46 protein-coding genes and 5 tRNA genes (1 of these 51 cut by a window edge) are annotated in these 57671 nt (G+C 39.4%); 33 read left to right on the top strand and 18 right to left on the bottom strand.

The window, feature by feature from the left end; translation table 11 throughout:
- Positions 1–136: 136 nt before the first annotated feature.
- The 5 genes from IQ13_RS17375 to IQ13_RS17355 all read left to right on the top strand — a co-directional run bounded on the left by IQ13_RS17375 (position 137) and on the right by IQ13_RS17355 (position 7935).
- Entirely contained in the window at positions 137–3250 is a 3114-nt protein-coding gene (locus IQ13_RS17375) for a SusC/RagA family TonB-linked outer membrane protein (RefSeq protein WP_144887905.1), read from the top strand.
- An 18-nt stretch (positions 3251–3268) separates the two neighbouring features.
- On the top strand, positions 3269–4762 hold the full coding sequence (locus IQ13_RS17370) for a RagB/SusD family nutrient uptake outer membrane protein (RefSeq protein WP_144887904.1): 1494 nt from the start codon (positions 3269–3271) through the stop codon (positions 4760–4762).
- 105 nt (positions 4763–4867) lie between these two features.
- Entirely contained in the window at positions 4868–5842 is a 975-nt protein-coding gene (locus IQ13_RS17365; RefSeq protein ID WP_144887903.1) for an acetyl-CoA carboxylase carboxyltransferase subunit alpha, read from the top strand.
- A 43-nt stretch (positions 5843–5885) separates the two neighbouring features.
- Positions 5886–6773: a 4-hydroxy-tetrahydrodipicolinate synthase gene (gene dapA / locus IQ13_RS17360; RefSeq protein WP_144887902.1), complete on the top strand. Its 888-nt coding sequence runs from the start codon at positions 5886–5888 to the stop codon at positions 6771–6773.
- A 19-nt stretch (positions 6774–6792) separates the two neighbouring features.
- Positions 6793–7935 carry an alpha/beta hydrolase-fold protein gene (locus tag IQ13_RS17355; RefSeq protein ID WP_144887901.1) on the top strand — a complete coding sequence of 381 codons (1143 nt, stop codon included), beginning with the start codon at positions 6793–6795 and terminating at the stop codon, positions 7933–7935.
- A 9-nt stretch (positions 7936–7944) separates the two neighbouring features.
- Here IQ13_RS17355 and IQ13_RS17350 read toward each other — a convergent pair whose 3' ends face one another.
- Together IQ13_RS17350 and IQ13_RS17345 are read right to left on the bottom strand one after the other, a co-directional pair.
- A complete protein-coding gene (locus tag IQ13_RS17350) occupies positions 7945–8847 on the bottom strand; it encodes a ribonuclease Z (RefSeq protein WP_144887900.1) in 903 nt (300 codons plus the stop codon).
- Between the two features lie 39 nt (positions 8848–8886).
- Positions 8887–9261 (bottom strand): STAS domain-containing protein, encoded by a 375-nt coding sequence (locus tag IQ13_RS17345; RefSeq protein ID WP_144887899.1) that lies wholly within the window; start codon positions 9259–9261, stop codon positions 8887–8889.
- 83 nt (positions 9262–9344) lie between these two features.
- On the opposite strand from IQ13_RS17345, the gene IQ13_RS17340 reads away from it, so the two are divergent.
- The 5 genes from IQ13_RS17340 (at position 9345) to IQ13_RS17320 (ending at position 17729) form a co-directional block, all read left to right on the top strand.
- Positions 9345–11882 (top strand): ATP-dependent Clp protease ATP-binding subunit, encoded by a 2538-nt coding sequence (locus IQ13_RS17340; protein WP_144887898.1) that lies wholly within the window; start codon positions 9345–9347, stop codon positions 11880–11882.
- 67 nt (positions 11883–11949) lie between these two features.
- The gene (gene cmk, locus IQ13_RS17335; RefSeq protein WP_144887897.1) at positions 11950–12648 is read left to right on the top strand and encodes a (d)CMP kinase; all 699 of its coding nucleotides are present in this window, start codon (positions 11950–11952) and stop codon (positions 12646–12648) included.
- A gap of 285 nt (positions 12649–12933) precedes the next feature.
- Entirely contained in the window at positions 12934–14088 is a 1155-nt protein-coding gene (locus IQ13_RS17330; RefSeq protein ID WP_144887896.1) for a T9SS type A sorting domain-containing protein, read from the top strand.
- A gap of 339 nt (positions 14089–14427) precedes the next feature.
- Positions 14428–15915 (top strand): T9SS type A sorting domain-containing protein, encoded by a 1488-nt coding sequence (locus tag IQ13_RS17325; RefSeq protein ID WP_144887895.1) that lies wholly within the window; start codon positions 14428–14430, stop codon positions 15913–15915.
- Between the two features lie 272 nt (positions 15916–16187).
- Positions 16188–17729 (top strand): T9SS type A sorting domain-containing protein, encoded by a 1542-nt coding sequence (locus IQ13_RS17320; RefSeq protein ID WP_144887894.1) that lies wholly within the window; start codon positions 16188–16190, stop codon positions 17727–17729.
- Positions 17730–17775: 46 nt separating this feature from the next.
- On the opposite strand, the gene IQ13_RS17315 is transcribed toward IQ13_RS17320, so the two are convergent.
- Entirely contained in the window at positions 17776–19002 is a 1227-nt protein-coding gene (locus IQ13_RS17315) for a 4-hydroxy-3-methylbut-2-enyl diphosphate reductase (protein WP_144887893.1), read from the bottom strand.
- A 126-nt stretch (positions 19003–19128) separates the two neighbouring features.
- Here IQ13_RS17315 and IQ13_RS17310 point away from each other — a divergent pair, with 126 nt between their 5' ends.
- On the top strand, positions 19129–20412 hold the full coding sequence (locus tag IQ13_RS17310; RefSeq protein WP_144887892.1) for an alpha-amylase family glycosyl hydrolase: 1284 nt from the start codon (positions 19129–19131) through the stop codon (positions 20410–20412).
- 48 nt (positions 20413–20460) lie between these two features.
- Here IQ13_RS17310 and IQ13_RS17305 read toward each other — a convergent pair whose 3' ends face one another.
- From IQ13_RS17305 to IQ13_RS17280, 6 genes are all read right to left on the bottom strand, one after another.
- Positions 20461–21966, bottom strand: a complete 1506-nt coding sequence (locus tag IQ13_RS17305) for a trypsin-like peptidase domain-containing protein (protein ID WP_144887891.1) — start codon at positions 21964–21966, stop codon at positions 20461–20463.
- 274 nt (positions 21967–22240) lie between these two features.
- Entirely contained in the window at positions 22241–23659 is a 1419-nt protein-coding gene (locus IQ13_RS17300; RefSeq protein WP_144887890.1) for a Glu/Leu/Phe/Val family dehydrogenase, read from the bottom strand.
- Between the two features lie 32 nt (positions 23660–23691).
- A complete protein-coding gene (locus IQ13_RS17295) occupies positions 23692–23919 on the bottom strand; it encodes a CcmD family protein (protein WP_144887889.1) in 228 nt (75 codons plus the stop codon).
- Positions 23919–24611, bottom strand: a complete 693-nt coding sequence (locus IQ13_RS17290; RefSeq protein WP_144887888.1) for a cytochrome C assembly family protein — start codon at positions 24609–24611, stop codon at positions 23919–23921. The genes IQ13_RS17295 and IQ13_RS17290 overlap by 1 nt, the downstream gene beginning before the upstream one ends.
- Positions 24612–24686: 75 nt before the next feature.
- The gene (locus IQ13_RS17285) at positions 24687–25349 is read right to left on the bottom strand and encodes a heme exporter protein CcmB (RefSeq protein ID WP_144887887.1); all 663 of its coding nucleotides are present in this window, start codon (positions 25347–25349) and stop codon (positions 24687–24689) included.
- 28 nt (positions 25350–25377) lie between these two features.
- On the bottom strand, positions 25378–25947 hold the full coding sequence (locus IQ13_RS17280) for a thymidine kinase (RefSeq protein ID WP_144887886.1): 570 nt from the start codon (positions 25945–25947) through the stop codon (positions 25378–25380).
- A 73-nt stretch (positions 25948–26020) separates the two neighbouring features.
- On the opposite strand from IQ13_RS17280, the gene IQ13_RS17275 reads away from it, so the two are divergent.
- The gene (locus tag IQ13_RS17275; RefSeq protein WP_144887885.1) at positions 26021–26866 is read left to right on the top strand and encodes a DUF8457 domain-containing protein; all 846 of its coding nucleotides are present in this window, start codon (positions 26021–26023) and stop codon (positions 26864–26866) included.
- On the opposite strand, the gene IQ13_RS17270 is transcribed toward IQ13_RS17275, so the two are convergent.
- A complete protein-coding gene (locus IQ13_RS17270; protein ID WP_242009580.1) occupies positions 26836–28089 on the bottom strand; it encodes a 3-deoxy-D-manno-octulosonic acid transferase in 1254 nt (417 codons plus the stop codon). The two genes, IQ13_RS17275 and IQ13_RS17270, sit on opposite strands and share 31 nt — an antisense overlap.
- Positions 28090–28200: 111 nt before the next feature.
- Between IQ13_RS17270 and IQ13_RS17265 the strand changes: the two genes are divergently transcribed.
- The 7 genes from IQ13_RS17265 to rfbD all read left to right on the top strand — a co-directional run bounded on the left by IQ13_RS17265 (position 28201) and on the right by rfbD (position 35608).
- A complete protein-coding gene (locus IQ13_RS17265) occupies positions 28201–29352 on the top strand; it encodes a DegT/DnrJ/EryC1/StrS family aminotransferase (protein WP_144887884.1) in 1152 nt (383 codons plus the stop codon).
- A gap of 14 nt (positions 29353–29366) precedes the next feature.
- On the top strand, positions 29367–30677 hold the full coding sequence (locus IQ13_RS17260; protein WP_144887883.1) for a UDP-glucose dehydrogenase family protein: 1311 nt from the start codon (positions 29367–29369) through the stop codon (positions 30675–30677).
- 30 nt (positions 30678–30707) lie between these two features.
- Positions 30708–31691, top strand: a complete 984-nt coding sequence (locus IQ13_RS17255) for a UDP-glucuronic acid decarboxylase family protein (RefSeq protein ID WP_144887882.1) — start codon at positions 30708–30710, stop codon at positions 31689–31691.
- A gap of 67 nt (positions 31692–31758) precedes the next feature.
- Positions 31759–33048, top strand: coding sequence for a nucleotide sugar dehydrogenase (locus IQ13_RS17250; protein WP_144887881.1), 1290 nt, complete (start codon positions 31759–31761; stop codon positions 33046–33048).
- Complete coding sequence (rfbB, locus tag IQ13_RS17245; RefSeq protein WP_144887880.1) at positions 33048–34112, top strand: dTDP-glucose 4,6-dehydratase; 1065 nt, start codon at positions 33048–33050, stop codon at positions 34110–34112. Before IQ13_RS17250 ends, rfbB begins: the two co-directional genes overlap by 1 nt.
- 65 nt (positions 34113–34177) lie before the next feature.
- On the top strand, positions 34178–34732 hold the full coding sequence (gene rfbC / locus IQ13_RS17240) for a dTDP-4-dehydrorhamnose 3,5-epimerase (protein WP_144887879.1): 555 nt from the start codon (positions 34178–34180) through the stop codon (positions 34730–34732).
- A gap of 9 nt (positions 34733–34741) precedes the next feature.
- The gene (gene rfbD, locus IQ13_RS17235; protein ID WP_144887878.1) at positions 34742–35608 is read left to right on the top strand and encodes a dTDP-4-dehydrorhamnose reductase; all 867 of its coding nucleotides are present in this window, start codon (positions 34742–34744) and stop codon (positions 35606–35608) included.
- A 2-nt stretch (positions 35609–35610) separates the two neighbouring features.
- Here rfbD and IQ13_RS17230 read toward each other — a convergent pair whose 3' ends face one another.
- Positions 35611–36282 carry a TapB family protein gene (locus IQ13_RS17230; protein WP_144887877.1) on the bottom strand — a complete coding sequence of 224 codons (672 nt, stop codon included), beginning with the start codon at positions 36280–36282 and terminating at the stop codon, positions 35611–35613.
- Between the two features lie 99 nt (positions 36283–36381).
- Positions 36382–36452: transfer RNA gene (locus tag IQ13_RS17225), tRNA-Gln, on the bottom strand.
- Between the two features lie 160 nt (positions 36453–36612).
- Here IQ13_RS17225 and IQ13_RS17220 point away from each other — a divergent pair.
- The gene (locus tag IQ13_RS17220; RefSeq protein WP_144887876.1) at positions 36613–37275 is read left to right on the top strand and encodes an SGNH/GDSL hydrolase family protein; all 663 of its coding nucleotides are present in this window, start codon (positions 36613–36615) and stop codon (positions 37273–37275) included.
- Here IQ13_RS17220 and tyrS read toward each other — a convergent pair.
- A complete protein-coding gene (tyrS, locus tag IQ13_RS17215) occupies positions 37272–38549 on the bottom strand; it encodes a tyrosine--tRNA ligase (RefSeq protein ID WP_144887875.1) in 1278 nt (425 codons plus the stop codon). The two genes, IQ13_RS17220 and tyrS, sit on opposite strands and share 4 nt — an antisense overlap.
- Positions 38550–38769: 220 nt before the next feature.
- Here tyrS and IQ13_RS17210 point away from each other — a divergent pair, with 220 nt between their 5' ends.
- From IQ13_RS17210 to IQ13_RS17200, 3 genes are read left to right on the top strand one after another with little or no spacing between them, the layout of a single operon-like run.
- Positions 38770–39894 (top strand): putative type IX sorting system protein PorV2, encoded by a 1125-nt coding sequence (locus IQ13_RS17210; RefSeq protein ID WP_144887874.1) that lies wholly within the window; start codon positions 38770–38772, stop codon positions 39892–39894.
- A complete protein-coding gene (gene porU2, locus IQ13_RS17205; protein WP_144887873.1) occupies positions 39894–44954 on the top strand; it encodes a putative type IX secretion system sortase PorU2 in 5061 nt (1686 codons plus the stop codon). Before IQ13_RS17210 ends, porU2 begins: the two co-directional genes overlap by 1 nt.
- A gap of 19 nt (positions 44955–44973) precedes the next feature.
- On the top strand, positions 44974–46560 hold the full coding sequence (locus IQ13_RS17200; RefSeq protein WP_144887872.1) for a hypothetical protein: 1587 nt from the start codon (positions 44974–44976) through the stop codon (positions 46558–46560).
- Between the two features lie 2 nt (positions 46561–46562).
- Here IQ13_RS17200 and IQ13_RS17195 read toward each other — a convergent pair whose 3' ends face one another.
- Genes IQ13_RS17195 through IQ13_RS17185 form a run of 3 tightly spaced genes read right to left on the bottom strand, consistent with a single transcriptional unit; the run spans position 46563 to position 51302 of the window.
- Entirely contained in the window at positions 46563–48059 is a 1497-nt protein-coding gene (locus tag IQ13_RS17195; RefSeq protein WP_144887871.1) for a sulfatase-like hydrolase/transferase, read from the bottom strand.
- A 16-nt stretch (positions 48060–48075) separates the two neighbouring features.
- On the bottom strand, positions 48076–49146 hold the full coding sequence (locus IQ13_RS17190) for a hypothetical protein (RefSeq protein ID WP_144887870.1): 1071 nt from the start codon (positions 49144–49146) through the stop codon (positions 48076–48078).
- Between the two features lie 59 nt (positions 49147–49205).
- Complete coding sequence (locus tag IQ13_RS17185) at positions 49206–51302, bottom strand: hypothetical protein (RefSeq protein WP_144887869.1); 2097 nt, start codon at positions 51300–51302, stop codon at positions 49206–49208.
- A gap of 121 nt (positions 51303–51423) precedes the next feature.
- Between IQ13_RS17185 and IQ13_RS17180 the strand changes: the two genes are divergently transcribed.
- Positions 51424–52317 (top strand): ChbG/HpnK family deacetylase, encoded by an 894-nt coding sequence (locus IQ13_RS17180; RefSeq protein ID WP_144887868.1) that lies wholly within the window; start codon positions 51424–51426, stop codon positions 52315–52317.
- Positions 52286–53257 (top strand): GNAT family N-acetyltransferase, encoded by a 972-nt coding sequence (locus IQ13_RS17175; RefSeq protein ID WP_144887867.1) that lies wholly within the window; start codon positions 52286–52288, stop codon positions 53255–53257. Before IQ13_RS17180 ends, IQ13_RS17175 begins: the two co-directional genes overlap by 32 nt.
- On the opposite strand, the gene IQ13_RS17170 is transcribed toward IQ13_RS17175, so the two are convergent.
- Positions 53254–54171, bottom strand: coding sequence for a glycosyltransferase family 2 protein (locus IQ13_RS17170; RefSeq protein WP_144887866.1), 918 nt, complete (start codon positions 54169–54171; stop codon positions 53254–53256). The two genes, IQ13_RS17175 and IQ13_RS17170, sit on opposite strands and share 4 nt — an antisense overlap.
- Positions 54172–54260: 89 nt before the next feature.
- The gene (locus IQ13_RS17165; RefSeq protein ID WP_144887865.1) at positions 54261–54848 is read right to left on the bottom strand and encodes a riboflavin synthase; all 588 of its coding nucleotides are present in this window, start codon (positions 54846–54848) and stop codon (positions 54261–54263) included.
- A 192-nt stretch (positions 54849–55040) separates the two neighbouring features.
- On the opposite strand from IQ13_RS17165, the gene rpsU reads away from it, so the two are divergent.
- The 8 genes from rpsU to tuf form a co-directional block, all read left to right on the top strand.
- Positions 55041–55238, top strand: coding sequence for a 30S ribosomal protein S21 (gene rpsU, locus IQ13_RS17160; RefSeq protein WP_129129818.1), 198 nt, complete (start codon positions 55041–55043; stop codon positions 55236–55238).
- 67 nt (positions 55239–55305) lie between these two features.
- Positions 55306–56211: a tyrosine-type recombinase/integrase gene (locus IQ13_RS17155; RefSeq protein WP_144887864.1), complete on the top strand. Its 906-nt coding sequence runs from the start codon at positions 55306–55308 to the stop codon at positions 56209–56211.
- 51 nt (positions 56212–56262) lie between these two features.
- Positions 56263–56676: an HPF/RaiA family ribosome-associated protein gene (locus IQ13_RS17150; protein ID WP_242009579.1), complete on the top strand. Its 414-nt coding sequence runs from the start codon at positions 56263–56265 to the stop codon at positions 56674–56676.
- Positions 56677–56947: 271 nt separating this feature from the next.
- Positions 56948–57020, top strand: a tRNA-Thr gene (locus IQ13_RS17145).
- A gap of 12 nt (positions 57021–57032) precedes the next feature.
- Positions 57033–57115 (top strand) — tRNA-Tyr (locus IQ13_RS17140).
- Positions 57116–57229: 114 nt separating this feature from the next.
- A tRNA-Gly gene (locus IQ13_RS17135) sits at positions 57230–57305 on the top strand.
- A 49-nt stretch (positions 57306–57354) separates the two neighbouring features.
- Positions 57355–57426, top strand: a tRNA-Thr gene (locus IQ13_RS17130).
- Positions 57427–57573: 147 nt separating this feature from the next.
- Positions 57574–57671, top strand: partial view of an elongation factor Tu gene (gene tuf, locus IQ13_RS17125; RefSeq protein ID WP_144887863.1) — the beginning only. Its footprint extends 1090 nt past the window's final position; the window shows 98 of its 1188 coding nt (coding positions 1–98); the start codon lies at positions 57574–57576; its stop codon lies beyond the right edge, outside the window.

Genomic DNA, 57671 nt, shown 5'->3' with positions numbered 1-57671 from the left:
TTTTTTCCTTTAAATGCAGCTTATATTAAAATATGCTTGTCAATGGACGATATAAACCTTTAGAAAAAATTAACATTTTTTTGTTTTTTTTCCTAAAGCCTTATATTTGAAAACGTTTTTAACTAAATCAATCAACATGAGAAAATTTGTACTGCTGCTTTTTGCAGCTGTTCTTTCTTGCGCTTCTCTATTAGCACAAGAAAAAAAGATTACCGGAAAGGTAACAGATGATTCAGGCGCTCCAATCGCAGGCGCTACCGTGATCGTTAAGGGTACAACAAATGGTACCTCAACCGATATTAACGGTTCTTTTAGTCTTAGTGTTAGTTCATCTGCCAGAACTTTAACTATTTCGGCAGTTGGTTTTGAAGTGCAGGACGTTTCTATCGGTTCACAATCTTCATTTTCTATTTCATTGAAGTCTTCTGGTAAAGAAATTGGCGAAGTAATCGTAACCGGTGTTGCGGGTGCTACTACTAAGAAGAAAATGACTGTGTCTGTAACCAAGGTGGGTGCAGAGCAATTACAAACTGTACCTGCGTCCTCTGCAGCAAATGCATTAGCTGGTAAAGTAGCTGGTTTAAAAACTTCATCAGTAAACGGTAACCCTGGACAGGGAGCTGATTTGTTATTAAGAGGTGACAATAACCTGAGCACAAGTTCAGCTCCGCTGATTCTTGTGGATGGAGTTATTATGTCGGGTAGTCTTGCAGACATTAATATCGATGATGTAGAATCAATAGAAGTAGTGAAAGGTGCTGCAGCTTCAGCTTTATATGGTTCTCGAGCTGGAAATGGCGTTATTTCTGTTATTACTAAGAGAGGAAAAGGGCTTGCTGCCAATAAACCAGTCATTACAGTTCGTAATGAATTAGGTATGCAAAACCTTTCACATTATCTGAAAACATCTGAATCTCATTATTATGCATTAGCCAGTGACTGGCAGACTGCACAAGGAAAATATACCAAGTATGCTGGTGTAACTTACCCTGCGGGTTATGCTGATGCAGGATATCATCCTGGAATTAGCGGTTCAAGAGCAATAGATGCAGATGGTTATATGGATAATCCTTATGGTGTATATCGTAATCAACAAGCAGAGTTCTTTAGAACTGGGTTGAATATGGTAAACTTTATTTCTGTAGCAAACCGTACGGAAAAAAACAACGTTTATCTTTCGTTCGAAAATAACAAGCAAGAAGGTGTTGTTAAGCTTACCGATGGCTACCAACGTCAAAATTTCCGGTTTAACATCGACCAAAATATTACGCCTTGGTTGCGTTTCAGTGCTTCAAATCTTTGGATTAACAGGGCTTCGAGCACTGCAGGTTCTTCAAGTGGGCTCTTTTACAATATTGCACGCATGGAGAAAGACGTAAATTTATTTGCTCCGAATCCTGATGGGCAACCTTACTACTTACGTATCAATAATTTCAATGCGGAGATTACAAACCCTCTGTACCCTTTATATAAACAAAAGAATTCATCAAAATCACGCAGATGGCTAGCGAACTACAATGCGAATATTAAGTTTACTGAATGGGCAGATTTGGATGTTGTTCAAACCATGGAAATTCAGAATGACCGATCTTCTTCAATCAACCCTCAAGATACATGGACAAGATCTGGTGGAACTGCAGCTACAATGGGCATGTCTTACACACAAGGAGGCATGTCGCAATCAACCAGCGAGTCAAAAGTAAGTAATACACAAGTTACACTCAACTTAGGGCATAAGTTTGGAAACTTTTCAGCTAGAGGAAAATTATCTTATCTCTATGAAAATAGACATTATGAAAGCAACTATATTAGTGCTTCTCAGTTCCGTATTTCAGGTATAGAAAACTTCGAAAACTTTTCAACCATTAACGACGCTTCTTCGTATATCGAAAACGAAAAGGCTCAAAACTACTTCGCTATCTTAGGTATGGATTGGAAAGAGAAAATCCTTTTTGATGGAATGTTTCGCTACGATGGCTCATCCTTATTTGGTAAGGACGCACGTTGGAATCCTTACTACAGAGCTTCCGCAGCTTATCGCCTTTCTGAAGATATCAAGATAAAAGGAATTGATGAGTTGAAAATTAGAGCCGCTTATGGAACAGCCGGTATTCGTCCAGGCTTTGATTGGCAGTACGAAGTTTATAATCTGTCAAATGGTAATGCTGTTGCAAGCCAAAAAGGTAACACATTCCTGAAGCCTTCACAAACAGAGGAAAAGGAAATAGGGTTAAATGTAGATTTCTTAAAGAAATTCAGCCTTGAAGTAACATATGCGATGTCAACAACAAAAGATCAATTCCTCAATGTTCCTTTGATCCCATTCTTAAATGATGGTTTCAATAGCCAGTGGCAAAATGCAGGTACAGTAAAGTCAAACACTCTTGAGTTTACATTTGGTGCAAACTGGATCAAGAAAAAAGATTTTTCTTGGAAAACTAATGTAGTATTCTCAAGAGTACAGCAAAAGATCACCGAATTGCCAATTGCTCCTTATTTGGCGGGAGGCCAGGACTTCAATGGTGATCAGAATATGTTCTACATTAAACAAGGAGAGGTTTATGGTGCAATTTATGGCTACCGCATGGTGAGAACTTTGGATGAAATGGCAACTCAGCTTCCTGCAGGTAAAACAATTGCTGACTATGTTGTTAACAGCGAAGGTTATGTAATTGCAAAAGGAACCGAAGGGAAACCCAATGAGTTGCCGATTAAGAAACTGAATGCCGATGGTTCTTTGTGGTATGGCAAAATTGGCAACGGTAATCCTGACTTTGTTGCTGGTATTTCAAATATTCTTACGTATAAAAACTTTCAGTTTTACCTCCTTTTAGATTGGAAACAAGGCGGAGATATTTACAATGGTAAAGAGCAACGTTTAGTATTTAACTACATTAGTCAAAAGCAGGATATGACAAATGTTCCTGCTGATCAGAAGAAAGCAGCCGCCTATTGGGGAGCTGGCATGTATGATGCAAACAATGCTAACGCATACTGGGTAGAAGATGGTACTTATGTAAAAGTTCGTGAAGTTTCTTTAGGCTATACAGTACCGTCCAAGGCTTTAGGTAATATTTTTAATGGTTTTGTAAAAGGAATCAATGCCAAAGTCGTTGGCAGAAATCTTTTAACATTTTCAAAATATTCTGGCTACGATCCTGAAGTGGGAACAATCAGATTCCCTGTGGATGGTATCTATGCTAATCCAATTTACAGAAACGTTGCGTTTTCTCTTCAGTTTACATTCTAATACTATAAACTATTTGATATGAAAAAAATCAATAAATACCTGCTTTTTTTAGCCCTTCTTACAGTAGGGGCATCAGGTTGTAAAAAGAACATTTTGGATGTTCCAAATGAAAATGATCCGGATTTCAAAAAGGTATATGCAAAAGGCGAAGATGTTGAGAATGTAGCTGCCGGTCTTTTCAACACTGTTTTTCATGGAGAACATGATTTTACAGGTGTTCAAATGATGATGGCTGTTGCTGCAGATCATGTTACCTGTTCTTGGGGTAATGCTGGCATGCGAGATATGTCATGGGAGCCTCGTAACAACGGCTGGAATAACTCTCCGAGCTATGCTAATGGTACAGTGCTAAAAGCAACATATGATAAAATGTACTCTGCCATTTCAACAGCAAGTTTAGTCATCAAAGCTATTGATGGTGGGGTGAAAATTGGCGATAACGGAGCTGGCAATACAAGAGCACTTGCAATGGCTCACTTTATACAAGGAGTGGCTTATGGTAACTTGGCTCTTCTGTTTGATAAAGCTCATGTTGTTGATGAAAAAACAACTGTTGAAGGTAAGCTCGAAACTGCAAAACCTTACAAAGAGGTAGCAGCAGCTGCAATCGCTTATCTTGAAAAAGCAATTGCAGAGTCCAACTCTTCGTTTACAATACCCACTAACTGGCTTGGCTCACCAACAGCTGTTTCAAGCGCAGATTTCAAGAAAATGTGTAATACAGCTGCAGCCCGTATCCTTTCATATCTTCCAAGAAACAAAACAGAGTTAGCAGCTACAGATTGGGCTAAGGTGAAAACTTATGCCGACGCTGGTATTACCTCTGATTGGAAGGTTGTAATGGACGGAACGAGTACTTGGTATTTTGAAGCAGGAGATTATCTTACTTACCCAGGTTGGGGCCGTACTGATATGTATGTTGTCAATCTTATGGATCCAACTCAGCCTAAGCATTGGGATGATTCCCCAACTTTCCCACATCCCCCTGCATCAACAGCACCAATTGATCAGCGATTAAACAGCGATTTCCAATATCTTCCTTCAAACGACTTTTTAGCAGCTCGTGGTTACTACCACTTTTCCAACTATCGAAATAAGCGTTATGATGCTATTTATGTAGCAGCAATTGGGGAAAAAGCTGAAGTAATGAAGGCTGAAAATGATCTTTTAAAAGCTGAAGCTCGTGCATATACTGGTGATTTAGCGGGTGCTGCAGCCATTATTAATGCAGGTACACGTGTTACTAGAGGTAATATGACTCCGGTAGGTGCTGTGCTTGCCGATATAATAAAGGCTATTCACCACGAAAGACATGTTGAACTTTATACAACTGGTATGGGTATCCAGTTTTTCGAAATGCGTAAACAGAATCTCTTGCAGAAGGGTACGCCACTTCATTTCCCTATTCCTGCTAAGATTTTGGAATTATTCCGTTTAACTCCGCCATTCTATACTTTTGGAACTGAGGCAAAAGCTGACGGCATTGGTACTTCTAATGCTGGTTGGAGATAATATTTCTCGTTCCTTTTAGAATAAGCCACCTTAATAACCTTAAGGTGGCTTTTTTCATTAATATTGCAGCCCGAACATTTAATTTCATAATCTAACTTTTCATATATGCCATCACTAGAAAACCGTCAGTTTATAGAATTGGAAAAGCCAATCAAAGAATTGGTGGATGAATTGAAAGATTTCCGTCAACGTGCAGAAAAGAATGCGAAGGTTGATTACTCCGGAACCATTGATCAACTTGAGAAAAGTATTATCGCTAAAAGAGAAGACATTACAAAAGAACTCACCAGCTGGCAAAAAGTGCAGCTGAGTCGTCATCCCGACCGTCCATATACACTTAAGTACATCGATAAAATGTGTACCAACTTTGTAGAAATTTTTGGCGACAGAGGAGTGAAAGATGATAAGGCCATGGTGGGCGGTTTTGCCCAGTTGGATGGTGAAACAGTAATGGTTATCGGTCAGCAAAAAGGAATCAATACCAAAATGCGCCAGCTGCGTAATTTTGGTATGGCAAACCCCGAAGGATACCGTAAGGCACTTCGGTTAATGAAGCTGGCAGAAAAATTTAATAAACCAATCATTACGTTAATTGATACACCCGGTGCCTATCCTGGGCTTGAAGCAGAAGAAAGAGGGCAAGGTGAAGCGATTGCCCGGAATATTTATGAAATGATGCGGCTGAAAGTACCTGTAATTTGTGTGGTTATTGGCGAGGGTGCAAGTGGTGGTGCTTTAGGTATTGGGGTTGGCGATAAAGTGTTGATGCTGGAAAATACCTGGTATACTGTAATCTCCCCCGAAAGCTGCAGTTCTATTTTGTGGCGTAGCTGGGAAAAGAAAGAAATAGCAGCCGAGCAATTAAAACTCACTCCCGAACACATGCATAAATTCGGCTTGGTAGATGGTATTGTACCCGAACCTGCCGGCGGTGCACATTGGGATTATGATCTGGCGGCCCAATTACTGAAGAAGGAATTGCTGCCGTTGTTACAGGAGTTAAAAACTATCGATCCGGAAGTGCGTATTAAAAACCGCATCGAACGATACAGTAAAATGGGTTTCTGGGACGAGATCTAAACGTAAATTCAACTTAAAACGATAACTACTTTTTTTCTGGTGTATGAATTATAGAGAATTGCTGAGAGGTACAGGTGTGGCGTTGGTAACTCCATTTAAGCAAAATATGGAAATTGACTTTCCTGCGCTTGAACGTGTCATTAATTATGTAATTGAAAACGGTGCAGAGTATGTAGTAACACTGGGTACTACCGGCGAAACGCCAACTTTAAGCAAGGACGAAAAGATTGAACTGATCCTTTTTACCTATAACATTGTTGCAGACAGAGTGCCTGTTGTTGTTGGTATCGGCGGTAACAATACCTTGTCGCTTATTAAAGATCTGGAAACATTTCCTTTACATAAGGCAGCAGCTGTGCTGAGTGCAAGCCCTTATTACAATAAGCCATCACAGGAAGGTATTTATCAACATTACAAAGCATTAGCAGAAGTATCTCCCAAGCCCATTATTCTTTATAATGTTCCGGGGCGTACCGGCCGCAACATGTCGGCACAAACAACCTTGCGTTTGGCGCATGATTTCAAAAATATCATTGGCATAAAAGAAGCCAGCGGCGATTTAACACAAGCCATGCAGATATTGAAGGACAAGCCAGCCGATTTTCTTGTACTTAGCGGGGATGATAACCTTGCTTTACCACAAATGGCTTGCGGTATGGATGGCATCATCAGTGTAATTGCCAACTGTATGCCGAAGCAGTTTGCTGAAATGGTCCGTCTCTCTTTGCAAAATAATTTTGCGGCAGCTAAATTGTTAAACGATCAAATGCTGGAAGCATACGATTTGCTGTTTGCAGAAAACAACCCAGCCGGCGTAAAAGCATTTCTGGCAGAGCTGGGCTTGATTGATAATCATCTGCGGTTACCGGTTGTACCTTTAAGTGAAGGTTTACACCAATCTGTTGTAAACTATTTGCAGCGTATTAAGTAAGAATCGTATCTTCTGGAGTATGCAATACCGGCTTCAGAAATTTTTCCTGTTTATTTGTTTTTCCATAGCAGTAGCATGCGTTGGTGAGGCACAGTACATCGTCAATTTCAAAATTGAAAATGTGCCTATCCTCCATGTGGGTGACACACTCTATCTCGCCGGCAATTTTAACGATTGGAATCCCGGTTCTGCTTATTTCAAGTTTACTAAAAGTGCTGACGGCAAACTGGTGCATCAGCTGAAGGTTTCTGCAGCAGGTATTCTTGAGTATAAAATTACCCGTGGTTCATGGAGCAAAGTAGAGTGCGCTGCCAATGGGGCTTCTGTAAGCAACAGGGTAGTGAAAATCAGTTCCGATACAACGATCAGTATTGGCATTGATGCATGGGCCGATGATATTCCGAAACGACCTCCTGTATCAACAAGAACAAAGAATGTGTTTGTTGTAGATACTGCTTTTTTTATACCGCAGCTAAACAGCAAGCGACGGATTTGGATTTATTTACCGGATGGTTATGCATGGTCGAAAAGGAGCTATCCTGTTCTGTATATGCAAGACGGGCAAAATTTGTTTGATGCGCTCACATCTGCATACGGCGAATGGGGAGTTGATGAATTGCTCGATTCCATACCCGACCGCAAACAATGGATTGTGGTTGGTATCGATCATGGAAACGACAGGAGGCTAACGGAGTATAATCCATTCGATTCGAAATACGGAAAAGGGGAGGGCGATGCCTATGCCGATTTTTTGGCACAAACGCTCAAGCCGTATATCGATAAGCACTTTCGCACAAAAAAAGAGGCTGCCAACACAGCTGTCGCCGGTAGTTCAATGGGTGGATTGATTTCTTTTTATACTTCATATAAGTATCCCGATGTATTTACCAAAGCGGGTGTGTTTTCTCCTTCCTTTTGGATTGCACCGCAGCTGTATACCGCAGTTGAAGCAAAACCTTCTGTAAAAGGCTCGTTTTACTTTGTTTGCGGCGATAAGGAGAGCAATGAAATGGTGAGTGACATGCAGCGTATGCAAAACCTGTTGCTCCAAAAAGGAAACAGCAAATTAAAGTTCACGGTAATAAAGAATGGCAGACATAACGAAGCCTTTTGGCAGGCACAAATGCCGGAATTTCTGCGCTGGCTTAATCAGTCGAAGTAAACATTTCGCTTAAACCAGGTAAGTGGTGCCTTCCAGCGCTATTTCTGTATGGGGAAATACCTCTTTTGCCTCACGCTCAAACTGGCCGATATCTTCAAACTTGGCTGAGAAATGACCGATGAGTAATCGCTTGTTATTTGCAAGCGATGCAATACTGGCGGCTTGCTTGCTGGTGGAATGGTGTCGTTCTGTGGCTTTTTCGGCCAATGAGGCAGGATAAGTGGTTTCATGGTAAATCATATCAACCTCCTTAATTACCGGCACCAATCCTTCATCGTAAATCGTATCTGCACAAAAAGCGTAGCTCTTGGGCTTCGTATTGGCATCGGTAAGCAATTCATTTTTTACTATTTCACCATTGGCTGATACAAAGTCTTCACCTTTTTGCAGAGAGGGAAACAGACTTGCGTCAATATTATAGGCAGAAACCTTTTCCATGTTAATCTTACGGGGTTGCTTTTTTTCACGCACAAGAAACCCCCAGCATTCAATACGGTGCTGGGTAGGGAAGCATTCTACCGTGTAGTTTTTTGCATCCAGGAGCAGCCCTGCTTTTTCAATTGAATGAAATGTTAACTGAAAGGGCAGGCTTGTGTTGGATATTTTAAACTGTAATTCAATAATTTCTTTTAAAGGCGCAGGGCCATAAACACTCAACGGCTGTATTCTGCCCAAAAGTGCAAAGCTGCTTAGCAGGCCAATTAAACCAAAGTAATGATCGCCGTGCAGGTGCGAAATAAAAATGTGGTTGATGCGGCTGCGTTTTATTTTGAAGTTCATGATCTGGATCTGGCTGCCTTCGCCACAGTCGAACATAATCAGATCGTCGCTGATTGTAACAATTTGCGAAGTAGGGTGTCTTCCGTATGCAGGTATAGCTGAGTTATTGCCAAGTATGGTAACAGCGAGCATGAATTCAGTTGGTTTAGGTTACTTAAACAATGATACGGTTTATTCTTCTCCGAAAAGATCTCTTTCAATTTCTTCCATTTGCACAATGTCCCACGCTTCACTTTCGGTGGGGGTAAAGTTCAGCAGATCAAGTAGCTCGGCTTCTTCAAAAACCGATTCAACAGCGGGAGCCATTTCGCAAACAACAAATGATGTTTCATTGTCGTAAAAATCTTGTTGGCAGTTTACAATAGCCTGCGCTATCGGACTGTCAATACTGGTAACATCTTTTAAGCTCAATACAACATTTTTTATCTCCTTTTCCCGACAGGAAAGCAACAATTGGCTGAATTCCTCTGTCATATTTTCCGAAAGGGTTGGTTCGGCCGGTGTAATGACGTGGAATTTTTCCTTGGTATCAATTTTGACAATCATAGTATTATTAACAGATAGTGTGTAACTTATCGTAAACTTCAGTCAAAATTATTCGTTATAATTGTAAAAACCGAATATCCGTTATGGATCATAATTTTTCAACACAAGTAAAGGAAATCATTTCGTTCAGCAGGGAAGAAGCGTTGCGGCTTGGAAATGATTTTATTGGTACCGAGCATCTCGTTTTAGGGATGATTCGGGAAGGAGAAAACACTGCCATCAAAGTATTAAAAAACTTACAGGTTGATTTATATGAACTGCGAAAGGAAATTGAACTTGCTGTAAAAGATAAAACAGGCAAGAATATCGCAAACATCAACAGTCTTCCTTTAACAAAACAAGCAGAGAAAGTAATACGTGTTACTGTACTCGAAGCTAAAGCATTAAAGAGCCCGCAGGTGGAAACAGAACACCTGATGCTATCCATTTTAAAAAACAAGGAAAACATCGCAACCCAGATTTTGAACCAGTTCGAAATTGATTACGATATTTTCAGAAACGAATTAGGTATGGTAAAATCAAATGATCCAAGAGCAGAATACGATGATCCGGGAGAAGAAGATTTCGATGACGAAAAATCGAAATACGCTCAATCACGTTCAAAACAACCGGCTGGAGCGAAAAGTAAAACACCGGTGCTGGACAATTTCGGAAGAGACATTACTCGTTTAGCAGAGAACGGTGCATTAGATCCGATTGTTGGTCGTGAAGATGAAATTGAACGTGTATCGCAAATCTTATCCCGTCGTAAAAAGAATAATCCCATCTTAATTGGTGAACCAGGTGTTGGTAAAACAGCGATTGTAGAAGGGTTGGCATTACGAATTGTACAACGCAAAGTTTCCCGAGTGTTGTACGATAAGCGTGTGGTGTCGCTCGATCTGGCAGCATTGGTTGCAGGTACAAAATACCGTGGCCAGTTTGAAGAGCGTATGAAAGCTATTATGAATGAGCTGGAGAAAAACAGAGATGTGATTCTGTTTATTGATGAAATTCATACAATTGTTGGAGCTGGTGGCGCTAGCGGTTCACTCGATGCATCCAATATTTTCAAGCCGGCTTTATCAAGAGGTGAATTACAGTGTATTGGCGCATCAACACTGGATGAGTACAGAATGTACATTGAAAAGGATGGAGCATTAGACCGTCGCTTCCAGAAAGTAATTGTCGATCCGCCAAGTATTGATGAAACTATTCAGATTCTTCATAACATTAAACCAAAATATGAAGAGTTCCACAATGTAGCTTATAATGATGAGGCTATTAGCGCCTGCGTAAAGCTGAGTGATCGTTATATGACCGATCGTTTATTGCCCGACAAAGCGATTGATGTGTTGGATGAAGTAGGTGCACGTGTGCATCTTAAGAATATCAATGTGCCGCAGGAAATACTCGACCTGGAGAAGAAGATTGAAGATATTAAGCAGGAAAAAAATAAAGTGGTTAAAAGCCAGCGTTTTGAAGAAGCTGCTTCATTGCGTGACACAGAGAAACGTTTGGGCGAAGAGCTTGAAAAAGCGAAAGCGAAATGGGAAGAAGAAAGTAAGCATAAACGCTATCCCATCGACGAAGAAGCCATTGCAGAAGTGGTGAGTATGATGACGGGTATTCCTGTTAAGCGTATGGTACAGGCCGAAACAGAGAAGCTCCGTAAAATGGCAGATGAGTTGCAAGGTGCTGTAATTGGCCAGGACGAAGCAATCAGCAAAGTGGTGAAAGCTATACAGCGCAATCGTGTGGGCTTAAAAGATCCCAAGAAGCCGATTGGTACATTCATCTTCTTAGGTCCCACAGGTGTTGGTAAAACAGAGTTGGCAAGAGCGTTGGCCCGTTACATGTTCGATAGCGAAGATGCATTGATCCGCATCGATATGAGTGAATATATGGAGAAGTTTACCGTAAGTCGTTTAATTGGCGCTCCTCCCGGTTATGTAGGTTACGAAGAGGGTGGTCAGTTAACAGAACGTGTTCGCCGTAAGCCTTATTCAGTAGTGTTGTTAGATGAGATTGAAAAAGCGCATCCGGATATTTACAATATTCTGTTGCAGGTGTTGGATGATGGGCAGCTTACAGATGGCCTTGGCCGCAAAGTTGACTTTAAGAATACGCTCATCATCATGACATCGAATATTGGTGTTCGCCAATTAAAGGATTTTGGTGAAGGTGTAGGTTTTGCAACGGCTACTCGTATTCAGAACGCTGAGGAAAACAGCAAGGCTGTTATTGAGAAAGCGTTAAAGAAAACTTTCTCTCCTGAGTTCCTGAACCGTATTGACGATGTAATGATCTTTAATTCACTTACGAAAGAGCATATTTTCAAGATCATTGATATTTTAATGAAGGGTGTAAGTACACGTTTGAAGAACCTTGGTTTTTCACTTGAACTTACAACTGAAGCAAAAGAATTTATTTCTGATAAAGGATACGACTCGCAGTTTGGTGCACGTCCGTTGCACAGGGCTATTCAGAAATACCTGGAAGATCCGTTAGCTGAAGAAATCCTGAACATGAATATCAAAGAAGGCGATGTTGTAATTGCCGATTTGGATAAAGAAAATCAGTTGATTAAGTTCTCGTTTAAAGAAAAGAGCAAGAAATCAGTCAAGTCATCTGATAACTGATTATAAGTTTTCATAGAATAAGAAAGTCTTCCTTCAGCAAGGAAGACTTTCTTATTTTGCAGCCTCGATGGAGACCAGGAAAATAAATATTGCAATAGACGGATTTTCTTCTTGCGGCAAAAGCACAATGGCGAAGCAATTAGCGAAGAAGTTGAACTATACTTATGTTGATAGCGGCGCCATGTATCGTGCAATTACTCTTTATTTTTTACGAAATCATATAGACTGGACAGATATTACAGAGGTCGAAGAGGCATTAAAAAATATCAGCCTTTATTTTAAAGTAAATTCCCAAACAGGTATCTCAGAAATACATTTGAACGACGAAAACGTAGAGTATGTAATCAGGGATCTTGTAATTGCTGAAAAGGTGAGTGAAGTTGCAGCGATAAGACAAGTGCGGGAGTTTGCTGTAAAGCAGCAACAGGAAATTGGTAAACAAAAAGGCGTGATCATGGACGGTAGAGATATTGGTACAACTGTTTTTCCGGAAGCCGAGTTGAAAATATTTATGACAGCGGATATTGCAGTTAGAGTAGAGCGTAGGTTTAAAGAATTGTATGCTAAAAACCCGAATGTAACTATTGAAGAGGTGAAGACTAACCTTGAAATGCGGGACTATATTGATTCCAACAGGGAGTTTAGCCCATTGCGCAAAGCTGATGATGCAATAATAATTGACAATACCAATTTAACGCCTAATGAACAGTTAACCAAGGTGTTAGATCTTTTTAAAGTAGCGTTAAACAAGAATATTTCGCAGTAAACTATTATTTCGAGTAGAAAAAATTTGTTATTTCCAATATGAAATATACATTTACAGCATAATCCATCCCTCCGGTAAAACTCCCTTAAATCCATTCATCCTGCTGACCGTGTCCAATTTCCCCAATTAATTTCTTTTAATTTCTGGTTATACTGTCCATCTTCCTGTGATGAGCTATTCCGTTTCACGGAACAGTAATCACTATATCCTCTATTGAATTGCTTTTTCAAAAGGTTTCCTTGTCCTTTGAACCGCCGATCTATTTTTTACCTCTAAACCTTTTTTATGAAAAAGTTTTTACTCTCTTGTTTTTTATTGACTTCACTGAGCTCGGTTTTTAGTCAAGCGCTTCAAATTGAAGAATTTACTTCTGGAACATTACCTGCTGGTTGGGATTTAGCTTCGGGAATGAAGGTAGATGGGTACAATAACCCAGGTTCAACGCCTGTTGCATGTGCTGCTGATTTTGGTTTGCTTACTCCGGGTGTTGGAGGAAACAACCCATCTAGGGTGCTAACCCCTGCGTACACATATAATTCAACTATTGGCAGTTTAATTAATGTTGGATTTACTATTTATGTGTTTAATTCAGATGACGTAAAAAAGTGTATTACAAAAAGCCTGCCTTGTACTACTTATGTAAAGGTTTATTTAGTCGACGAGAGTGTTACTACCGCAACAATTCCTTCGAATCCAGCCCTGATATTCAGCGAGAGTGATGTAACATTAGTTCAAGGTAATACCGCCAATAAGCTTGTGGTTGCAAGCGGGTCACTGACAAACAACAGACGTTATAGAATTTTGTACGATTTCAGTGTGCCTGATCTGAATTGTAATCAGAATGGAACAAAATATATCTTAGATCGCTTTTTGATTGCGGGAACAAATGCTCCTTTGCCTGTAACATTAAAGAGTTTCGATGCAGTCCAAAAGTCAGGTAAAGTAACGCTTACATGGAATACTATGTTGGAGTTGAACAACGATGGTTTTGAAATTGAGCGTCGCATCGGTACTGGTGCTTACCAAAAAATTGCTTTCGTAGATTCAAAAGCTCCAGGTGGAAATGGTGATGCATATTCTTATTCATTTGATGACAATACCGCTTTGCCTAAAGGTGTTACTTACTATCGTTTAAAGCAAGTTGACTTTGATGGTCGTGCAACCTATAGTGAAATCAGAGCTGTAAGATCTGCTAACGGAACACTCTTGCTTTCTGTATACCCTAATCCTAGCCGTGGAACAACAAATGTTGCTATTCCAGCAGGTACAGGCATGGTAGACGTTACATTGTCTGACTTTACAGGTAAATCTTTACAGCAGTGGACAGGTTTAAATACTTCTAATCTGCAGTTAACAAATCTTAAGCCTGGTATGTACACTTTGCGTGTAAGCGTTCGTGCAACAGGCGAAACAATCACAGAAAGAATTGCTGTGCAATAAAATCGGGACAGGAAAAACCAGATAAGATCAAAACAAAAAGGCCTCACCCAAGTGAGGCCTTTGTTTTTATAAAAAATAAGAATCTTTGCTTGCATTTTTCAACTATCAAGTTTATTTTTACATCATCTAATCGCTTCACTCCATCCTAAGAACACCGAAGTCCTTTACCACTGATTTTACCACTACATTATGAATGCTTTTCAAAAGCATTATCAATTTGCCAAAGCCTTTGAATAATCTGAGCTTTTCAGATTTGTATTACACCTATATCCATTGATTAACTTTTTCTACAAGTGTCCTGCTGAAACACCTCTGTTTTTTAACCTCAAAATTCTTTGTATGAAAAAGTTTTTACAAAATCTCCTAGTTGCATTAATTACAATTCCATTTGCATTTACAGCCAGTGCACAAATTAATTGTACACAGATTAGCAATGCAAATAACTGTAACATTACTGCTTTAGACATTAAGTCTGCTGTTACTGAGTTTAAAGAAGTGAATGGTCTTTGTGAAGCAACAATTACGCTCTCTTTTAAACTATTGCATAACTCAGGAATGAAGTATGCAAACTTGTTTTTTTACAATGCAGCTGTTAATCTGGATTGTAAAAATGGCCCTTCATCTTCAGTGCCGTCAAGCATTGCAGCCTTAGGCGGTTACTTAGCTTTAACGTATACCACAAACTGGAATGCTTATTATACCGGTATAAATGGTTTGGTGCCTCAGCAGGCCGGTTACTCTGTAACAGCATCTCCAATTACAGGGGGTACACAATTTGAAATTACCGGAATTAAATTTACTTCGGGATTGCCTTGCGGCTCTTATGATATTGGCTTATACCTGGCCGGAACAAATGCATCAAGCAATGGTGTGCAGTGCCATAACCAATCATCTTTTAAACCATATTTGGTAAATATTACAGGGAAAATTGATTGCAGAACGCAAAATACAGATTTAAATTACGATTTGATCATTGATGCAAATTATCAAAATCCTCCTGGTACTCCGGATATTATTTCAGGTACTTATCAGGTTTATATTGATGCAAATAGTGATAACATAATTGATGCAGGTGATCAGAATCTTACACCTTCACCTGTGGCCTTTTCAACTTCTGCCAGCGGAGCTCCGGTTGGTTTAACAAGATATATATCCTTTGATAATTATTACTCTTTGCCTAATGGCGATCCTTTGTCAACAAAAAATCTCTTGGTAAGAGTTACTCCAACAACTTCTGGCGTAGCTGCTGTTACAGGTAAATTGACTAATACATGTGCAACCCTCCCGGTTAGTTTGAAAGCGTTTAATGTAACACAGAAAAGTGGCAAGGCTCTTTTAACATGGTTAACAGAAGAAGAGAATAATAATCAGGGATTTGAAATTCAAAAACGTAATTCAAACGGACAATACATTAAAGCAGGGTTTGTAGAGTCAAAGGCTCCAAATGGTAACGGCGGCTCTTATAGCTATTCTTTTACAGACGAACAACTTCTTCAAAGAGGAGTAACCTATTATCGTCTTAAACAAATAGACTTAGATGGCAGATCATCTTACAGTGAAATAAAAGCCGTAAGAACAGGCAACGGTACATTAACGATTTCTGTTTATCCTAATCCTAGCAGGGGTATGGTTAATGTTGCAATTCCTGAAAGTAACAGCTTGATGGATGTATCTGTAGATGATTACACTGGTAAATCAATTCAACGCTGGTCGGGTATTAAAGTGCAGAATATGCAGATTAATAATCTGAAACCAGGTGTTTATATGCTTCGTTTTAATTTCCGTGATTCCGGAGAAACAATTACACAACGAATTGTTGTGCAATAAACTGTTTGGACAGAAAAACCAGATAGAACCGAAGAGAAAGCGTGCCTCCGAACGGAGGCACGCTTATTTTATGATATTTATCATCGAATAAATGGAATTGTATAACTGCAATCATTGCTTTCACCAGTTATTGCTAATTATCTTTATTAAAAATTAAGTACATGGAATATTTACAATCTGCTACTGATTATTAATAATCCCTGAGCTTTGCATAAAACAGTAGCAGGCAATCTTTAGGCCCGGGGGTATTTTTTACTCTTAAACTGTTCTTTATGAAAAAGCGTTTACTCCTTGTAATCACGTTCATATTGATGGCGTGGTACAACCTCGCAACTGCACAATGTAATGTTACAAACGTTATCGTTAGTAAAGTTTCAACTTCAGCATACGGTTCTGATAGTCTTCTATATACAATTGATTTGCAATTTGACGCAACAGTTAATGGTGGCAATAAAGATATCTGGCTGCATGTATGGCGTGAAAGCGATTATCCTTTTACGGATATGAATCTTTATAACTGTACTGGTCAGCAAAGTACAGCACCTGCACCAGCAACTTTTACAGAGCTTCCAAAAACCTTAGATGTGTTGGATAAAGCCTTTATTACATTTGGATTTGATGACAATTTGATCAATATTAATAACCCAGGTACAGCAGGTATTTATACAAATTATCACTACGACCCTGCTGTTGTGCCGAATTATGCCGGAGCAACTATTTATAAAGTAGCACACGCTACAGACCCCGGTATCGATCACATATATATTCAGAATCTGTCTTTTAAAGTGAGCAACCTGCTGCCTGGTTTTTTACAGGTACGGGCTTTTAACTGGTCTACAGAAGGCGATCAAAAACCGCAATGCTGGGGCTGTGGAACTTCTTTTGTTGTGGACGATCCAAAAGTTTCTGGAAGTATTAATTGTACTGCAACTCGAACATACAATATCAATATTCAAAGTAAATATGATGATGCTTCTTTGCCCGGCATTCAAACTATTACCGGTTTCTACCAGTTGTATCTTGATGTTAACCGAAACAGTGTAATTGATCAGGAAACAGATATTCTTGCTCACACCAGCACTGCTTTTACAACAGCTTTTGTGCCTGGCACTATACAACCTGGTTATAACAGTGCATATGTAGGTTCGGTGTTGGCGTTTAATAACTATGTATTTCAAAATGGCGACACCAATTCCAATAAGCCTATCATAGCTTTGGTAAATGTTACAACACCTGGATACCTGGGTGCAGGTAAAACCGGAATCTTAATTAATCCTTGTACTGTGCTGCCTTTAACAATAACAAACTTTCAGGCGCTTATGCAACAGGGCAATGTAATGCTGAAATGGGCTGTAGCAAACGAATACGATGTTGAGAAATATGTTGTTCAGCGGAGAGCGGATAATGGCCAATTTGCAACTTTAGGCAGTGTGCCGGCTGCAGAACTTAACAACTACGCATTTACCGATAATGTATCTGGTGTGTCAGGCGTGATGTATTACAGGTTGCAAATTGTTGAGAAGAACGGAACAATCAATTACAGTGATGTGCGGGTAGTTCGTATTAATACAGCAAACACAGATGTGATGATTTACCCAAATCCTGCAGTTGCAGCATTTAGTATTGCTGTTCCTGCCGATGCTGGCAGTTACGACATCAGTATTTCAGATATATCAGGTCGAATAATCAAGACAATGAATACAGTACGGAGTCAGTCTGTTTACTTCAATCAGTTTGTACCGGGAATTTATATTGTTAAGGTTCAGTTTAAAGAAGCGGGCGTAAGTGTAACAAAACGGATTGTGGTGCAATAAACAGGTAGGAGTAAAAAAAGAAAGGAGCCAATTGGCTCCTTTCTTTTTACGCATATGTTTCTTTCAATCTGTCGAACACTTCTTTAACATGAAGTATTTCTGCAAGCTTATCCATTACCTCTTCCACAAGCGAATCGGGGCAGGATGCACCACTGCTAACCATAATTTTTACCGGTCGCTTTGCAGGTAAAAAATCTTTGGTGACATATTCCTGTTTGTTATGGAAATTGAAATGCATGATTTCAGTCGCAGACAAGATTTTATCTGTATTGTTAATGAAGTAAGTAGGCAACTTCTCTTCGCACAACTCAACCAAGTGTGTTGTGTTTGAGCTGTTGTAACCACCAACAATCACAGCAAGATCGGCTTCTGTTTCTAACATGCCCGTAACTGCAGTTTGGTTATCGTTTGTAGCATAGCAAAGGGTATCCCTGGTATCTGCAAATCGTTCGCCGATTGTTTCAGCCGTGAGGTTGTAATGCTTCAGCATTAAGCCCTTGAGATATTCGGCAATAGCCTGTGTATCGCTTGCGAGTTGCGTTGTTTGGTTTACGACACCAAACCGTTGCAGATCTTTCGTAATATCAAAACCTGCAGAGTAACGTCCTTTAAACTCTTCATAAAAGGAAGCTGTTTCTTTCTCGCCTGTGATGTATTTGCCCAACGCTATCGCATCCTGCATATCGTTTACAACTACTGTTGCTGTATGCGAGCTGGCATGCGAAAAGGTTGCTCTTGTTTCTTCGTGCTTTGGTTTGCCATGTATAACAATTGAATAACCTTTTGCCGCAATCTGTTCGCTTCGATTCCAGACTTTTTCTACAAAGGGACAGGTAGTGTTGTGTTTTTCTGTTTGAATGCCTTTGCTGTTGAGCATTTCTTCAATATCGAGCGTAGTGCCAAACGCAGGAATAATAACCACGTCATCACTTGTAATATCCTCAAAAGGAATCAGTTGTTTGCCGTACGTGTCTTGTAAAAACTGCACACCTCTTTCAATAAGTGTTGCATTTACCTGTGGGTTGTGAATCATCTCACTCAACAGGAAAATACGTTTGCCTGGATTTTCATCAATTGTTTTAAACGCAATCTCAATAGCATTTTCAACACCGTAGCAAAAACCAAAATGACGGGCGAGGTAAAACTGTACATCACCCAGATCGAGTAAAGTAGGAGAGAAGTCCTTCTTCAGTTTATCATCCTGCTTACGCTTGTTTTTAATAGCTGTTATAAACGAACTGCGGTAAATATTTGGTACTTCAAACTTCTTCATGGTATGGTATAACAGTTGCAAAGGTACAAGGTTTAACGCCAAGGAAACATCCTTGAAAAAGAGCAAGGTAGCTTACTGTGGGTATTTGCAGATTGGTTCGTATCATTGGGGAGAATTATGACCACTATGCCAGCTGAATTTAAACCTGCTGAATGGGTTCATTCGTCCAATATATACGAAGTGAACCTGCGGCAATACACGAAAGAAGGAACCTTCGCTTCTTTTGCAACACATTTACCCCGCCTCAAGGATATGGGAGTGGAAATTATCTGGTTTATGCCGGTAACTCCCATTTCAGTTAAAAACAGAAAAGGAACGCTTGGAAGTTATTACGCCTGTTCGAGTTATGTAGCAACAAATCCTGAGTTTGGAACAATTAATGAATTCAAAACTCTTGTGCAGCAAATTCATGCTTTGGGAATGAAAGTGATTATTGATTGGGTGGCCAACCATACGGGTTGGGATCATGAATGGACCATCAGTAACCCCGAATATTATACGCAGGATCATGAAGGCAACTTTAAACCACCGGTTGAGAATTGGGAAGATGTAATCCATTTGAACTTCTATAACCCGGCTTTACGGGCTGCCATGATTGATGCCATGAAGTTCTGGGTTACAGATTGTGGTATCGATGGTTTCCGCTGCGATATGGCCATGTTGGTGCCGGTTGATTTTTGGGCTGAAGCAAGAAGAGCGTTAGATCAGTTCCGTCCTTTGTTTTGGTTGGGGGAGTTCGATCAATGGAACGATGAGCCATTTGCACACGTGTTTGATGTGAGTTACACCTGGCATTGGATGCACGTAAGCGAAGAATTTTATAAATACAAAAAGCCTGTTGTTGAGTTAGATAAAGCATTAGATGGCTACAAGCACCGAAATCCGGTAACACATCTGCAATCGTTCTTTACAAGTAATCACGACGAAAACAGCTGGAACGGCAGCGAGTATGAAAAGTATGGAAATATGGCTTTGCCATTAGCGGTATTCAGCTGTACATGGGCAGGCGTACCGTTAATTTACAGCGGGCAGGAGTTGCCCAACAACAACCGACTTGCTTTTTTTGATAAAGACGAAATTGAGTGGACAGATAAACCTCGACTGCATACGTTTTATCAGCAACTGTTGCAATTGCGCAAACAGCATGCTGTATTTGCAGGAAAGAATAATGCAGCGATAACCTGGCGTATTGCAACAACGCAACCAGAGCAGGTTTTTTGTTTTGTACGCAAGAATGGCGACGCTGAGTTGTTGGTGCTGCTAAACTTTTCCGATCAACCTGTTCGGATTTTCCTGCATGATATGCGGGTACGTGGAAATTTCACCGAACTATTTTCCGGGAAGAGTTACAATAGTGCAGATGAGTTTGCTCTTGAACGATGGGGGTATCTGGTTTTACAAAAGGCATAAAAAAAGTCCCCACTTTGATGGGGACTTTTCATTTGATAATTATCTCTTTTAGGGTTCGTTTCTTAAATCGTTAATAGCATATTGGTAAACACCTTCATAGCCGGGATAAATTCCTTCAATGATAATGCTGTTGCCTGCGTTTTCAATAATTCGTTTCAGTTCATCAACCGACTTAACGGTTTTACCACCTGCACGAACAATGATGAAACCTTTCTTGATTGTTGTTTGCTCTGCAATTAAACCATCGCTTAAGGTTTTAACTGTAACACCACCTTCAACACCATATTCTTTTGCTTTCTTCGCATCCAAAGTTTCCAGTTCGACACCTAATTTATCTAATGCCGATACTTTTACAATTTCGGTATTGCCACTGCTGTTTTTAAGTGTAAGTGCAGCCGTTTGTTCTTTACCATTACGGATAAATGTAACGTTCAGCTTTTGACCGGGACGGTAGCTGGCAACTGTACCTGTTAACTCATACCATGTTGAAACAGCTTTGTTGTCAAGCTTAATAATTTTATCACCTTTCTTCAACCCAGCATCTGCTGCAGCGCTGTTACTCATTACTTCGCCAATTACTACACCGTCACCTTCTTTAATTTGCGAATCAGTGTTTTCATCAGCATTTGCTTCTGGGCGAATACCAAGGAAGGCACGTTGTACGGTTCCAAACTTAATCAGGTCGTCCACTACTTTCTTCACGATGTTTACAGGAATCGCATAAGAATAACCTGCATAGGCACCTGTTGGTGAAGCAATAGCAGAGTTAATACCGATCAGTTGTCCGCTTGTATTTACCAATGCACCACCGCTGTTACCTTGGTTAACTGCAGCATCAGTTTGAATAAAGCTTTCTACTACATTGGCGTTGCGGCCTGCATTGCGTTGATTGATACCAAGGAAACGATATTTAGCACTAACAATACCAGCCGTTACCGTTGTTTCAAGTGTTAACGGATAACCAACTGCCAATACCCACTGGCCAAGTTTTACTTCATCCGAATTACCATAAAGCAGGTAAGGGAAACCAGTACCATCAATTTTAATAACAGCTAAATCAGTATTTGCATCGGTTGCAATTACTTTGGCTTTGTACTGTTTTTTGTTGTTTAATGTAACAGTTACTTCATCTGCACCATCAACCACGTGGTTGTTGGTTACAATATAACCATCTGCAGAAACAAACACACCACTGCCACTTGCCATTTGCGGACGGCTGTTGTTTGGATTACCAAAGAACTGATCAAACAAATCATCGCCAAACATATCGCCAAACGGATTGCTGCGACGGCGTTGTGTATTGCTTGTTTGAGTGGGGTTAGTTTTTGTTTTAATGTGCACTACAGCAGCAACGGTAGAGTTGGCTGCTGCTTCAAAATCTACAGGCCCTGGAGTACCACCGCCATCAAATAAACCTGCATAGTTTGCAGGAATTTGACCCTGGCTTTGGGTTACAGAACCGTTTCTGTTGCTCAGTTTTGCATAGAGGAAAACACTTGAGAGCGCAGTAACTGCACTAACAAGTACGGTTACGAGAATGTGTTTTGCTTTCATCTTTATCTTCTTTTTTTATTGTTCAAAATATCAAAGGCTGTGCCTTTCTGATTGTAAAATAACGAAGCTGTCATCATTTCAGAACTACCATGAAGCCACATTTAACAAACAGTTATGAAGACCTTCGTAGTTCTGCTAAAGTTACAGTAACTCTTAAAAATAACTGTCATAGAAATAACAAGAGAACGTTTTTTCACAACGAAGGTGATCCTTTAATGAACAAAAAAATCCCGCCTTTTGTTGGCGGGATTTTGTATTGGAGCAAGTAGTTCTGCTATGGGAAAATGCCGAGCTCTGCATAGCTGATGGCAACTTTATTAATTGCCACAACGTAAGCCGCAGTACGCATATCGGGAATGGCAGGGTTTTGTTTCCAGCAATCCATTACTTCGTTCACAGCAGTAATCATTGTTTCTTCCAAACCGCTATAAACTAAGTCAACTTCATCGGGGCCATGTGTAATTGCGGCACGGTCTTCTTTTTTCACTTTTTTGCCACTCAAGAATTCCATCTGGCCAAGAATATTCGTGTTCATATTTTCGGTAAAGCGTTTTTCCAAACGACCATAACGAACATGGCTCAGGTTTTTCAACCATTCGAAATACGAAACAGTTACACCGCCTGCGTTCAAAAACATATCGGGAACAACCAATACGCCATTGGCAACAAAAACCTCATCGGCTTCAGGAGTTAACGGACCGTTTGCTGCTTCACCAATAATTTTTGCTTTTACACGTGGTGCATTGTCGCCATTAATTACATTTTCCAATGCTGCAGGAATTAAAATATCGCACTCCAATTCTAACGCATCTGTATTTTTTTCGCAGTTGGTAGCACCGGGGAAGTTGAGAATTGATTTTGTTTCCTGCCTGTGCTTAAACACGGCTTCAACATCTAATCCCTCGTAGTTGTAAATGCTTCCTTCGTACTCAGCAAGTGCAACAATTTTAGCGCCAGCCTGCTGAAAGAATTTTGCAGAATGGTAACCTACGTTTCCTAAACCTTGTACAATTACACGCTTACCTTCCAAGCCGGTTGTAAGTCCAAGTTTGCTCATTACATCTTCCATGTTACATACTTCACGAATGCCATAGAAAACGCCAAGTCCAGTTGCTTCACGACGACCTCTTACACCGCCTTGCGAAACAGGCTTACCTGTAACGCAACCGGCTCCATCAATTTCGCCGGGGCGGAGCGTTTGATAGGTATCAACGATCCAGGCCATTTCACGTTCGCCAGTACCGTAATCGGGAGCAGGAACATCAATGCCGGGGCCAATAAAATTTTTCTTTACTAACTCTGCAGTATAACGGCGGGTAATTTTTTCCAGCTCATACGGAGAGCGGGTGCGGGGGCTTATTTTAATACCGCCTTTTGCACCACCAAACGGAACGTTTACAATGGCACACTTATACGTCATGAGAGCTGCAAGTGCCATTACCTCGTCCTGGTTTACTTCCATTGAAAAACGGATACCACCTTTACAAGGTGTTTTGTGTTGCGAGTGCTGTACACGGTAAGCTTCCACTACTTCAATGGAACCATCGTCCATTTTAACAGGGAAACGCATTTGATACACACTGTTACACTGCTTGATCTGTTCAAGGATACCTTTATCCCATTTTGTAAAAGCTGCGGCTTTATCAAAGCTCTGTTCTACCGAGCCGAAAAAGCTGTAATTCGTAGTTGACATACAATCGTTTTTAAGATGAATATAGCAATCGTTTAGTCCCTTGTTTGTTTTTCGAGTTTCGACAGTTTACGGTCGATACGGATAACATAGCCAATAAGACCAAATAAAATAATTAAACATACAACAACCACTACGTAAATCTTTCCGTTGCTGCGCATAGCATCTGCCATTTCGGGTTGTTCTGCCTGGGCAGCTGCCGATGTTGCGAAAAGCAAAATATTTGTTGCCAACAGCAGAAAAGCAAGGAGTAATTTTTTCATTATAAGAGTGATTTATCGGACAAAAGTTTGATTCTGATTTTGATCGTAGAAATCCAGACTGCTAGTAAGGTCCAGCCAATGACTGCAGGATAAAACACCATACGTAAACGGCTGTCGATATCATTAAAATTTAAAGCAGGGTTACCGCTTTCGCTGCCTGGAGCACCGGGGTGCAAACTGCCTACCAACCGTGGAATGATCCATATTGTTGGAAACAACATAGCAAAGGCAAAAATGTTGTACACCGCTGTTACACGTGCACGTTTATCGATATCGGTAAAACTTCCACGTAAAACAAAATAGGCACAGTAAATGAGGATGGCAATACCTGCACCTAAAAGTTTCGGCTCTTTTAAAATATTGCTGAGCGATTGTCCCTGATCGGTTACCCATGTGTAATTGGCCCATACCGCTCCGGTAGCATAGCCCAGCAAACCCATAAAGGTTCCGGTTCCGGCATAAGCTGAGGCGAAGATATCGTTACGGTATTTTTGGGTACGCAGGTATTTTATGCTGTAAACAAGGCTTACACCAAATAAAATCATCATGGTAAACCACATGCTTACATGAAAGTAAAGATTGCGAATTGATTCGTTGAGAATGAAGAGCCGTGGTACATCCATTAAAAAGCCACCAACAATGGTGTAAACCAATAAAACAACGGCAGTTATCTTCCACCAGGATTTATGCATATAATCAGCTTTAAAAAACAAACACAAACATTTGTTTTGCCTGCTTAAAGTGCGGCAAAGTTAAGTGGTTGACCTTTAATCTTTCCATAAAAATGGAAACAAAATCATACACAACGCCAACACAAGAACATCGAGGCCACCCAACAAAAATACCATTTGCAGTATAGCCCCATCTTTAAATAATTCGCCAAAAGCAGCTTTTGAAATGCGTATTAAGAGTAATAATTGCGGAATAATAACCGGGAACCCCATAATTACCATGATGGCTGCATTCTGATTTGCCCGTGATGCAATAGCTGCCAGTAGTGTAAACACCAGGCTCATGCTTACGCCACCCAGAATAGTAATGCCGGTAAACTGCAACGCATGTAAAAAAGGAACACCAAGAAAAAAACTAAACGTAAGCAAGCTCAGCAAACTCATTACCAGCATTAGCATTACATTGTACAGCAGTTTGGCAAGAATAAACTCCTGCGGACTTACAATGGAGTAATAATACAGCATGCGGCCCCGGCTTTCCTGTAAAAAACTTTTAGCTACAGCGTTAATGCTTATGAAGAGCATATTTACCCAAAACAAGGCATTCCATACGGAAGCATCGGGTTCGTTAATTGCAAGAAAAAGAATGTATACCGTGCAGGCAATATACAGGAGTATACCATAGAACGTATACTGCTGTCTTATTTCGAGCAGTAGATCTTTTTTGAACAGGGTTGCTATTTTTTGTGCTGATATCAAAGCTTATGCTTAAAAGGTAGATGATGATTTATGATTGCTGGTGATAACAGTGTCTGCAGCGTGGTTCGTATTTATCTTTTTCTCCTAACAATACCTGTCCGCCTTCGCTGCTGTGCCGATACGAATAGTTGGCAATATTACCGCACACTACACAAATGGCGTGGAGCTTGGTAATGTAATCGGCAACGGCCAACAGGTTTGGCATTTGACCAAAAGGCTGGGCTTTATAATCCATATCGAGTCCGGCAACAATTACCCTTGCACCACGCAAGGCCAGCTGCTCGCATACATTGGTAATTTCTGCATCAAAGAACTGTGCCTCATCAATACCAACCACTTCCACATCCTGCGCCAGTAATAAAATTTTCTGTGAATTATCAATAGGCGTTGATTGAATAGCATTCTCATCATGTGATACAATTTTTACATCATCGTAACGCACATCAACAGCAGGTTTAAAAATTTCTACTTTCAAATTGGCAATACGTGCACGCTTTAATCGGCGGATGAGCTCCTCCGTTTTTCCACTGAACATAGATCCGCAAATAACCTCAATCCAGCCACGACGATCGCCTTTTATATTTGGTTCAATAAACATTATCAATATTTTATGCAAAACTGTTTGTAACTTAACAGCAAATTTCCAATACCGCCAAAAGTAAGCACTATTCATGGAACGTATTGTTTCTCTCGTTGAACAATTACAACAGGCACTCCAGCGTAATGCGGATGCAACCCAGATGCTGGTACTCACCAATATGTTGAGAGCCGAGTTAGAGCAATCTTTACAACAAACACAACAACCCGCAGGATCGAACCGTGTTGCGGTAGTATTACCTGCAGCAAGGATAGCAACTGTTACCACAGAAACAAGAACCGAAGCTGCACCTGTTACTGCAACAGCAAGCAGACTTGTTCCCCCGGCCATTGTTACAGAAGAAGAGAAACCGGTTGAGAAAATAGTAGAGGTATTGCAAATAGATGAAGAAGAAGTAGAAGCTGAGCTGGAAGAAATTCGCCTGAAAGCTGAGTTTGCCAAAAAGGTGGAAGCCCAGCAACATCAGCAAAAGCCTGTTCTGTTGTTTGATGAAGAGCCGGAAGTGCCAACGCTCATTCACCAGCCAACATACGAAGAGCCTGAAGCCACACCTGTTCCTGCATCTACTACTATTGTTGCAAATAAGGAATTAAACGAAATGATGAATGGCCGCCAGCTATCGTTAAACGATCAATTGGGTACGGGTCATGCGGAAATTGTACATAAGCTGAGCGAATCAAATGCTATAAAAGATTTGAAGAAGGCGATTGGTATCAACGACAGATTTGTATTCATCAATGAATTGTTCCGTGGCGATGAAGTGATGTACGAGCGCAGCATTAAAACCATCAATAACTTTTCTATTTATCCCGAAGCGCAATACTGGATGGAGCGTGAACTGAAAATTAAGTTGGGGTGGGACAATGATCGCCCCGCAGTACAAGAGTTCTATTCGCTGGTAAAAAGACGTTTCTCCTGAAGCCAGTTGACAATGGTTGCCGTGGCTCCGGCGTTTTCCTTTACATAGTTTTCTGTGATAGCCGATGCTGCTGAAATATCCATTTGCAGTATAACGTTTTTCAGTTCTGTTGCGTTAGTGATCGTAAAACTTCCGCCGAGTTTTTTCAGATCGACACTTTCTTTAAACTTTTCAAAATTAGGTCCGGTAATAACAGGCTTGCCATAAACCGCAGCCTCCAGAATATTGTGATGCCCGCTTTTGTTGAAACCGCCACCCACATAACAAACTGTAGCGTATTTGTAGAGGCGGGAAAGGTAGCCGATGTTGTCGATAATAAGGCAGTTATGAGTTATGTGTTGTGTGTTATGAGTAGAAAGCTCCGAAAATGAGATACAGTTGGGGAACAAACTTTTTAGCCTGTTAATATTTTCAGCTTTGATCTCATGCGGAGCTATAATGAGTTTGTACTGCTTGTTTTCTTTCATCCATTCAGCAAGTATTGTTTCATCTTCGGCCCAAGTGCTACCCGCTACGATTACTGGTTCTGTTCCGCAAAAAGCATCCGCAATTTCAATTGGTTTCCATTGTTCGGCCAACGCAATTACACGATCAAAACGGGTATCGCCGGCGATGGTTGTTTTGCCGCTCAATCCAATTCCATCCAATAATTCTTTCGAAGCTCTATTTTGTACGAACAGGTGCGAAAAGCATTGCAACATGTTTCGGTGAAAGCCTCCCCACCATTGAAAAAAAGGTTGTGATGGGCGGAAGATGCCCGAGATCAGAACGGTTTCGATCTTTCTATTCTTCAGTTCGGTCAGGTAATAGTGCCAAAACTCATATTTTACAAAAATGGCCAGATTGGGCTGTACAAGATCGATGAAGTTTTTTGCATTGGAAGCTCCATCCATTGGCAGGTACATGACATAATCGGCACCGTTATACTTCTTCCTTATTTCATAACCGGAAGGGGAGAAGAAGGTCAGAAGGATTTTGGTTTTCGGATTTTGGTTTTTGATTTTTTCCAACACCGGTCTTCCTTGTTCAAACTCACCAAGCGAGGCACAATGCATCCACACGAGCTTGTCGCCCGGCTTCGGCTGCCAGTTTTGCTGCAACTGTTGTTGCCAGTTTCTACGTCCGTCAACCCATTTTTTAGCTTTTGGGTTGCGAGTAGCGGCAAGTGTAACGGCCGATTGATAAACCAGGCGGAATATGTTGTAAAAGAAGATCACGGGCACAAATCTAAGCGGAAAGCATTTGGTGAGAAAAACTTAACGCTTTCTGCCTGTGTTTCAAAGGCCAAACGCCTTTTTTGCCGTACTTTCGCCACCGTTTAAACAAGCTTATTTATGCGACCTATACAAATGGTTGATCTTAAGCAGCAATACCTTGCAATTAAGCAGGAAGTAGATGCTGCCGTTTTAGATGTTCTCGACAGTTCAGCGTTTATTAATGGCAAACCCGTGCAGGATCTGGCTGCAGACCTGAGCCAATACCTTGGGGTAAAACATACCATTCCCTGTGCGAACGGTACCGATGCATTGCAGATTGCCATGATGGCGTTGAACCTGCAACCGGGCGACGAAGTGATTACTGCTTCTTTTACATACATTGCTACTGTGGAAGTAGTGGCATTGCTCCGTTTAAAACCGGTGTTTGTTGAAGTTGATCCCAAAACTTTCTGCATCGATCCGGAAGCGATCCGTAAAGCGATTACTCCAAAAACAAAAGCGATTGTTCCGGTGCATTTGTATGGACATGCAGCCAATATGGATGAGATCATGAAAATTGCGGCAGAACATAACCTGTACGTAATTGAAGATAATGCCCAGGCTATCGGTGCTGATTATACATTCCCTGATGGTACGGTTAAGAAAACTGGTTCTATTGGAACTATTGGTTGTACATCATTTTTCCCTTCAAAGAATCTTGGTTGTTATGGTGACGGTGGTGCGATGTTTACCAATGATGATGCGTTGGCTGAGCAATTGAAGATGGTGGCGAACCACGGACAGAAAGTACGTTACTACCACGAAGTGGTGGGTTGCAACTCTCGTCTCGATACGGTGCAGGCAGCGGTTTTAAAAATCAAACTGAAAAAACTGGATGAATATATTGCTGCACGTCGTAAGGCTGCAGATTATTACGATGCTGCATTTGCAGGGCATAAAAACATTACAACTCCTTATCGTGCGCCTTACAGCAATCATGTGTTTCATCAATATACATTAACGCTCGATGGTTTTGAAAATGTTGCTGAGGTAAGAAATGGTTTGAATGCGTATTTAGCTGAGCAAAAAATTCCATCGATGATTTATTACCCGGTACCGGCACATCGTCAGCAAATGTTTGCATCCTTCGGTGGTGCAGATTACAATCTGCCGATCACTGATTGGTTAACTGATCGGGTAATTTCGCTGCCGATGCATACAGAACTGGACGAAGAGCAATTGCAGTTTATTACAAGTAAAGTGTTGGAATATCTTAATACAAAATCATAAACGGAAATTAACAAATGAAAATCGCAGTAGTTGGAACAGGTTATGTAGGTCTTGTAACAGGAACCTGTTTTGCAGAAACAGGTAACCAAGTAACCTGTGTTGATATTGATAAAAGCAAAGTAGATAAATTATCGAACGGGCAGATTACGATCTATGAACCTGGTCTGGAAAAAATATTTCTCCGAAACCTCAAAGAAGATCGTTTGCATTTTACCACCAACCTTGCAGAAGGTGTAAAAGATGCAACGATTGTATTTCTTGCGTTGCCAACACCTCCCGGTGAAGATGGTAGTGCAGACTTGAAATACATTTTAGGTGTGGCGGATGATCTCGGAAAAATTTTGACCGATTACAAAGTCATTGTTGATAAAAGCACCGTGCCGGTTGGTACGGCTGATAAAGTACAGGCGGCTATTGCAAAGAACTACAAAGGAGAATTTGCAGTAGTAAGTAATCCTGAATTTTTGCGTGAAGGGGTAGCGGTAGATGATTTTATGAAACCTGATCGTGTGGTAGTTGGTACAAGCGATGAACGTGCAAAAAAGATCATGACGGATCTGTATGCACCGTTTGTACGTAGCGGCAACCCGGTGATTTTTATGGATGAGAAAAGTGCAGAGTTGACAAAATACGCAGCCAACTCTTTCTTAGCGGTGAAGATTTCGTTCATGAATGAAATTGCACGTTTGTGCGAACGTTTAGGTGCAGACGTTGACATGGTGCGTAAAGGTATTGGCAGTGACGAACGTATTGGTAAACGTTTCCTCTTCCCCGGTATTGGATATGGTGGAAGTTGTTTCCCGAAAGATGTACAGGCTTTGGTGAAATCATCCAGCGAAGTGAATTATGATTTTGAAATATTGAATGCGGTGATGAAAGTAAATGAAGAGCAGAAGTTGTTCCTGATGCCGAAGATCAACGCATACTTCAATAACGATCTAAAAGGAAAACGTTTTGCATTGTGGGGCTTAGCATTCAAACCAAATACCGATGATATTCGTGAAGCGCCGGCTTTATACATGATTGATGCATTAACAGAAGCAGGTGCAACGGTACATGCATACGATCCTGAAGCAATGCCGAATGTTAAGCAGGTAGTAGGAAATAAAATTGATTTTGCAGAGGGACAATACGATGCATTGGAGAATGCAGATGCATTGATCATTGCAACTGAGTGGAGCGAATTCCGTACGCCGGAATTTGAAAAGATTTCTTCGATGCTGAAGAACAAAGTAATCTTCGACGGTCGTAATGTGTACGACAGAGCACAGATGAAAGAACTTGGGTTCTTCTATGAAAGTGTGGGAAGAGAAGCTGTAAAATAACTTAATCAAACAATCGCATAACAAACTACAATGGATCGTAAACGGATTTTAATTACAGGTGCCGCCGGCTTTCTTGGTTCGCATTTGTGCGACCGTGCAATTAAAGAAGGTTATCATGTAATTGCAATGGATAACCTCATTACGGGGGATTTAAAAAATATTGAACACCTGTTCAAGCTGGAACAGTTTGAGTTTTATCATCACGATATTACCAAGTTTATTCATATTCCCGGCAAGCTGGATTATATCCTGCACTTCGCATCGCCTGCAAGTCCGATCGATTATTTGAAAATTCCGATCCAGACGTTAAAGGTTGGTGCACATGGTACGCATAACTGTTTGGGTTTGGCGAAAGCAAAAGGTGCTCGCATCCTTGTTGCGTCAACTTCTGAAGTGTACGGCGATCCATTGGTGCATCCGCAAACAGAAGAGTATTGGGGCAATGTAAATCCTGTTGGTCCACGTGGTGTGTACGATGAAGCAAAGCGTTTCATGGAAAGCATTACGATGGCGTATAACCGTTTTCATGGTGTGGAGACAAGGATTATCCGCATCTTTAATACATACGGTCCACGTATGCGGCTCAATGATGGCCGTGCATTACCTGCATTCATTGGCCAGGCGTTACGTGGCGAAGATTTAACAGTATTTGGCGATGGCAGCCAGACAAGAAGTTTCTGCTATGTGGATGATTTGGTAGAAGGTATTTATCGTTTGCTGATGAGCGATTACGATATGCCGGTGAACATTGGCAACCCTGCAGAGATTACGTTGAAAGAATTTGCGGAAGAAGTAATCAAGCTGACAGGCTCCACACAAAAGATCGTGTACAAACCATTGCCAGTTGATGATCCGAAGCAACGCCAGCCCGATATTACCAAAGCCAAAGAAATACTTGGCTGGGAACCGAAAGTAGCAAGAGCAGAAGGTTTAAAGATTACGTACGAGTATTTTAAAAATCTGCCGAAGGAAGAATGGAGCAAGCAACCGAAAGAGTTTGTGAGCATGAAATGATGAGTAATGAGTAATCAGTGATGAGTTTAAATCAGACATCCTAAATCATAAATCAGCCATCAGGCTTATGTATCAATCATTAATCAATAAAGAAAAGAAAGCAGCTGTAGTAGGTTTAGGCTATGTGGGCTTGCCGTTGGCATTGGAATTAGCTGCTCATATGCAGGTGATCGGTTTCGACATCAACAGCAAACGCATTGCGATGATGCAACGCAACGAAGATCCCAGCAAGGAAGTGGATGCGGATATGTTTGCAGGCAGGGATATCGTTTTTACCGATGATGTGAATGTATTGAAAGAAGCATCTTTCTTTATTGTAACCGTTCCTACACCTGTGGATGATCATAAAGTTCCTGACCTTACGCCATTGGAAAAAGCAAGTGAAACGGTGGGTAAAGTATTGAAGAAGGGTGATTATGTTATTTATGAAAGCACCACTTATCCCGGCTGTACAGAAGAAGATTGTATGCCCATACTGGAGCAGTTCAGTGGTTTAAAAGGAAAAGTTGATTTTAAAATTGGATATTCGCCTGAGCGAATTAATCCCGGCGATAAACAGCATACGCTAAGTAATACCGTTAAAATCGTTTCCGGTTGTGATGATGAATCGTTGCAGGAAATTGCTGCAGTGTATGAAAGTGTGGTGAAAGTTGGTGTGCATCGTGCACCCAATATTAAAGTAGCTGAAGCAGGAAAAATCATTGAAAATGCACAGCGTGATCTGAACATTTCATTAATGAATGAGCTCTCCATCATCTTCGATCGTATCGGCATCAACACATTTGATGTAGTGGAAGCTGCAGGAACAAAATGGAACTTTCATAAATACACACCGGGCTTGGTTGGTGGTCATTGCATTGGCGTTGATCCCTATTACCTCACTTACAAAGCACAGCAGTTAGGTTATAACTCAAAAGTTATTGCAAGCGGTCGATTTGTGAATGATGAAATGCCCCGTTATGTAGCCAAAAAAATTATTCAGCATATTATTAAGCATGCACCAAGTGCAGCCAATGCAAAGGTGTTGGTATTAGGGGCAACGTTCAAAGAAAACGTAGCTGATATCCGTAATTCAAAAGTGGCGGATATGGTGAAAGAGTTGCTGGAGTACAATGTGGCTGTTGATTTTGTTGATCCGCATGCTGATGCTGAAGAAGTGAAGCATGAATATGGCTTAACACTTGCAGCAGAAATAGGAACAGGATACGATGCAATTGTTTTGGCAGTAGCGCATCATCCGTACAAAGATTTTTCGGAAGAATATCTTTCTTCCATTGCCAATGAGAAAGCATTGTTTGCTGACCTCAAAGGTATTTACCGTAATAAAATTTCTACACTCAAATACTGGAGTTTGTAATGAGCAAGTTTGATAAAACAATATTGGTAACAGGCGGTGCCGGCTTTATCGGCAGCCATGTAGTGCGTTTGTTTGTAAACAAGTATCCCAATTACAAAATTGTAAATGGTGATGCGTTGACTTATGCAGGTAATCTGGAGAATCTGAAAGATGTACAGGATAAGCCGAATTATGCTTTCGCAAAAGTTGATATTACGGATGAAGCAGGAGTGGAAGCGTTATTCAACCAATATCATTTTGATGCAGTGATTCATCTGGCAGCCGAAAGTCATGTTGACCGCAGTATTCTTGATCCATTGTCATTTGTAAAAACAAATGTGTTGGGTACGGCTATTTTGCTCAATGCCTGTCGTAAGCATTGGAATGGAAACTATGAAGGCAAACTTTTCTATCATGTTTCAACCGATGAAGTGTATGGTTCATTAGGTGAAACAGGATTCTTTACCGAAGAAACACCGTACGATCCGCATTCTCCCTACTCAGCTTCAAAAGCCGCATCCGATCATTTTGTGATGGCTTATCATGATACCTATGGGTTACCCGTAGTGATGAGTAACTGCAGCAACAACTATGGCTCGCATCATTTCCCGGAAAAATTAATTCCGTTAATGATCAACAATATCAAAAACAACAAACCGTTGCCCGTGTACGGTAAAGGAGAAAATGTGCGTGACTGGTTATTTGTTGAAGATCATGCAAGAGCAATTGATACGATTTTCCATAACGGCAGACTCGGCGAAAGTTATAATGTAGGTGGCTTCAACGAATGGAAAAATATTGACCTGGTTCATTTGCTCTGCAGCATTATGGATAAAAAGCTTGGGCGTGCAGCAGGTGAAAGTGCGAGGTTGATTACTTATGTAAAAGACCGTGCCGGTCATGATCTGCGTTATGCTATCGATGCAACCAAACTCAATAAAGAATTAGGCTGGAGTCCATCGCTTCAGTTTGAAGAAGGTTTGGAAAAAACAGTTGACTGGTATTTGAGCAACGAAGAATGGATCAACCATGTAACGAGTGGTGACTACCAGAAGTACTATGATGCACAATACGACAAGAGGTAAGTGGTGAGTAGTGAATGGTGAGTAATTAAATCAGAAATCATACATCCTAAATCAGACATAGCGTAATGGCTTTTTTACAAACAGGTTTCCCCGGCTTGGTCGTGTTTGAACCAAATGTTTTTGGCGATGAGCGGGGTTATTTCTTTGAATCATACAATCAACAGACCTTTGAAAAAGAAGGATTGTTTTACAATTGGGTGCAGGATAATCAATCCAGTTCAACCTACGGTGTTATCCGTGGATTACATTTTCAGAAAGGTGAACATGCACAGGCAAAACTGGTGCGTTGTTTGAGCGGAAGAATATTGGATGTTGTCGTTGATCTGCGTAAAGATTCTCCAACTTTTAAACAGGTGTATGCTGTAGAATTAACAGCGGAAAAGAAAAATGCCTTGCTCGTTCCACGTGGTTTTGCACATGGATTTTCTGTGTTGAGTGAAACAGCGGAAGTGTTGTACAAGTGCGATAATTTTTACAACAAACAAAGCGAAGGCGGATTGCTCTATAATGATGCAACCTTGCAAATTGATTGGAGAATAGAAGAAGGGAAAGAAATTATTTCAGGTAAAGATCAATTGAATGCAAAATGGGCCGAGCTTGATGAAGACAGCCTCTTTTAATAATTGCATATGGAAAAGCCGGTAATACTTGTAACAGGTAGCAATGGTCAGCTCGGAAAGGAGCTGCAACAACTTGCAGACGCTTATCCGCAGTATCGTTTTGTATTTGCATCACGTGAAGATCTGAAACTGCACCACTATGGTTTAGTAGAAAATTTCTTCATCGCTACAAAGCCGCAATACTGCATCAACTGTGCTGCGTACACTGCAGTTGATAAAGCGGAAAGCGAACAGGATATGGCTATGCTGGTGAATGGCGAAGCTGTTGGACATTTGGCGGCTATCTGCAAAAAGTATAACACCAAGTTTATTCATATCTCCACCGATTATGTGTTTGATGGTGAAAGTGAAACACCTTACAAAGAAGATGATGCCACAGGCCCCATTAATACTTATGGTCGTTCAAAACTGTTGGGCGAGCAGTTGTGTATGAAAGAAGATGGAGAAGCCATCATCATTCGTACTGCATGGGTGTATTCATCGTTCGGTCACAATTTTGTGAAGACGATGATGCGGTTGATGAACGAACGGAATGAGTTGAATGTGGTGGCAGATCAGATCGGTTCGCCAACTTATGCTGCAGATTTAGCAAAGGCTATTCTCGATATCATTTCTTCGGGTAAATGGGAGAGCGGCATCTATCATTACAGCAACGAAGGGAAGATCAGCTGGTTCGAATTTGCACAGGCCATTCAAGAAATAACAGGCAGTAAAGCAATTGTGCATCCTATTGAAACGGCGCAGTATCCAACACCTGCCAAACGTCCGCATTATTCATTGCTGAATAAAGAGAAAATAAAAACTGTCTTTCATGTGCAGGTGCCACAATGGAAAGGCAGTTTGAAAAAATGCATTAGAATATTGCAATCTGCTTAAAGTTATTTAATACTGCTAATGACCGTTTCACCAAAACGTGATGCTGTTTTTACCACGCCAAAACCGGGAGCAAACCATTCTGTAGCATTAAATTTCATTGGAATTGCGATGCCTCCCACGAACGTTTTTATTTGAATCGAATAGGTTATTTTGTAACAGTCCCAAGTGCCTGCTGCGGTTGTAATATTTTCTTTGGCAATAACTTTCCTGTCGGTGATATTCATTTCCATTTCGGTGATAACCGTCCCTCTTATGGAATTAAAGCTTGCTTTTCCATCCGGAAGAGTAGTGCCTTCTTTCAATGCAGATGGGTATTCGATATATACATCTTCTCCTTTTATTTCAATTTTCTGCTCTTTATCCTGAGAGTTATTCATGAAAGATTTTATATCCATCATCATTACTCCGCCACTGCATTTAATTTTATTTTCCGACGACTGAATAAGTTTTCCTTTTTCATCGAACACTTCCTGTTTAAGCATCGAGGAAGTAGAGCCTCCAATACTACTTATTTTACCTGTTTGGTAAATAATTTTTCCGGTAGACTTGCCCCTCGCATTTGTCATGCTCATTTCGATGGTTTTGTTTGCCTGCAGGTAATAGAAGCTGGTACATTGTGCACGAATGCCAAGTGCGGAAATTAGAAAAAGAAAAAAGCTGAGATGGTGTTTCATGTTTTTTTTGTAAAGAAAGGGCAACATGGAATTACACACAATACCTAAAACAGGTATGTTGTAAATGCAAAAGACCCTCCACATTGTGGAGGGTCTTTGTTGGCCTACCTGGATTCGAACCAAGACAAACAGAACCAAAATCTGTCGTACTACCATTATACTATAGGCCAATCTTCCTTTCGGAATCCCAAACAGGCATTTCTGCGTTGTTGGGGGTGCAAAAATAAGGTGCAGTAAATGATCAACCAAAAAATTTATCAAAATCAATGAATAGATTTTTAGAAAGCACGTATCTTTTGCCTCCTATAACAAATAAATCTGTTTGAATCAATGAAAAAGATAATCTTGTTTGCCGCTCCCTTGCTCATGATGGCTTTCTCCTTTCAATCTAAAACCAAGGTTATTTTCTTTGGCGATTCTATTACGCAGGCAGGCATTAACCCGGGAGGTTATGTGAAGCGAATAGACAGTATGGCGCAACAACAGGGTAAAGCTGGATATGAATTTGTTGGTGCGGGGATTGGAGGAAACAAGGTGTACGATTTATACCTGCGGATGGAGGAGGATGTGCTGGCGAAAAACCCAAATGTTGTGGTGATTTATATTGGAGTGAATGATGTGTGGCATAAAAGTTCATCGGGCACCGGTACCGATGCAGATAAGTTTGCGAAGTTTTATCAGGCAATTATTGATAAAATCAAGGCAAAGAATAGCAAGATTATTTTATGTACCCCTGCTGTAATTGGCGAAAAGGCTGATGGCAGCAATCCGCAGGATGGTGATTTGACTGAGTACAGTAAAATCATTCGTGGGCTTGCACAAAAAAATACATTGCCACTTGTTGATTTGCGCAAAGCGTTCATCGATTATAATCTCAAGAATAATCCATCAAACAAAGACCGTGGAATTTTAACTACCGACAGAGTTCATTTAAATGAAAAAGGCAACCAATTGGTTGCCGATGAAATCTGGAAAGCGATTCAAGCGCTTTAAACCGCCTTTACCAAATAATAATTTTTCTTTCCTTTCTGTACCAGCAGGTAAGTATTATGTAAAAGTAGTGAGCTGTCGATTTTAAGATCGATGCCTTCTACTTTCTTACGATTTATGCTTACGCCACCACCTTGTACTGTTTTGCGTGCTTCACCTTTACTTGGGAAAATGGTTGTTTCTGCTAAGAAGGAGACAATATCAATTCCTTCAGCTAATTTATCGGCAGCAAAATCAAACTTAATCACACCGTCCATGCCTTCCAGATCTTCTATGCTTAAACTTTCTGCAGGTGCTGTTTGATTGGCAAACAGTTTTTCTGTTGTGGCAATTGCTTCAGCCAAGGCATCTGCTCCATGAACAAACTTTGTTACCTCTTCTGCCAAACGCTTTTGTAAAATACGTTTGCTGGGATCTGCAGTATGTGCAGCAATCAATCCATACACTTCTTCTTTTGCAAGGAAGGTGAAAATTTTGATCCATCCTTGGGCATCTGCATCGCTGGCATTTAACCAGAATTGGTAGAACTGGTAGGGTGTTGTTTTACTTGCATCTAACCAAACATTCCCTTGTTCGGTTTTACCAAACTTGGTACCATCTGCTTTCTTAATTAACGGACAGGTAAAGGCAAAGGCTTCGCCGCCAACTTTACGACGGATGAGTTCAGTGCCGGTTGTAATATTTCCCCACTGGTCGCTGCCGCCCATTTGCAGCTTACAGCTTTTGTGTTCGTACAACCAATAGAAATCATAACCCTGCATCAGCTGGTAGGCAAATTCTGTATAGCTAAGACCCACTTCACTTTCAATGCGCTTTTTTACACTGTCTTTCGCCATCATATAATTGATGGTGATGTGCTTGCCCGTATCCCGCAGAAAATCGATAAACGAAATGGTTTTGAACCAATCGTAGTTATTGGCCATTTCTGCAGCGTTGGGTTTCGACGGGTCAAAATCAAGGAATTTTTCCAGCTGGGCTTTAACGCCAGCTACGTTTTTGTTTAATGTTTCCTCGTCGAGCAGATTACGTTCCTGGCTTTTCCCACTGGGGTCACCAATCATACCGGTAGCACCACCAACGAGGGCAATAGGTTTATGACCGGCTTTTTGCAAATGAACGAGCAGTAGAATAGGCACTAAACTACCAATATGCAGGCTGTCGGCCGTTGGGTCGAAACCAATATAGGCAGTCGTCATTTCCTTTTTTAATTGGTCTTCTGTGCCGGGCATGATGTCCTGGATCATCCCTCTCCATCTCAATTCATCGATCAAATGCATAATTTTTATCCGATTTTCCGCAAAAGTAGGGCAGCGGAGGCCATTTTGTATCGAAAAGGGCAATAAACATTGAATATCAACGTTTGAAGAACTTGGCGCTTTCTTAAACAGAGCTTTGCTTTGGGAAGTTTTATGATTACTTTTGTTTGTTACCTAAGCAGCTTTCAATTTATAGAAAGTCTCTACTAAGAAACTAATTGTTTACCAGAAAACTGACCGGATGATAACCCGAGCAACCCTGATCCTATCCGTAATCCTCCTGTGCTGCGTTAAACCGTTTGCACAAATACGCATTTATTCCAACGAATTTTTAAATATTGGTGCAGGTTCCCGTGCTTTTGGCATGGGTAGTGCACAGGTAGCTTCGGTAAACGATGCCACAGCTGGTTACTGGAATCCTGCAGGACTTACAGGCGTACAGAACGACCCTTCACTTTCGTTGATGCATGCAGAGTATTTTGCCGGAATTGGTAAATATGATTTTGGTGCATTGGCAATTCCCGTTGCAAATAACAAGCGTACAGTTGGTTTATCTTTCCTTCGTTTTGCTGTAGATGATATCCCTAATACGTTATACCTGATTGAGCCGGATGGTAGTGTTAACTATGCCAATATCCGTTCTTTTTCTTCGGCCGATTATGCTGTGATCTTATCGGTAGCACAAAAGTTGAAAGAAACTGCCAATAAACAAATGAGCATTGGTGTGAATGCAAAAGTGATTCACCGTAATGTGGGAACTTTTGCAAGAGCCTGGGGTTTTGGTTTGGATCTTGGTTTTCAGATGAAAGGAAAGAACTGGTCGTTCGGTGCAGCAGCAAGAGATATTACTACAACATTCAATGCCTGGTCGTTCAGCTTTACTGAGCGAGAAAAAGAAGTACTCTTTTTAACCAACAATGAGATACCGGTTAAGTCAACGGAATTAACAGCTCCCCGTTTGGTTGTAGGTGGTGCATATGATTTTAAGTTCCGTAAAAATGTAACGCTGAAAGCAGAAGCAAATCTTGATTTTACATTCGATGGTCAACGTAATACAGTTATCAGTTCCGATGTAATTAACGCTGACCCACGTATTGGTGTAGAGTTAAACCTCAAGGATGTATTCTTTCTGAGAGGAGGTGTATTTAACTTCCAGAAAACTTATGCCGATGGCGATACGCTCAATCAGAAAAAAGTATGGATTTATCAGCCCGGTGCCGGTGCAGGCTTTAAGTTGGGCACGGCTTTTTATGTTGATTATGCTTTTACAAATCTGGCTAACCAATCAAATCCGTTATATACCCATATTGTGTCGCTCCGTCTCGACCTTTTGAAATCTAAAAACCCAAAGAAAAAAAGTAAGTAATGAAACGCATCCTGCTTTACATCGCCTTCCTGTTTTGCGCACACAGTAACCTGTCTGCTCAGACCTACATGAACGAGTGGATTGATTTTAATAAAACCTATTATAAGTTTAAAGTTGGAGCTACAGGCTTGTATCGTATTTCTCAGGCGCAGCTTGCGGCTATGGGAATTGGAAGCGCAGATGCTTCGCATTTTCAACTCTGGCGACATGGGCAGCAGGTGCCGATTTTTACTTCCAGTCCAAGCGGTGCATTACCCGCAAACGGATTTATTGAATTTTATGGAATGATCAACGATGGTAAATGGGAAAAACGTATGTATCTCGACCCATCGTATCAAATAAATGATCGATGGAGTTTATTTACGGATACCGCAGCTTACTTTCTGACTGTGAATACCAATGCTGCACAGAATAAGCGATTTGTTACAACAACTAACGATTTGAGTTCGGGATTGACACCCGAGCCGTATTTTATGCATACAGAGGGAAATTATTTTCGGGATAATTTCAATCTTGGGTTTGCTGCTGTTGTAGGGAGTTACGTTTATTCATCTGTCTTTGATAAAGGCGAAGGGTTTTCAAGTGGCGAGTTTAGACCAGGTGCACCATTAATAAATGCAAAAACAAATTTGTTTGTTGCGTCAGGCGGGCCGTCTGCAAAGTTTAAATTCTCAGCTGTAGGTAGGGCATTAAATACCAGAACTGTTCGGGTCTTGTTAAACGGTACGGAGATAGCAAACAGGGAAATGAATTATTTTAACTCAATTATTGATGAGTCCGCAGATAACATTCCTGTTACTTTACTTTCCGGTAATAATGCTACAGTACAATTTGAAAACACATCTACCGAAGTTACAGATCGAATAGTTGTTGGTATGTACGAATTAACATACCCTCGGCAATTTAATTTTAAAGGGCAGACAAGATTTGAATTTGAGATGCCGGCAAGCACAGCAGGGAATAATCTTATTATTGACAGTTTTAGTTTTGCAATAAACGCTCCCGTATTATACGATCTTACTAATGGTCTGAGAATTACAACAAGCATCATTTCACCAACACAAATACGTGTAGTATTGCCTCCTTCTTCAACGAATCGCAAATTAGTCCTCGTAAGTCAGGACCCCTCTAACATCATATCTGCTGGAGGGTTTGTAGTAAAGAATTTTGTTAACTACGGAACGCCTGGAAACCAGTCGGACTATATAATGATTTCTAATCCTTTATTGTTTTCTGATGCAAATGGTGTTAATCAAGTGGAACAATATCGTTTGTACAGAAGCAGTTCAGTTGGTGGAGCATTTAATGCCAAAATTTATGATGTTCAGGACATTATTGATCAATTTGGTTATGGTATAAAAAATAATGCATGGGCAATAAAAAATTTCCTACGTTTTGCTTATGCAGGGTTCAGCATAAAACCGAAGTATTGCTTAATAGTTGGGAAAGGAGTGGATTACATCAGTTATCGATACAGCGAAAGTTCAAATACAATCGAGCAGTTAAATTTGGTTCCCACTTTAGGTAATCCTGCATCAGACATGATGATGGCTTCCGATGAAATGAATATTGTACCCCGCATTCCTATTGGCAGGCTTACGGTAGTGAATGGCAATGAGGTAAAGGCATACTTGGATAAAGTAAAGCAATATGAAAGTTTTTATAATTCTACCTCTTGCAAAATCGAAGATGAAGCATGGAAACGGAATGTAATTCATGTAGCCGGAGCCAACGATTTCCTTGGCGAGCAGATCCGTTTTTATCTTAATCAATATGGGACTGTATTAAAAGATACTTTATTTGGAGCTAATGTTTATTCTATTCAAAAAACAGGTGTTGCAGCAATACAAACAATTGCAAATCAGAATATTACAAGTTTGTTTAATCAGGGGTTTTCGTTGCTGACATACTTCGGACACTCTTCGCCTTCAACTCTTGAATATAATCTTTCAGATCCTAGCGGTTACCCGTCTATTGGAAAATATCCGATTATGGTGGTGAATGGTTGTCAGGCAGGAAATATGTTTTTATCAGATCCTGGCCGCCTATCCGGTAAGTATATTATAACTGAGAATTGGGTTCTTTCTCCGCAGCGTGGAGCTGTAGCTTTTATAGCATCAACCCATTTGGGCATTGTTAACTATTTACATATTTATACTGAAGAGTTTTATAATCAACTTTCGAAAGAAACAGAAGGTTATGGGCAGTCTATTGGGCACATTATGGCGAATACAATTGATACGTTGATGAAGACATATTCATACAACGATTTCTACGTTCGCATGCATACTGAAGAAGTTACTCTCCATGGAGATCCTGCAATTAAATTTTACAGTTACGCTAAACCTGATTTAGCAATTGAAGATGCAATGGTTAAAGTTTCTCCTGAGTTTATATCCATTGCAGAATCTGAATTTACTACCGATATTAAAATCGCAAATATTGGTAAAGCCACAAGTGATTCAGTAGGGGTCCGTATTACACGAACTTTACCTACCGGAAAAGATACGATAGTCTATAATAGCAAAATAAAGCGGATCAGCTATGCTGATTCGCTAAAGATAAAACTTTACATCGATCCCTTTAGAGATAAGGGTACAAATAAATTGAAAGTTGAGATCGATCCGGAAAATACTGTTAATGAAAGTTGTGAAACGAATAATGTTGTTGTAAAAGAGTTCTTCATTTTTGAAGATGAATTACGTCCTGTTTATCCTTATAATTATTCTATTGTAAACAAACAAAATGTCTCTTATTATGCTTCAACAGCCAACCCATTAGGTTCGCAGCGAAAATATTATTTCCAGATAGATACCACTCAAAAGTTCAACTCATCACTACTGAAATCAGATTCAGTAACTTCAATAGGCGGTGCAATTGAATTTAAGCCTTCTGGTATAAATTTTATCGATGAAACGGTTTATTATTGGAGGGTCGGTATTAAGCCGGAAAATAGCGTGGCTTTACTGTGGAATAACTCAAGCTTTGTGTATAAATCTTCGACTGAAACTGGGTTTAATCAATCGCATTTTTTCCAGCATACACAGAGTTCATATACACGGATTAATATTGATTCGAATAGCAGAAGAATGGCGTTTGATTCTGTAATACGGAAGGTGCAGTTCAGAACAGGGATTAACCCGTATCATAACGAAGCCAGTCTCGATGTTGCCATAGATTTCGAGAATATTGAACGTTATGGATGTAGCGGCGGCTCATTTCAGTTCTATGTTTTTGATTCAAAAACATTGAAGCCTTGGGAAAACTGGACCCAGCCAAATGGGTTAGGAAGATACTTAAGTAGGTCTGTATGCGGAGGTATAAATCGGAAATTTTTTGAATACCGATATTATGATCAACTCTTTAGGAAACGGGCCATGGACTTTCTTGATAGTATTCCGGATGGGAATTATGTGGTTGTAACAAATTACGGATCAGTAAATCTTCCTTATTTTGACGCATCAATGCTGAAAGCCGACGAAGCCACATTTGGTACTGGTAATTCTTTATATCATAAGCTAAAAAGTTTTGGAGTTACAAAAATTGATTCCTTTACAAATAGTAAACCGGTAATATTTATATTCAAGAAAAATGATCCTTCTTTTACACCTCAGCAATCAGTGGGCGATCCGCTTCTTCAGTTGGTAGATGTGTTTGAGGCATCTAGCTTGTATACAGATGGTAAAGTCGAATCTCCTTGGTTTGGCCCTGCCAAAATCTGGAAACAGCTGAAATGGAATGGAAGAGATATAGAAAGTTATCCGGATTCGACAACTATTGATTTGATAGGTAAAACAAGCTCAGGTACAGAAGTCCTTATCTCAACAATTAAAAATGCAAAAGATACAAGCATCGATTTTGTAAATGCGACAGCTTTTCCATATTTAAAACTAAGGATTAATAATGCAGATCCCGTTAATGCAACTCCTCATCAGCTGGAGTTTTGGCGATTGACTGCAGATTATGTTCCGGAGGGAGCTGTAGCACCAAATATTAGATTTGTTTTCAAAGATACACTTGAAGCAGGTGAGCCGTTAAATTTTCAACTAGCCTTTAAAAACGTTGGCGAGACCGCATTTGACAGTTTGAAATTGAAACTCATTATTACGGACCGGAACAACACGCCTCATCTGATCTCTTTGCCAAGAAAGCGACCTATAATAACAGGAGACTCCATTGTAATATCCTACAGTTTAGATACAAAAGACTTTATTGGTTTGAATACTCTTTATTTGATGGTTAATCCGGATGAAGATCAGCCAGAGCAACACCTGTTTAATAATTTTATTTTCAAAAATTTCTTTGTAAAGACTGATAACTATAAACCTTGGCTTGATGTAACTTTTGATGGTACTCATATACTCAACCGGGATGTTGTTTCCGCAAAGCCACATATTCTTGTGAAGTTGAAAGATGATAGTCGGTTCCTTGCACTATCAGACACTGCTGGAATGAAAATAAAAATACAGTATCCAACTATCAATGGTGTAGCCGGCGCTTTAGTGGACTATAAACCACAATCCGACAGTGTAAAATTTACGCCTGCGGATCTGAGCAAGGGTGAAAACTCTGCAACAATCGATCTCTTCCCTAAATTCATGCAAGACGGAGAGTATGAACTAATTGTATCAGGAACAGATAAAAGTGGTAATAAAGCTGGAGAATTAGAGTACAAGGTTACGTTTCAGGTCATTAATAAGCCAATGATCTCCAATATGCTTAACTATCCGAACCCATTCACATCATCAACTGCTTTTGTATTTACAATAACAGGTTATGAAGTTCCACAAAACATTCGAATTCAAATTTTGACTATCACAGGGAAGGTAGTGCGTGAAATTACGAAGTCTGAATTAGGCCCGCTACGAATAGGACGTAACATTACAGAATATAAGTGGGACGGTACTGATCAGTTTGGTAATAAACTGGCTAATGGTGTTTACTTGTATAGAGTCATTACAAACTCTAACGGTAAATTTTTGGAGAAGTTTAAAATTGAAGGCGATAATACTGACCAATATTTTAATAAAGGGTATGGTAAAATGTATCTAATGCGATAGAAAATAGAAAGGAAGTAAAATGATTTTTTTTGTAAAGCATAAATGGAAAATTGCTGCTCTTTCTATTATTGTAAGCCTTATCGTTATTCAGATTTTATTTATTATAAACAAGCCTTGGGTTTCTGACTATTGGGAACACAAGGCTGTTTTTTTAGAACTATACCGTGTTCCTTCCCATCCTCACCATCCAATTGTAGGTTTGAAAGAGCCGCATGCCTTTTATTCTCCTTACTTTGTAACGATGGCGTTTTTGGGAAGAGCTTTGTTTGTTAATCCCGATGAGTTTTTTGATATAATTGTATTATTCAATCTTCTGTTTTTTATTGTTGCTGTTTTTTTGTTAGGGCAAATGGTCATCCAGTCAGGCGAAAAGGCAAAGTCGTTTGTATTGCTTTTAGTATCTGTTTTTTTTCTTTGGGGTGCTAAGCCTCCTTACTATAGTTCGTTTTATCATTTCATATCCTCTTCTTACACATTTGTTTATCCGGCAACATTTGCATTTTGTTTATCAGTATTTTCTGCTTTTTTGTTTTGGCAAATTAATAGAAATGAAATGCGACCGTTATTACGATTTATCTTGCTTCCTATACCTGTTTTCATAAATTGGGTTATTTTGTTAACGCATTCACTCACATTTATTTTTTGCTGTTCGCTTTTTTTGTATCTGAGTTTACAAGAAAAGGCAGACTCTGTAGAGGTAAAAAAAATAGATTTAAAAAGAGGCGTAAAGAAGTTAATTGTAGCCTCACTTTTTTTTATTCTGCCATTGCTTTTTGCGAAACTTTGGAAATATTATCCTTTTTGGGATCTTTTGGTAAAAGGAAGTATAAATGGAAGGTTTCACAGCGATAGTAAAGTTCTTTATACTAACCTGTTTTCGGGTTACTATGCATTGATATTGCCACTGTTGTTTTTGTTGTATGATGCGTTTTGGAACCGTGATCAAAAATCGAGAATTATTCTTATCACAGTTGCAATGCTATTGGTTGTTTATTGTTATGGTGCTCTCTCAAAAGCTTATGGCTATGGCAGATCTATTGCTTTTATAGCAGTTTGGATTCAGGTTGGGTTTGTGTTTTTTATTATGAGAATCAATTACGGGAAAAAGCTTTTAGGTATGTTTTTTATTACGGGGATAATGGCTTCACTATTTTGTTTTGTATCTGTTAAATCAGTTGTGAAAGCAGCAAGTACGACTCATAAAGAGTATTTGAATTTAAAGAGTGGGAGAGAAGGGGTATTGTCAATGCCTGCTCCAGGGATTACTCATAGGTTATTTTTCGCAAAGAGGTATGTAAACGACGGAGCGCTTGTAATGACGGATCTTGTAACCAGCAGATATGCGGCTGCCTTTGGTGGCAAGGTGATTGCTAATCCTTACTCCGAATATTGGATAAATGATAATGAAAAGCGAATGAATGATTTGAATGACTTTTTTTTTCATTCAGATTCTGCAAATCGAATCCTGATCTTAAAAAAATATAAACCTCGCTATTTGCTTATTAATCCAGATATAAACGACTTTGAACGAGTAGTTCCTAAAGAGTTGGTAGGCGGTACGGTTATCAGAGAAAATGGCTATACACTTATCCCTTTGAAATTTTAGTTTTACCATTTGTTGCCCTGTAATACAGCAGAGTCTACCAAGTAGGGTAGTTTTTCATTAAATGTAGTATTAATAATATGTCGCATAACATTTATCGGCGTTGAACTTACTTTTAATGGTTGGTACTTTCCTGATGGCAGATAGAGTGCCTGCAGATTGTTAAAAAAATGATCGTTGCTAAGATTGCTGTCATTCATTATTTTATAGCCATGGTCGCCGAGAACGAATACAATGCAATTGCTATTGTTCTGTAATAGTATGGCGTTAATCACCGATTTGAGATGGCTGTTTGTATAAGGCAGATAGTTAATATAGTTTGGAATAAATTTTTTATCGTAGTAGTTTTCCATTTTTTGATCATCAAAATAAATAGGATTGGAGGAGGAGTCATATAAAAAAGGAGGATGTGGCATAAGGAAATGAGCATAGGCTAACTTGGGAGCCTGGTGTTTTTCTTTTTTAAGATCTGAAAGAAATACATTTACTGCTTTTTGATTATAACGACGATAGGTTTCTGCGGTTATGTTTGTTCCAAGTATTTTTTTTAGGAGCTTGATATTAAGACTCGGGCCAAGATCATTAATTAAGCGACTGATCATTGTATTAGAAATAATGATGCGTTCGTTGTTAAATAGGTATTCGTTTTTAACTTTTGAAGGGCTAAGTTCCATATCAAAAATGGAGTAATTAAAAATTTCATAACCATAATTTCTTGCAAGTGAAAAGAGCGCATTGTACTTGATTTGTTTATGGCTCCTCAATAAATCGTTTGAATTCATCCCTTCCCGAGTTTCTAGCCCGCTTGTGTAATCAAAGTTTAGGAGCGAAGCAATAGAAAGATTAGTACGAAGGTAATTGCTTTTGCTATCTTGCATTAAAAAGAAGTTTTTCTTAAGCAGGAAACTGTCAATATTTGAGTTGTTATAGCCAAAATCACGACTTAGTGATTTTGTGCTTGCGTATTCATCAAACACAAGAATATAAATATTGGGAAACTTGAGATTTTGTGATTTGTTCACTTTGGTAGTGAAATCTTCTTTTTTAAAATTCCTAAGAAGAATGCTACCAGCGATTACACCTTCGTATAGTAATAGTAATATAAATAGAAGGTTAAGGTACTTGTTTAGTTTTACAAATTTTAAAGGGGATTGTTTTCTCAAGAGGGAAAATATAATCACAAAGCTGGCAAATGAAAGGCAAAGTAATATACTGTGTCTTGAAAGATCTTTTGCAATATGTTGTAGTTGGTCGTAAATGTAGCCGTAGAAAAATATAAAAGAAGCAATATAAAAAGTTAGAACTCCTGCTTTATGTTTATTTCTGAGTAGGGCAACAATAATGATGTTTAATAATAAGCAGGAAATTAAAAGCATAAAGAGAATCCACAGGGTGTCCTGGATTGCTATTAGGTAATAAAAATTGTTCCAGCTATGTAGCACAAAAAATATCGGCAGCAATATGGTGTGCAGATTAATATATTTATTACACAGATTTTTCATTTTTTACAATTTGAAGTTAGGCAAATCGTTTACGAATTATAGCTATTGAAATCATTGAAAAAACTATTAAAATGGGGAAAATTGTTACTGTAAAACGATAATGCCATTCGTTATATGTTAATGCTACGATGTTTATAATCCCCAAAAGAATTGTAATAGCTAAGATAGAAACGCTTTTATTTCCTTTGTTCCAACAGCTAATTAATCCCGTAAAAGCAAAGAGGTAAAGAAAATAAAATGAATGTAAAAGAAAATTATGTGTTTTTGAATAGTAAGGTCGTGTAAGTTTAAAAAAGGAAAGTACTTTTTTTGTGTAAAGATTGATTAGAAATGGGATATCCTTTTTATTGTACAAATAACTGTAAGCGTCAGCAAGTGTGCTTTTGTTATTTGTTGTAAAATCCGGCAATGTATAATCGTTGCTGTCCACTATAACTCTTCCTGCAGCAATGGGTCGAATATAACCTTTTGTTTCTGCTGGCAGATGAAAAATACAGAATATGATAAGTGTAAAGGAAACAAGAAAAAGAACGATTGCTGATTTCGCAGTAAGCCATCGGGTTTGATGCAAGTAAAAAATGATGCTTGGTAGTACAAAAAAAATACCCGGCGGCCTGGCAAAGACAAGCACTAGATTAAACATAAACCATAGAATAGTATCTTTCTTTGTTTTTTCTTTAAGCGTATAGTAAAGAGTGATTGTAGAAACGGAAATAAAAAAGCTGTCACTGAATAAAGTGGTTGTCCAGCTTTGTATTGGAAACGCAAACAGAAAGAGGCACTGGCCTATAATCGAAACAAATTTATCCTTTGTTAGTAATTCGACAATTGACCTTAAGTAGATGCTCGCAGTAAAGCTTAATAATGCTTGTGCTGCCACCACAATTACAACATTGCCAGGAAGATAAAATACACTTAGGAAAAGAATATAACTAGTGTAGAATTGAAGACCACTGAAAGCATCTGTAAAGTTGCCTTTATAAAGGCTCTTAGCAGCCGAGATATATTTTTCTGCTTCATTGATTGTGATAATGCCAGTTTGATGCACAATTCCGTTAATAAAAAGCAGGTATAGCAGCAGTAGCAAAATTAAACTTCTGCTTTTTTTATAAGTTGAATGTAAGCAAAGCTGCATTAGTTTTATGCTTATTTATTTTTAAGGCAGAAAAATAAATTCTTCGATATCGGAAGTAAAGCTACAATTATATAAGCTACTAAAATAAATGCCGTTAAAACACTGAGTAATTTGATCAATTTGGGATCAAAATAAAGATTCAAATCATTTATTCCTTTTTTAACAGGTATAGCCATGAAGCAAATGCTTGCTTTTCTTGGCTTGCCTTCTGAATCTGAAGTTTTAAACTTCCAGTGAGGATAATGGTTTTGTAGTATAATAAGATGCCCATCACGGTGTGCGTTAAAACGAACATGAATGTTATTAACAGTATAACGAATAATGTTAGTTTTTGTCAAATTCTGGAAATTATCAAGTTTTACATTGTTGACTGTCGAGCTTAAAAAAAGGAAAGGAAATTGTGCTACAGAAATGCTGCTATCAAGATAAAGCATATCGTAATAGAGTAAGTTGTTAAATAGCTTTACCGGATAAAGCACAGCTTTTGGGCTTCCGGGTTGTTTGTTGTAGAATGTCCAATCTCCAACTAAAGCACTATCTGCATTTGAGATTTTTGGATAGTTTTCTAATTTTGTTAATGTTGGCATTGGAATGCCGTTTGGAGATCTTTGGTGAATCGTATTTATTTTTTGAACCGAAACTTTCCCTACGCCTGTAAATGGCATATTTAACAACGAAGCTATTATTACGTCTATGGCTGTAAGCAGCAAAGTTTTCTTGTATTGCAATTTTAAAATTGTCCTGATTAAAAATACAAGTAGAGTAAACTGTATAACTGTTTGTAATAGTAAAGTGTCTGCAAATTGAAGATTGTCAATGAATTCTTTTAAACTGTCTCGCCAGCTCTTGTTGAAAGCTTGCAGTTGTGCTATACCACTATGGCCTTCAAAAAGCACAAAAAACGAATAACTAAAAAGAAAGAAGATAATTACTACTAGCACTTGAATAATTTTCTTAATGATCTTTTTGAAGCGAAATGTTTCATCGGCATATTTTTGAAAACCTTGTGTTGCAAGAATTATAAAGCAGATAATTGCAAAAATTCTAAACTCTCCGTTTATCCGCACATAGCCTATTAACGGAAGAAATTTATGGGCAAACTGCTTAAATGGACCTCCAACCGAGAGTAAAAAGAAGAATGCTGCTGTTAGAATGAAGAACCATTGTAGCCTTGTTTTTTTTGTTAATAGGGTGAATACCAAAAATACTAATAGTAGTAAGCCGAAATAATTATTACGAAGTGCAATATCGTTTTGATAAAAAGACTGATTTTTCACTGTCCCCAATGGAAATAGCAAACTTAGCCAGCTTTGAATAGTTGTGTTTTCAGCAAGAGATAACTCAAGACTTAGCTTTGTATTTCTTGCGAAATATGGGATAATATCTACATAGCTGGTAATTAGGCCCAGACTTAAAAGGACTATTAAGAGTAATAATAACCCGAATTGTTTAATTCTTAAAGTAGCTGTCTGTTTCAAAACGTTACCTCGCCGCTCAAGAATTAAAAAGCCTGTAAATCCTGAAAAAAAATATATTGCGGCAATGATCATTCCCGGATGAGAAGAGGAGATGAGAAGGTAAAATGATAATGCTGTTATTAAATAGTTTCGGATGCTTGGCGTTTTTATAATTGTAAGAATACCCCATATGCACCAAGGTAAGGCAGCGGAGCAGCTGATCCAGTTTAAATGCTGAAGATGGCCGATTACAAATCCATTACACAGGTAGCTAAAACTGGCAGTAAGTCGAATATACTTATTGGTAGCAAAGTGCTCTGAAAGTTTAAACATACCAAGGCCGCCAAGTAGTACATAAAGCAATAGTTCGGCAGTGAGAGTATAAGCGTTGTATCCTGTTGTTAAAGCAATAATCCAGGTTATAGGATTCCAGTACGCACCATTCATATCTGCATAAAATGGAAGTCCAAACGAAATGTAAGGATTCCATAATGGAAACTGACCACTCTTCAAGGTTTCACTTAATAAAAATTTTGGTGGAAAGTAACCCAGAAAAAAATCATTCTTGAGTGCAAACACGCAGCTTACAACGGGTGCAAATGCAACCAGGAATACTATTCCAATAATAAAATAAGGAGTGGCTTTTTTCAACGATGATAACAAACTTGCTTGCGTCCAAATATACAATTACCTTCTTATGAATGATGCATAATTTAGCTAATTGACATGCAAGTAAATTGAAGTTACTATTTTTATTAAAATTTCATATAAAATGAAAGTTCATTTGCATGCTGATGACGCAGGAATTGGAGAGTCGGCGACACAACTGATTTTGGATGGGTGGGCTCGTCGCATAATCGGTGGGTTTGGTATAGTTTCAAATAAAGCATGTATGTCTCAGATATCTGAAGCTTTAAATAGGTATCAAGAACTGCCTTGCACAATTTCCGCCCATCTTAATTTAACAGACGGTTTTGCATTATTAAAATATGAAAATGGCTCCACTATAATGGATAAGGATGGCCGATTAAAAACCAGCTTTCTGGAAGCATTATTTATTTTGTTGAAAGGTGGATCCATTAAACAGCGGTTTTTGGAAGAGGTGTATCAGGAATGGGATTTACAGATAGCTTACCTTAAGCATGTGTGCCAAGGTCGTGATGTGGATGTCATTAATGGGCATAACCATATGCATATGTTGCCATCGTTATTTAATATTGCGGTTTCCTTGGCAGATAAACATAATATTAAATACATTAGGGTAGTAGATGAACGATTGTTTTTAGCTAATCTTTCCGATATGTTTATGCCATTTTTTTGGATTAACTTATGTAAATGGGTTGTATTAAAACTTTGTCTTCGACGAATAAAGAAACAGCAACATAGCTATAAGGCATTTACCCAAAAAGTATTTGGTGTTTTGTACAGCGGGCACATGACAACATCGGCTATAAAAAAGTACTTTTCCAAGCTTAGAAATGATGGTGTGAAATCTTTAGAAGTTATAGTACATCCTGGACTGTCATTGTCGAAGGAGATGGACAAATGGGCCTCAAGATCGTCTGCTAAACGGTTTTTTATTTCAAAGGAACGAATAAAAGAAATGAGCACTTTAAATCAGTTACAAAGCGAAAATGTCTTTTCAAATTATAATTCTGGAAGCTGATCAACTCGATCTAAAAGCCTATAGCATATTACAGCAGCAGTCTTTTGCCGAGGTTTTTAACAGATCACAGGTTGATGGAAGTCATCTGGATAGCTCCTTTTTTGAATGGAAGTATAATACACCTGCCGGCAAAGCAAGAATTGCTGTTGCGGAAGAAAATGGTGAGATGCTTGCTTCAGTTGCCATGTATCCTGTTAAGCTCATTGAAAAAAATAAAATATTTAAAAGCTGGCATTTTGTTGAGGCAGCAACTTTGCCAAAGGCTAGGGGTAAAGGGATGTTTAAAAAGTGTATGCAGGCGTTGATGGATACATTACAGAACGACGAACTGATCTATGTGTCTCCTAATAAAAACAGTGTATCTGCTACAAAGAATATTGGCTTTAAGGAATCTTGTTACGTTCCATTTTATGGTAAACTGGTATTTAATCTACCTTCTAAGCCTGTCGATAACTTTGGGAAGCAACTTTTTTTTGATAGTAATCAAGACAGCTATGCTGAAGCATTAGCATTAAGCTCGCCCAGAATGGTTCTTCGAAGTGCCGAGTATATGAATTGGAGATATAATGCACATCCTCATGTCTCTTATTACTCATTATCTCCAGTCAGAAACGGAAAAATACAAGGGAATATCGTTCTTCGGCCGGTACAAGTCAAACAGAAAAAATTATTGTTGATAATGGAGTTTCATACAATAAATAGTGCTGTCGAGCGAGAAATGTTAGACTTTTTAGCGAAAGTGGCAAAAGCTGAAAAATGTATTCTTGCCGGCATTTTTTCAAGAGGGGCAGCCTTACCGGCTTTTACTAGCTCCGGATTAATAAAGGTGCCGGTATTTTTGATGCCCAAAAACCACATAGTCATGGAACATCGAAAATACAGCAGTCTGTTTTCTAAAACTGACTGGTTTATGCAATCTGGCGATTGGGATGCGTTTTAGTCAACATTGATCATTTCATCAATAATGTACAATGGTCTTTTTTTACTTTCTCTAAAAAGGCTGGCAATATATTCTCCCATTAACCCAAAAACAAGTAATTGAATACCTCCCATAAAGGTAACTACGGTCATTAGTGATGCCCAACCTGGCACTGTTTTACCTTGAAAGTAATTGATAACAGTTATTGCAAGAAGAAGAAAGGATATAAGCGAAACGATTGATCCAATCAGTAATGAAATGCGGAGAGGTTTAAAACTAAAAGAAGTTGTTCCTTTCAGTCCTAACCGAATCATAGCTGTAAAGTTGTATTTGCTTTTTCCATGAAGTCTGGACGGCGCATCAAAAGGAATAATCGTTCTTCTGTAACCTACCCAGCTAAAAACTCCTCTCAGAAAAAGATCCCGCTCCTCAAATTTTCGAATAGTATGCATTACTTTTCTGGAAAAACCTCTAAAGTCGGAGACGTTTTCTTCTATTGGAACATCCGAAAGAAAATTTATCAGTTTATAAAAGAGTTTGGTTAATAGTTTTTTCAAAAATCCTTGATTTGCAGTTTTTCTGCGCTTTGTTAATACAACATCGTAACCATTTTGTAACTGTTCCAGAATTTGTGGTATAAATGATGGAGGATGCTGCAAGTCGCCATCCATTGTAACAATATGGCTTCCCGTTGCATAATCAATTCCAGCCATTAACGCATTTTGGTGGCCAAAGTTTCTTGAGAATGAGATGCATTTTACACGGCTGTCTGTTAAATAGAGTTGCTTAATTGCCGAAAAAGTATCATCGGTACTACCGTCGTTAATAAAAATAAGTTCAAAATCCTCCGGACTGTATTTCTTTATTTCATGATAGAGGGGCACAATATTCTCTGCCTCATTCATTACAGGTATTAAAATTGAAACTTGTGGCATTTTAAGGCAGAGGTTTGATATGGTTAAATATCAGCAGTTTTTCGTAAACGAACCAATACGTTTAAGCTGCTGGCTATAAACAATATTGGTTATTGTAATTGCGTATTTCGTAAAACATATTTGCCAATAATATCAAACTCCAGGTTTACGGGCGATCCTGGCTGTAATTGATGAATATTAGTATGCTCGTAAGTATAAGGGATGATAGCAACTTCGAAACTGTTTCGTTGCACATTAAAAACAGTAAGGCTTGTTCCGTTGATTGAAGCTGAACCTTTTTCCACCAAGAGGTTGGCAAACTGTTCGGGAAACGAAAAGGTGTAGAGCCAGCTGCCGGCCTCTTCCTTTACTGCTATACAATTGCCTGTCGTATCAACATGCCCCTGAACAAGGTGCCCATCAAGTCTGCCGTTCATGAGCATACTCCGCTCAAGATTAATTAAACGGTATAGAGCCCATGTAGCAAGATTGGTTTTACCTAATGTTTCCTTTACTGCAGTAACCCGGTGCATATCGTCTTTTAAGTCGTCAACAGTCAGGCAAACGCCATCGTGTGCCACGCTTTGATCGATCTTTAACTGATTTGAAATAGAGGATTTGATCCAAAAGCTTCTGTTACTTCCGTTTTCCAACACTTCTGTTACAGTGCCGACGGCTTCAATAATTCCAGTGAACATATTGCAAAATACCAGCTTTTCTCTGTGATAATCAACGGATATTTCGAGGTTATCTCTGAATGTTCCTTTTGTCAGGTTCAGCGATGGAAAGAAAATACCCAGAAATCTAGAAAATAATTCGATCTAAGCAGTTTTTGTTTGCTGATTCCCCTATCTTTGCGCCTCAAAATTCCTTAAAGGAGGTATCTAATTATGCTGATTATCGATTCTAAAGATTGCGAAAATATTGACAAGGCGCTGAAAAAGTACAAGAAGAAATTCGAAAAGAGTAAGGTTCTGCTTCAGTTGCGTGAGCGTCAATCGTACACAAAGCCTTCTGTTCAACGCAGAGGTCAGGTGTTAAAGGCAATCTACAAACAACAGATCGCCAGCGGTAAGATCGAATTATAAGATTCCAGTCTTATCAAATAATAGCAAATAGCCGTAGAGTTATATAACTTTACGGCTATTCGTGTTTATGGAATTTCATACAGATCCACAAATCCAGGCATTTATCGATTACCTGAAGTTTGAAAAAAGGTATTCGCCACACACTATTCGATCGTACCAGGACGATCTTCAGTTTTTTTACGAATATCTTTCCTCCTCATTTGGCAACCTGTCTTTAGCAGAAATTAAGCCTACGTTCATTCGTAGCTGGCTGGCTAAGCAAAAGGAAGAGGGATTATCATCAAAATCGCTCAACCGCCGTATTTCATCTCTGCGGTCTTATTTTAAATATCATTTAAGGCAGGGAGAAATTACTACTTCTCCAATGACCACAATTGTAACGCCCAAAGTAAGTAAACGGCTGCCATCATTTGTTGATCAAAAAGATACGGAGCTGCTTTTTGCACATGTTGAGTTTCCCGATAATTGGGAGGGGGTGTTGGAGAAAATGATTCTTCAATTGTTGTATGCGTCAGGCATGCGTTTAAGTGAGCTCATTGGCTTGAAACAAAGCCAGGTGAACTTACAAAAAGCACAATTGAAAATATTGGGAAAGGGTAATAAAGAAAGGTTGATTCCTCTTTCGTTAGAAACACAGCAGGAAATAAAAAACTATTTGCAGAAGCGAAAAGAGAAGTTTGGTGAGAACGATGGGCTGGAATTATTTTTAATTAACGACAAGGGAAGAAAACTCTATCCGAAATATGTGCAATTAGTTGTAAAAAAATACCTCTCGCTCGTTACAACAATCGAAAAGCGAAGTCCGCATGTGTTGCGTCACACATTTGCCACACATTTAATGAACAATGGGGCAGAGCTGAATGCTGTTAAGGAATTGCTTGGCCATAGCAGTTTAGCTGCAACGCAGGTGTACACACATAATACGATTGACAAGTTGAAGGATATTCATAAAAAGGCACATCCTAAAGCTTAGCTTGCTGATACAAGATGTCTGTTAAAATGCCTGTTAAACGTAAAAAATATTTTGAAAAATGCGCCTGCTGCCGTAACTTGTTATCACTGGAAAATGCTGTACCCAAAACCAGAAAAACCAGTTCTTTCACATTATTATTCACTAGCTAAAATTTGGAACGCTATGACCGTTAAGATCCAAACCGTACGTTTTGACGCAGACGCAAAACTGATCGAGTATGTTAAACAGAGAGTGCAGAAACTTTACAACTTTCACGACAGGATCACGAAGGTTGATGTGTTTTTAAAGCTCGACAATGTAGTTCACAACATTAAAGACAAAGTAGCAGAAATTAAAGTACACGTCCCAAAACAGCATCTATTCGTTAAGCAAACGTCCAAATCATTCGAGCAGTCTTTTGATGAAGCATTAGATTCGCTCATAACCCAATTAAAGCGAAAAAAAGAAAAGCAATACGATCTCTAAAAAATCATTTAAAAGCCCACCGCAAACGGAGGGCTTTTTTTTGCTTTCAACTTTCTTATAAAAATCCTGATATTTTTTTTGTAAAAATTTTTCGGTTTGTTGTTTTCCATTACCTTTGCCTTCCCAAAAAACAGGGGGCATGCTTCAAAGCAGCAAAAAGTTCTTTACAGTATTGACTTTTAACTGATAAGGTTTGATTGAGTTTTTAATCTGCCCGGCCATCCGGCACATCAATCTTACCTGGTTTTTTAGAAAAAAGTAAAATAAAATTGCCACTTTAGCTCAGTTGGTAGAGCAGCTGATTTGTAATCAGCAGGTCGTTGGTTCGAGTCCGACAAGTGGCTCTTGGTTTTTTAGGGCAGGTTCCAGAGCGGCCAAATGGGGCGGACTGTAAATCCGCTGTCTTTCGACTTCAGAGGTTCGAATCCTCTCCTGCCCACAGCACTATTTGAAATATAATCGGATAGTTTGACCTTAGTAAAGTTCTTTTGTGTTTGAAAATTTGAAGATGATTGTGTAAAACGGATCATTTTTCAAATTTTCAAATTGTATTGCGGGAGTAGCTCATTTGGTAGAGCGATAGCCTTCCAAGCTATAGGTGGCGAGTTCGAGCCTCGTCTCCCGCTCCAGTAAGTTCTTTTGAAGTTAGAGGTGAGAAATTTCACTAAAACTCTACCAGCCGTTGTAGCTCAGTGGTAGAGCACTTCCTTGGTAGGGAAGAGGTCGTGAGTTCGATTCTCACTAACGGCTCAGTATGTTTGATGCCTGGCCTTAAACAGTTGAGTGAAAATTAAAACGATGAAATGTGCGACGCAACAATGTTCAATAGTGCACTGTTGCCGATAACATAAAAGAGTTTAACAGTTTTTGTAAACACAAATTTTAAAACAAAATAAGATGTCTAAAGAGACCTTTAAGCGGGAAAAACCCCACGTAAACGTTGGTACCATTGGTCACGTTGATCATGGTAAAACCACTTTGACTGCAGCTATCAC

This window comes from Lacibacter cauensis (assembly GCF_007830055.1).
Classification (GTDB): Bacteria; Bacteroidota; Bacteroidia; order Chitinophagales; family Chitinophagaceae; genus Lacibacter; species Lacibacter cauensis.
Note: the sequence above shows the minus strand (reverse complement) of the source record. Positions and strands in the feature narration are given on the sequence as shown.

What these genes read in the sequence shown, in the direction of transcription:
- IQ13_RS17180 (WP_144887868.1), top strand. Translation starts at nt 51,424, where the DNA reads ATGAAAGTTCATTTGCATGCTGATGACGCAGGAATTGGAGAGTCGGCG.
- IQ13_RS17195 (WP_144887871.1), bottom strand. Translation starts at nt 48,059, where the DNA reads ATGAAAAATCTGTGTAATAAATATATTAATCTGCACACCATATTGCTG.
- IQ13_RS17340 (WP_144887898.1), top strand. Translation starts at nt 9,345, where the DNA reads ATGGATCATAATTTTTCAACACAAGTAAAGGAAATCATTTCGTTCAGC.
- rpsU (WP_129129818.1), top strand. Translation starts at nt 55,041, where the DNA reads ATGCTGATTATCGATTCTAAAGATTGCGAAAATATTGACAAGGCGCTG.
- IQ13_RS17210 (WP_144887874.1), top strand. Translation starts at nt 38,770, where the DNA reads ATGATAACCCGAGCAACCCTGATCCTATCCGTAATCCTCCTGTGCTGC.
- IQ13_RS17155 (WP_144887864.1), top strand. Translation starts at nt 55,306, where the DNA reads ATGGAATTTCATACAGATCCACAAATCCAGGCATTTATCGATTACCTG.
- IQ13_RS17315 (WP_144887893.1), bottom strand. Translation starts at nt 19,002, where the DNA reads ATGAAGAAGTTTGAAGTACCAAATATTTACCGCAGTTCGTTTATAACA.
- IQ13_RS17355 (WP_144887901.1), top strand. Translation starts at nt 6,793, where the DNA reads ATGCAATACCGGCTTCAGAAATTTTTCCTGTTTATTTGTTTTTCCATA.
- IQ13_RS17280 (WP_144887886.1), bottom strand. Translation starts at nt 25,947, where the DNA reads ATGTTTATTGAACCAAATATAAAAGGCGATCGTCGTGGCTGGATTGAG.
- IQ13_RS17305 (WP_144887891.1), bottom strand. Translation starts at nt 21,966, where the DNA reads ATGAAAGCAAAACACATTCTCGTAACCGTACTTGTTAGTGCAGTTACT.
- IQ13_RS17255 (WP_144887882.1), top strand. Translation starts at nt 30,708, where the DNA reads ATGGATCGTAAACGGATTTTAATTACAGGTGCCGCCGGCTTTCTTGGT.
- porU2 (WP_144887873.1), top strand. Translation starts at nt 39,894, where the DNA reads ATGAAACGCATCCTGCTTTACATCGCCTTCCTGTTTTGCGCACACAGT.
- IQ13_RS17330 (WP_144887896.1), top strand. Translation starts at nt 12,934, where the DNA reads ATGAAAAAGTTTTTACTCTCTTGTTTTTTATTGACTTCACTGAGCTCG.
- cmk (WP_144887897.1), top strand. Translation starts at nt 11,950, where the DNA reads ATGGAGACCAGGAAAATAAATATTGCAATAGACGGATTTTCTTCTTGC.
- IQ13_RS17200 (WP_144887872.1), top strand. Translation starts at nt 44,974, where the DNA reads ATGATTTTTTTTGTAAAGCATAAATGGAAAATTGCTGCTCTTTCTATT.
- IQ13_RS17325 (WP_144887895.1), top strand. Translation starts at nt 14,428, where the DNA reads ATGAAAAAGTTTTTACAAAATCTCCTAGTTGCATTAATTACAATTCCA.
- IQ13_RS17175 (WP_144887867.1), top strand. Translation starts at nt 52,286, where the DNA reads ATGTCTTTTCAAATTATAATTCTGGAAGCTGATCAACTCGATCTAAAA.
- IQ13_RS17220 (WP_144887876.1), top strand. Translation starts at nt 36,613, where the DNA reads ATGAAAAAGATAATCTTGTTTGCCGCTCCCTTGCTCATGATGGCTTTC.
- IQ13_RS17230 (WP_144887877.1), bottom strand. Translation starts at nt 36,282, where the DNA reads ATGAAACACCATCTCAGCTTTTTTCTTTTTCTAATTTCCGCACTTGGC.
- IQ13_RS17170 (WP_144887866.1), bottom strand. Translation starts at nt 54,171, where the DNA reads ATGCCACAAGTTTCAATTTTAATACCTGTAATGAATGAGGCAGAGAAT.
- IQ13_RS17320 (WP_144887894.1), top strand. Translation starts at nt 16,188, where the DNA reads ATGAAAAAGCGTTTACTCCTTGTAATCACGTTCATATTGATGGCGTGG.
- IQ13_RS17290 (WP_144887888.1), bottom strand. Translation starts at nt 24,611, where the DNA reads ATGCATAAATCCTGGTGGAAGATAACTGCCGTTGTTTTATTGGTTTAC.
- IQ13_RS17350 (WP_144887900.1), bottom strand. Translation starts at nt 8,847, where the DNA reads ATGCTCGCTGTTACCATACTTGGCAATAACTCAGCTATACCTGCATAC.
- IQ13_RS17275 (WP_144887885.1), top strand. Translation starts at nt 26,021, where the DNA reads ATGGAACGTATTGTTTCTCTCGTTGAACAATTACAACAGGCACTCCAG.
- IQ13_RS17375 (WP_144887905.1), top strand. Translation starts at nt 137, where the DNA reads ATGAGAAAATTTGTACTGCTGCTTTTTGCAGCTGTTCTTTCTTGCGCT.
- rfbD (WP_144887878.1), top strand. Translation starts at nt 34,742, where the DNA reads ATGGAAAAGCCGGTAATACTTGTAACAGGTAGCAATGGTCAGCTCGGA.
- tyrS (WP_144887875.1), bottom strand. Translation starts at nt 38,549, where the DNA reads ATGCATTTGATCGATGAATTGAGATGGAGAGGGATGATCCAGGACATC.
- IQ13_RS17295 (WP_144887889.1), bottom strand. Translation starts at nt 23,919, where the DNA reads ATGAAAAAATTACTCCTTGCTTTTCTGCTGTTGGCAACAAATATTTTG.
- IQ13_RS17365 (WP_144887903.1), top strand. Translation starts at nt 4,868, where the DNA reads ATGCCATCACTAGAAAACCGTCAGTTTATAGAATTGGAAAAGCCAATC.
- IQ13_RS17370 (WP_144887904.1), top strand. Translation starts at nt 3,269, where the DNA reads ATGAAAAAAATCAATAAATACCTGCTTTTTTTAGCCCTTCTTACAGTA.
- IQ13_RS17345 (WP_144887899.1), bottom strand. Translation starts at nt 9,261, where the DNA reads ATGATTGTCAAAATTGATACCAAGGAAAAATTCCACGTCATTACACCG.
- IQ13_RS17300 (WP_144887890.1), bottom strand. Translation starts at nt 23,659, where the DNA reads ATGTCAACTACGAATTACAGCTTTTTCGGCTCGGTAGAACAGAGCTTT.
- IQ13_RS17165 (WP_144887865.1), bottom strand. Translation starts at nt 54,848, where the DNA reads ATGTTCACTGGAATTATTGAAGCCGTCGGCACTGTAACAGAAGTGTTG.
- IQ13_RS17260 (WP_144887883.1), top strand. Translation starts at nt 29,367, where the DNA reads ATGAAAATCGCAGTAGTTGGAACAGGTTATGTAGGTCTTGTAACAGGA.
- dapA (WP_144887902.1), top strand. Translation starts at nt 5,886, where the DNA reads ATGAATTATAGAGAATTGCTGAGAGGTACAGGTGTGGCGTTGGTAACT.
- IQ13_RS17310 (WP_144887892.1), top strand. Translation starts at nt 19,129, where the DNA reads ATGCCAGCTGAATTTAAACCTGCTGAATGGGTTCATTCGTCCAATATA.
- rfbB (WP_144887880.1), top strand. Translation starts at nt 33,048, where the DNA reads ATGAGCAAGTTTGATAAAACAATATTGGTAACAGGCGGTGCCGGCTTT.
- IQ13_RS17250 (WP_144887881.1), top strand. Translation starts at nt 31,759, where the DNA reads ATGTATCAATCATTAATCAATAAAGAAAAGAAAGCAGCTGTAGTAGGT.
- IQ13_RS17265 (WP_144887884.1), top strand. Translation starts at nt 28,201, where the DNA reads ATGCGACCTATACAAATGGTTGATCTTAAGCAGCAATACCTTGCAATT.
- rfbC (WP_144887879.1), top strand. Translation starts at nt 34,178, where the DNA reads ATGGCTTTTTTACAAACAGGTTTCCCCGGCTTGGTCGTGTTTGAACCA.